Source organism: Citrobacter sp. CK189 (assembly GCF_030333505.1).
Taxonomy (GTDB): Bacteria; Pseudomonadota; Gammaproteobacteria; order Enterobacterales; family Enterobacteriaceae; genus Citrobacter_B; species Citrobacter_B koseri.
Genome location: NZ_JAOWFV010000040.1, coordinates 210,624 through 267,758, shown reverse-complemented (window position 1 = coordinate 267,758; position 57,135 = coordinate 210,624). Strand labels below are relative to the sequence as shown.

Genomic DNA, 57,135 nt, shown 5'->3' with positions numbered 1-57,135 from the left:
CGCACTGGGGGTACGAATGCCCAACTGGCGGATAAAACGCTCGGCAATCTCCTGCTGTTCTCTGCGGGAAATCGGCCGCAGCCAGCCTCGCTGCGCCTGTAGCGCCAGAATGATATTTTCCCGTACCGATGCGGCGGCAATAATGCCGTCCGTTTTCCTGTCTTCCGGGCAAAAGCCAATCCCAAGGCACGAAGCCTGATGCGGCGATCGCAGGGTTTGCGGTTTACCTTTGATCATCGCACTGCCGCTGTCGGCCGGTTTGATGCCGAAGATCACCTCTGCGGTTTCGGTACGCCCCGATCCCAACAGCCCTGCCAGACCGACGATCTCGCCGGGGCGGACTTCCAGGCTGAACGGCGAGATGGTGCCCTTCCTGCCGTAATCTTTAAAGGCAGCCACCGGTTTATCGCTCAGCAAGGTGCGCCCCGCCCGCTGTAGCGCATGGGTCTCCAGTTCGCGCCCCAGCATCATTTTCACCAGTTCGATCTGTGGAAGCTCGCGGGTTTCGCGGCAGCCGACAAAGCTGCCGTTGCGTAACACGGTGATCCGATTGCTCACCTGATAAACCTGATCGAGAAAGTGCGTAACAAAGATCAGGCTGACGCCGCGATCGCGCAGATGACGCATCAGGCCAAACAGCATCTCAACTTCCTGAGTGTCGAGGCTGGCGGTGGGTTCGTCGAGGATCAGGACTTTCGCGGAGAGATCGATGGCCCGGCAGATAGCGACAATCTGCTGCATTGCAACGGAAAAGCGATTGAGCGGCTCACGCACATCCAGCGAAAAACCGTAAGAGGCCATCAATTCAGTGGCGCGTTTCTCCATTTCTTTGCGCCGCAGCAGGCCAAAACGCCGGGGCTCACGACCGATAAACAGGTTATCCGCCACCGACATATTGGGCAGAAGGTTAACCTCCTGGTAGACAGTTCCGATCCCCAGTTGCTGGGCATGCGCGGTATTCTTCGGTGAAATCGCCTGGCCTTCCAGCCAGATAGTGCCGCGATCGGCATGGTATACGCCGGTTAATGCTTTAATCAGCGTTGATTTTCCCGCCCCGTTTTCCCCGAGCAGCGCCATGATTTCGCCCCGGCGCAGGCTAAAATCGACGTTATCCAGCGCCTTAACGCCGGGAAAGAATTTACTGAGTCCCTCGGTACGGAGGATTTCCTGATTTTGGTCGATAGTCATGGCATTCCTCCGGTTCGAAAGCGCGGCCTTTCCGTAGGCCTGATAAGCGCAGCGCCATCAGGCAATAAATGCCGGATGGCGGCGTAACGCCTTATCCGGCCTACAGAAGACCAACAGCAAAATCAGTAGCCCATGTTTTTCTTCTTCTCTAACTCTTCTTTTGCGGTGTCAGGCAGGTACAGCGTCGATTTGGTGATGGTCAGCTTCTCAGGCATCGTGCCGTCTTTTTTGTATTTCTCCAGCGCATCGAAAGCGGGCCCGGCCATGTTCGGCGTCAGTTCAACGCTGGCGTTGGCTTCGCCATCAATCATCGCTTTATAGATATCCGGCACGCCGTCGATAGAGCCCGTCAGAATATCTTTTCCCGGCTTCAGGCCCGCTTCTTTAATCGCCTGGATCGCGCCGATCACCATGTCGTCGTTATGGGCGTAAACCATGCAGATGTTTTTGCCGTTGTTTTCCGCTTTGATAAAGCTCTCCATCACCTCTTTCCCTTTACTACGGGTAAAGTCGCCAGACTGAGAGCGGATGATTTTGATGTTTGGCGCTTTGGCGATGGCTTCGGCAAACCCTTTCTTACGGTCGATCGCCACGCTGGCCCCGACGGTGCCTTGCAGCTCAACAACGTTACACGGCTTACCATCCACCTCTTTTACCAGCCAGTCGCCGATCAATCTGCCTTCCAGCACGTTGTCGGCGGTGACGGTGGTCATATAGAGCGATTTGTCTTTAACATCAATGGAGCGGTCGAGCAGAAAGACCGGAATTTCCGCATCTTTGGCTTCTTTTAAGACCGGTTCCCAGCCTGTCGCGACCACTGGCGCAATAAAGATGGCGTCCACGCCCTGAGCGACAAATGAGCGTACGGCTTTAATCTGGTTTTCCTGTTTTTGCTGACCGTCGGCAATTTTCAGCGTGATGCCGCGTTTTTCGGCCTCGCTCTTCGCCACGTTGGTTTCGGCGGCGCGCCAGCCGGACTCAGAGCCGACCTGCGAAAATCCTACGGTTAAGGGGGCGGCCATTGCCATAGACGACATGGCTGCCGAAACTGCTGTGACTAAAAGTAAGCGCTTCCACATAATGATGTCCTCGTAGCCCAGGTTATTGTTGGGTGAAAAGCATTCGCGAGGAAAACTATAGACAATAGGTGATGTAACGGATTGCGTTACATCACACTTCAAAAAAGTAAATAAAAGGTTAATCACAACTTTGTAATCGCTTTCATTCGCCTATGAAAAAAGCAGCTGTTGTTATGGATTTTCCTGTCACGTAAACCGTCTGAAAATCGCAGCCGGAGGGGAAAGAAGACGAAAACAAGCGGAGACTTTCAGCGCGAGTTGGCTATAATACTCGCCACTTGTTTGCCATATATATTTAAAGGAAACAGACATGAGCTTACTCAACGTCCCTGCGGGTAAAGATCTGCCGGAAGATATCTACGTTGTTATTGAGATCCCGGCTAACGCAGATCCGATCAAATACGAAGTTGACAAAGAGAGCGGCGCACTGTTCGTTGACCGCTTCATGTCCACCGCGATGTTCTATCCGTGCAACTACGGCTACATCAACAACACCCTGTCTCTGGATGGCGATCCGGTAGACGTTCTGGTTCCGACGCCGTATCCGCTGCAACCGGGTGCTGTGATCCGTTGCCGTCCGGTTGGCGTTCTGAAAATGACCGACGAATCCGGTGAAGATGCGAAGCTGGTTGCCGTACCGCACACCAAACTGAGCAAAGAATACGATCACATCAACGACGTGAACGACCTGCCGGAACTGCTGAAAGCGCAGATCACGCACTTCTTCGAGCACTACAAAGACCTCGAAAAAGGCAAATGGGTGAAAGTTGACGGCTGGGACAACGCTGAAGCGGCTAAAGCTGAAATCGTTGCTTCCTTCGAGCGCGCAGCGAAGAAATAAGTTCGTTTTCGCTTGAGCTCAACGTAATTTTTCAAAAGCCCTCATATTTGCGAGGGCTTTTTTATGCCGGGTAAAACTGCCTAAGAGAGATTATCGACAAACCCTGGTTCCAGTAGTACCGAGTGTAGAGACTATGATAAATCTTTGGTCAGTTGCTCCGGTGATAAAGCCAGAGATACGATAGTCTTTCCTTCTTCATCACAAAACTCAACCTCATAAGCTAACGATGGTGAGTGATACACATCAATAACCGCACCGATCTGACCTTTCGTTAAACCAACGGCAGGTAAATCAACATTCAGGAACACAACATCCAGAAGTGATAGTTTCATCATTTCACCTTACTATTTTACATAGAGGGTTGTCATGCGAGGTACTAACGAATCAGTCTCATATATCCAACCAGTGCGTACTATCGCAGTTTCTCCGTTCACACCGATAATCGGTACATCAACGGACAGTCTTTGACCGAAACTGTCATATAGCCCTAATTCAGCAGGGTTAGACAGGACTCCCTGCTGAACTCTGGAAACTAAGACCCCTGCATTAGATGGGTTATAACCCAAAGCTGATTCGAAAACTCGCGCTTTATTTCCCCCAACCGGATGATCAGAATTTAGAGCATAAGAAGCTATTTTTTTAGGATCGATAACTGCATGTTTGGCATTGAGTAATGTTCCAGCCTCAGATGTGAATCCTTTTAAATAGGGGGATTCAAGGGACGGGGCCATACTATAATTCGATATTTCGCCTGGCCCATTTACAGTGCTCAACCTACCAATCCCTAACCCGGCGGCGATTGAAGCGCCAGCAATCAGCAATCCCCTGGTCTGATCGTTCATTACCTGGTTATAACCAACAGGAGCATCACCACCGAGCAATTCAGCAGTCTGATGAAACCCATCGACATTACCATTATAAATCCCCCCGGCCGCCAGCAGTCGCCCTACGCCAGCGCTGTTAAGAGTATGAGTCTGGGCTTTCGGCGTTGGAACAAACAGCTTATTGTATTCCGCTGGCAGGGCAAGATAACTACACTCGGTATTGCTTATCAGATGTTTACTGAGAATATAATCATAATCAACAGATATTGTTTCTGTATCTATCTCGTCTTTTATAATGCGAAGCTGAATCCTTGATATTGAAGCACCTCTGAGCTGAATATAATAATACTTCTCCCATTGACCATATCTATTTATGCGGTAAAACCAAAACGCCAGAAACAGGTTTTCATTGTTATTAATCGCATTAGCTAACAGCGGTGAACTTTTGTCTATTTGCTTGCTGAATGTTAAGCTCTGTAGATTCGCACCTTTACCTGTATTCGTTACCCCCGAACTCAAAGAAAATACAAATATTTCATTCACATGATTTCGTTGCCAACGATTACCGACTGAATCAGTTGTGCCACATCCATCAGAAATATCACCCTGTTGCTCACCAATGAGTTTAAGATAAACAATATCACTCATCCATTACTATCCTTACCTGGATAATTATTTTGTAGAACGAGAATGCGACTGAAATAAAATTATTTCCGCTAGCGGGATCATATTACGCTATAATAATACAAGATAATATTTTAAGAAGAATAATAATTCATACTAATTAGTGTTTCATTTAATAAGCATTTTGCGTGATGAACAAAAAGATAAGTGCGTCCTGATAATCCAGGGCGACAGCTGGCACCACATAAAACAACGCCACCCGAAGGTGGCGTGTTTTTTTATCAGCACTGGTCTCTGTCTAACCAGTTACCGCTTTCAATCAGCGTTAACCCTTCGACCGGACGTTGGTACACATACATCCATGCGCTTCCGTACGGTGTCTGGATTAACTGGCGTGCATATTCGCCGCCCCTGGTGCGCAAGGCATCAAGTTCGGCCAGCGTGGCGTTATCAATACGATAAACTTCACCGTGTACCGATCCGTTTCCCGGAACTGCGCCTGGATAGTGGCCCAGGCTATACAACTGGTAGTTATCGATACTGTAATCGCCCAGCAACTGGGCGTTGGTCATCCAGTGGCTGTTGCCCTGTTTGCGTCGTAAACTGCCGTAAACAAATATTCGCATTGCTAAAACTCGAACTGATAGAGCAAATCAAGTGCCTGATCTACGCCAGACACTGCTTCCAGATATAGCTTAGGCATCAGGCGATAACGTAACGTGAGCGTCGCCAAAGAGTCAAATATACCCACACCATATTTCACTTGCAGACCTGGCAGCACATATCCGCTGACCACAACCTGGGATGAGTCGCCCACCCCTTGCGTGTCCAGCGCCAGATTGCTTACGCCAAATGTCTCCCCGATTTTACCCACAACCTGACCACTTTGTGCAACCCCCAGACCAACAAGCATTGAGGTCATCGCCGCACTGTCGCTCTGATCGCTCTCCAGCCCCTGGCCGCGCAGCAGGTAAGATAGCGCCTCCTGCTGGGACATCGCCGGGTCGGAGAAGATTTCCGCTTTCGGCTCATCTGCGGTGCCGGTCACGCGCACCCCGGCAATGACGTCGTTCTCCGTCGATTCAGGATTACGAATCGCCTCGATGTTGAGCAGTGGCTGATCCGGCGGGCCAGAGAACAGCAGTTCCCCCTTACGCACGATCAGATCCTGACCATACGCATGGAAGCGCCCGTCAGGAATATTGATCTGCCCGTTAAGCCCCAGTCCCTGTTTATCCTGCGCAACTTTCAGGTCGCCGGTCAGACGCGCTTTCAGGCCAAAGGCATCCATGCGGACGTTGTTCCCTACGTGGACAATCAGGTTGCTGTTGATCGGAATCGACGCGCTCTGCGGATTTTCAGGCTGTAGATCGTTATTGAGCATGACTTCATCACTGGAGACGCCTACCGCGCTTTCCGGCAGTTCATGCACCACGATACGCGCCCACGGCACATCCACGCGTCCATCCAGCGTGAACAGGCTCGGCGTCGCCTCAAAGACCACATCCGGGGAAACATCCAGCCGCACCATCGGCGGCACGGTGATACGCACGCGGCTGCCTTTCGCCGCCACGCGGGCGCGCCAGTTATCTATCTGGCTCCAGTCAGCGTCGCCGCTCAGATTAATTTGCCCCTGCTGCGTGCGCACCACGCCTTGCAGAGTTGAGCGCGTACCGTTGAAATTCATCGCCAGTTGGCTTGGCTGCATATCAAACGGCATAAAGTTGCCATCCACATCCAGGCCGCTCAGCTGTAGCTGACCAAACATCTGTGGGCTTTGCACGTCGCCCCCCAGACGCAGGTTTGCGTTCAACATGCCCGCCGCTTTTTCGCCGCGCGAGAAGACAGGGTTGATCATCGCCAGGTTGAAGTTGCGGATATTGACGTTACCGCCAATATTACGCCGCCCTTGCGGATCGGTTATCTGTACCTGCCCGTCGAACTGACCGTTATTGGTCAGACGGATCATCCAGCCTAACTGCGCCCGGTTATTGTGCAGATCGGCATTCAGGTTCAGCGTGTCGAAAGCCACCGGTAACGGCGCGTCATTGACCCGTTGCGTTACCTTCACGTTACGACCCGACAGCGTGACCTGCCCTTGCGGCAGCCCCTCTTTGGTGGTGTCCCACGCGACATCCGCTTTCCCGCTAAAGACGCCGCTGGCCTGCGTGGCGTCCGGCATAAACGGCTTCAGCATCGCCAGATCGAAACGGTTGAGATTCACCACCGCCCGTCCTTCTGCCCCGGCATCGATTGTTTGCGGTACGCACAGCTCCGCATTCGGGTTCGTCCAGCAGTGCGGCCCGATGCTGATTTTCTGTTCCTGGTTACGGTAATCCAGCGCAATGGCGCGCGTCAGCGACCACGGCCCCACCGGCGTCTGGAAGCGCGTATTGCTGAGCGTGCCTTTCCAGCGCGCTTCTTTACGGTCAAAACTGCCCGCAAGCGCAAGCTGCCCGGAGACCGGCTCGCCCTGAATCCGCAGTTGCAGTTCATGCTGCTTTTCGCTGCCTTTGGCATTCAGGGTGACGAGGTTGATATTGACGTCCGGTTGCGTAATCCGCTCAACGCGAACGTCAAGATTCCCGGCGATCTGGTCGGTGGATTTGATGTCCCCTTCCACACGCACCTGCGCCACCGACAGCTCCTGCCAGCGTAATCCGCGCGCGTTGATATCCGCCAGCAGCTGCGGCGCATCGACCGTACCACGAACCTTCACCAGCCCTTTGGCGGTACCGCCCAGCCCCGGCAGCGCGTTATCCAGATTCGGCGCATCAATCGTGGCGTCGAGATTGAGATCCTTAATGCCCAGTTCGCCTTTCACATCGGCGCTATTGCGTCCCAGCTCCAGATGCAGACCCGGAATGATCCACTGCATGTAGCTGTTACCCTTCAGAGAGCCGTTAACATTGACCTTGTTCTGCTTCACGTTACCGGTCAGTTTCAGCTCAGGCACATCCATCTGCCAGCTGCCGCCATAGAGGCTTCCCCGGGTTTTGATCAGGCCGTTGAGCGTAGAAGGCCAGTCCGGGATCTCTTTCGCCGTGTTGATGCCGTCCAGCGTCAGTTCGCCGCGCCAGCTGATCGCCTGCTGCCAGTCGACCAGCGCTTTCAGCTCGGTTTTCCCTTCCAGCGCCGCCACGGTGAGCTTATCGAGATTGATCTGCTGTTCGTTGCCTTTCGCATCCAGGGTAATGGTGGCGGGCGGAATGTCCTGCCCCTTCACCGCCGTGCGCATCGACAACGTGTAGTCGGTCATCTTGCCGGTAAGTTTGAGTTTGATATCGTCGGCCTGGAACTGCTTGTCGCCGGTAAACGGCCAGTAAACCTGGCGGCTTGCCACTTCGACGTTCAGCGGCAACCCGGCCTCGGCGAGGCGCGTCTGGGCGCGCAGATCCATATCCACCGGCCCGGAGAGGTTAACGCCGATCTCCAGCTGTTCACGCAGCGCGCCGCCTACCTTCAGCTTCACCTTTTCGCCTTTCAGCGGATCGATATTCAGCGTGCTGTTGAGGGTGATATCCACCGGCCACGAGTTGGTCAACTGCGCCGTTCCGGTCGCATTGACGGTGCCCTGGTTGGCGTCGATATCCAGCGCATCCAGTTTCATATTGCCGTCGATGCTACTGACTTTCAGCAGCATGTTGCGCACCGTCAGGTCAGTATCGCCCGTCACACGCAGCTGTTCGCCCTTAAACTCCTCAATATTAAGGTTGAGCGGCAGATGCACATCGGCCATCTCCGGCAACACGGGCTTTGAGAACAGATCCTTCAGCGTCTCGCCAAGCGGCTTTTCATCCGGTTGGGGATGGTCAATCTTCGGTTCAACCACCTCTTCCTGCGCCACTTCCGCCACTTTTGGCAGCGCGATTAGCAGCCCCTGTAGCGAAGTGGGCTTCAGAGTCAGGGTTTTCTCCTGCCAGTTAAGGCCGGAGGTGAAATCCATCACCGAGACGGTCGTATCATCAATTTTGAGATTGATATTGCTGAGCGCCACGCGTGAAAGCGTGATGGGATACGGCGTGGAAAGATTCAGCGGCCCGCTGTCCTCTTCTTCCTCCACCGGTTCGGAAGGCGGCATTTTTTTGCTGTCGATGGCGACGTTGATGTCCTTCAACGACAGATCGTTAACACACAGGCTGCTGTCCCACAGGCAGCCGAGTTTCACCGCCAGGTGGATTTCACCGGCATTCACCGCCACGCCGGGCTGATCGTAACGAATATTTTTCAGCGACAGGTCACGCCAGCCGCCAGTTACCTGACCGATCTCCAGCCCCGGCACCCAGCGGTTCGCCGCGTTAAAGACCAGATGCAGCCCCGTCGTGGTGCCCACCAGGAACGCCACGGTTCCCAGCAGCAGCAGAATAAAAATCAGTACGCCGAGGCTTATTTTCTTCCATAAACTCATAATTCAGGCCCCAGACCGATGTAAAACTGTAAACCGTGTTCGTCTTTGTCACCAACCGGCACGGCAAAATCGAGCTTGATCGGCCCGACCGGAGACTGCCAACGCACGCCAACCCCGGCGCCGGTTTTAAAGTCGCTCTTACGGATATCGCTGACGGCTTCGCCGCTGTCGACGAACATCGCCCCCCACCATTTTCCGGTCACGTTGTACTGGTATTCCAGCGAGCCCGTCACCAGCTTCGACGCCCCTTTCAGGTTGCCGTCGCTGTCTTCCGGCGAGATAGATTTGTATTTATAACCGCGAATACTGCGATCGCCACCAGCGAAGAAACGCAAATCCGGCGGCACTTTGTCGAAATCGCCGGTCTCAATCCAGCCCAGGTTGCCGCGCATCACGAAGCGATGGCGATCGTACAGCGAGCGAATCCAGACGTTTTGCGCCTGAAATACCGAGAAATCCACGTCCGAACCCCAGGCGGTGTTCGAGTAATCGATGGAATAACGCTGGGAATCCCCCCACGTCGGCATCAGGCCGCCGCGCGATCGGGTACGGCTGATCATCACGCCCGGATAGAGCAGCATGGTGGTGTTGGTGACGTTACCCTGCGTAAAGTGGTCGAGACTCCAGCGCAGATTGATGGCGCGCTGCCAGCCGCTGGAAAGGTCCCAGTAGCGGGAAACGGCAAGCGTGGAGGAGTCCGCCTCGGTGTCGTTGAGATCGGTGCGCTTAATCCCCCCCTGAACCAGATAGTATTGTTCCAGCGGGTTCTTTAAGAGCGGCATTTTATAGCTGAAATCGACCTGCTGCTCCGGGGCGGAGATACTGGCGCTGGTGGTCAGACTGTGGCCGTAGGAGTTCATCCACGGTTTTTTCCACGTCGCCTTCACACGCGGCCCGACGTCGGTAGAGTAGCCGACGCCCGTTTCAATGGTGTTTTCAGTACGTGGCGACATGACGCCGTGCAGCGGCAATACTTTGGTTTCGCGCGCTTTATCAAATTCAGGCGCGACGACGACCGAGTTAAACCAGCCGGTGGCCGACAGACGGCGGTTCAGTTCCGCCAGGTCTTTCGACTGGTAGTAATCTCCCTCTTTGAACGGGATCAGGTTTTGCAGATACTCGTCGCGAATCTGCGAACCTTCGAAAGTGACCTGGCCAAAGCGATAGCGCTCGCCGCTGTTGTAATCGATGTCCCAGAACGCCTGATGACGATCGAGCGACACGCCTAACTGGCTTTTATTAAATTCACTGTCGAAATAGCCTTTACGTAGCGCCACGCTGGTTAATGACTTTTTGAAGCCGTCATAGTCGCCATGATTCAGCACGGTTCCGATGGCCGGACGCGTTTTCAGCAAATCCAGATAATCCCTGTCGGTACGCGCGCCGCCGCGTAAAATCACTTCTGTTCCGCCGATGCGAACCGGTTCGCCTGGCGTCACTTTGGCGAGCAAGACCTGACGCCCCTTCTCCGGCGGCGGGCGCAGCTCAAAATCAATGGTCGGCTCGTAGTAGCCCAGCGCTTTTAATCCTTCGCGGATGGCATCATCAACGCGCGCGCGAAAACGCCGGTCCGGCGTCACTTCATCACTTTGAATCGTAGACAACTGCGCACGAACGTTTTTTTCCAGCTCGCCCGATAACCCCTCGACCTGTAAACGGACGTTTGCGGCTACGGCAGAACCGCTTAAGCACAGTAAGCTAACCCAGCATAACTGACGGATATATGGCACGTTTTCTCCTGAATATCCCTTATTCCCACCCCTGGAAGGAAATCACAATGCCGCTCCACGGCTTAACAAAAACCCAACAACCGGGATTGAAAAACAGACGACAACCCAAATATTTCTTATGTTTACTCTAGACGCATTCACTGTAACTATTGTGTGCAAAGACGCGTCTCGTTACAACCTTAACCCCAATTACTGATTTCGGGAGAATGGCCCATGAGTTTATTTGATAAAAAGCATCTTGTTTCACAAGCAGATGCCCTACCTGGACGCAATACCCCGATGCCAGTGGCAACTTTACATGCGGTAAACGGACACTCAATGACAAACGTGCCCGAAGGGATGGAAATTGCCCTCTTCGCCATGGGTTGCTTCTGGGGCGTCGAGCGTTTGTTCTGGCAATTACCTGGCGTTTACAGCACCGCAGCGGGATACACCGGCGGCTACACGCCAAACCCAACCTACCGGGAAGTCTGCTCCGGGCAAACCGGCCACGCCGAAGCGGTACGCGTCGTCTACGATCCGCAGGTTATCAGCTATGAACAATTGTTGCAGGTCTTCTGGGAAAATCACGATCCGGCGCAAGGTATGCAGCAGGGCAACGATCACGGAACGCAGTACCGCTCGGCGATTTATCCGTTAACGCCAGAGCAGAACGCCGCCGCACATGCCAGCCTGGCGCGTTTCCAGAGCGCGATGACTGCGGCAAACGACGATCGCCACATCACCACCGAGATCAACACCGCCACCCCGTTTTACTATGCCGAGGACGATCACCAGCAGTATCTGCACAAGAATCCGTATGGCTATTGCGGCATTGGCGGGATCGGCGTGTGCTTACCGCCGCAAGGTTAATTCAGCGCCTCTGGCGGCTTTACAGTTCCTTACGCTATACTAGCGACTGAAATTACCGGCCCACATCCTTCGGGCCGGTTTTCAATGTGTATATCACACGGATTTATCAACTTCCCCTTCCGAGGATCTGACCTGAACGGTCGGATAAGATATGTTAAACAGTATTTTAATTATACTCTGCCTGATCGCTGTGAGTGCGTTCTTCTCGATATCCGAGATCTCGCTTGCCGCTTCACGAAAGATAAAACTCAAGTTGCTGGCTGATGAAGGCAACATCAATGCGCAACGCATCCTGAAAATGCAGGAAAACCCCGGGACGTTTTTTACCGTGGTGCAAATTGGCCTTAACGCTGTCGCCATTCTGGGCGGTATCGTCGGCGATGCCGCATTCTCTCCGGCCTTTCATTCGTTGTTCTCGAACTATATGTCGCCAGAACTCTCCGAGCAGTTAAGCTTCGTGCTCTCCTTCTCGTTAGTTACCGGTATGTTCATCCTGTTCGCCGATTTAACCCCGAAACGCATCGGTATGATTGCGCCAGAAGCCGTGGCTTTGCGTATCATCAACCCGATGCGCTTCTGCCTGTTCGTTTTCCGCCCCTTAGTGTGGTTCTTCAACGGCCTGGCAAACAGCATTTTCCGCCTGTTTAAAATCCCGATGGTGCGTAAAGACGATATCACCTCGGACGATATTTACGCCGTCGTGGAAGCCGGGGCGCTTGCTGGCGTGCTGCGTAAGCAGGAACACGAGCTGATTGAAAACGTGTTTGAGCTGGAATCGCGTACCGTGCCGTCTTCCATGACGTCGCGTGAAAACATCATCTGGTTCGATCTGCACGAAGATGAGCAAAGCCTGAAAAATAAAGTCGCGGAGCATCCGCACTCAAAATTCCTGGTGTGTAATGAAGATATCGACCACATCATCGGCTACGTTGATTCTAAAGATCTGCTCAACCGCGTTCTGGCAAACCAGAGTATGGCGCTTAACAGCGGCGTGCAGATCCGCAACACATTAATCGTGCCGGACACCCTGACCCTCTCTGAAGCGCTGGAAAGCTTTAAGACGGCGGGGGAAGACTTCGCGGTGATCATGAACGAATACGCGCTGGTGGTCGGGATTATCACGCTGAACGACGTGATGACCACGCTGATGGGCGACCTGGTCGGCCAGGGTCTGGAAGAACAAATCGTGGCGCGCGATGAAAACTCCTGGCTGATCGACGGCGGAACGCCGATTGACGACGTCATGCGCGTGCTGGATATCGACGAGTTCCCGCAGTCTGGCAACTACGAGACCATCGGCGGCTTTATGATGTTTATGCTGCGTAAAATCCCGAAACGCACCGACTCGGTGAAGTTCTCGGGCTATAAATTTGAGGTAGTGGATATCGACAACTACCGTATCGATCAGCTACTGGTAACGCGCCTCGACACTAAAACCAGCATCCTGGTCCCTAAACTGCCGGATAGCAAAGAGAAAGAAGAAGGCCCGGCATAAATGCCCGGTCCTGGAAACATCAACGGCTCCCATTGGGAGCCGTTTTTTTATACTACTTTAAACTACTGCATAGCACTTTGGTTAAGCCATCTCAGTTTGCAGACGCAGAACCTGACGGTTAACTTCGGACATCACAGACAAATGCTGCTTATCCTTCACTTTTGGGATAAGAATCTTGCCCTTATCAAACTCAAAAGCGCCAACGTCCTTGATATATAACCGTCCACGGAACAGGATCTTCACGTACTTCGCCACCTGTAGCGGGTTGTACCGTTGGAAAATTTTCATTGTTATCTCCTGCTGAGCGTTACGCCTTTGCGGTGCCACATTCGGCCCAGCTGTTCTAAGGCGCAAATTTTAATGCCATATGACTATAGACTATCTCTACGATGTTTCCAGTGTGTATAAGTTTATTTACCTTTTCATTACAGTTATTCAGAATTATCTATTCACCGATTCGCTGTCTTCAGTATAAGTCTTCATTTTTCGCAGGATTTGTGCGCCCGTCCGCAAACTGGCATCACGCTTGCGGGAAAAAGCATCATTCGCACATATGATTAAACCTCAGATCCAAGTGGTCGGATCACCTGCAAAAAATAAAGAAGGAAACCCCATGACCTTACGTAAACTGCTGGCGCTGTCGTGCCTGTTACTGCCGATGATGGCCTCCGCGCATAACTTTGAAACCCATCAGCGCGTATCACCGATTGGGATCGCCGATCGCGGCGAACTGATTCTTGATAACAACAAGTTTAGCTACAAAAGCTGGAATAGCGCGCAGCTCCCCGGGAAAGTTCGGGTGTTGCAGCACATCGCCGGGCGAACGTCAGCGAAAGAGAAAAACGCCGCGCTGATAGAAGCGATTAAATCCGCGAATCTCCCGCATGACCGCTACCAGACGACCACTATCGTCAACACCGACGACGCGATTCCGGGCACCAGCATGTTTGTGCGCAGCAGCATCGAGAGCAATAAAAAACTCTATCCGTGGTCACAATTTATTGTCGACAGCAATGGCGTGGCGCGTAAGGCATGGCAGCTTGAAGAAGAGAGCTCCGCCATTGTGGTGCTCGATAAAGACGGGCGTATTCAGTATGCCAAAGACGGCGGGTTAAGCCCGGCAGAGGTGCAGCAGGTGATCGCCCTGCTGCATAAGTTGCTGAATAATTAATAGATAGAGACCCGGAAGCCGGGGTTAAGGAACGATTCACGCGGGGTATAGTCCAGGGGTTTCCCCTGCCAGTTGTGAACGTGCGCCCCGGCCGCAGCGGCAACGGCATGGCCTGCGGCAGTGTCCCAGACGCAGGTCGGCCCAAAGCGCGGATACAGCTGCGCCTGCCCTTCCGCCACCAGACAAAACTTCAGCGATGAGCCGATGGAGGTCGTCTGATGCTCGCCCAGCTGTTGCAGGTACTCTTGCAGCTCGTTGTCGGCATGGGAGCGGCTAATCACCACCAGCGGCGGTCGCGCGTCGCGCACCTGAATCTGTTTACGCACGCCGCACTCTTCTTTCCAGGCTTTTCCTTCCGCAGCGCTGTACATCACTTTCATGACGGGCGCGTAGACCACGCCCAGAATCGGTTTACCTTTATCAATCAGCGCAATATTGACGGTAAACTCGCCGTTACGTTTGATGAACTCTTTGGTGCCGTCTAACGGGTCAACCAGCCAGTAGCGCTGCCAGTGCTGGCGCACATCCCAGGAGGGCGGATCTTCTTCCGACAAAACCGGGATATCCGGCGTCAGCGCCTGTAACCCTTCCAGTATCACCGCGTGGGCGGCAATATCCGCCGCAGTAACCGGAGAATCATCCTGCTTGTTAGTGATTTCAATCGGTTTGATTCCATCGTAGACCTGCATAATGGCATCGCCCGCATTCCGTGCAAGCTGGCATACATGTTCTAGCATTCTCCACCTCGTTTATGGCAGTGGCGTTTAACTCTTTGTTTTACTTATACCCCATCGTAAATGAATCCGCCATCTGTGATAGCGATTGCGGTTTTAATGGCTGAATTCATGTCATGATTCACAGTTCTGTAAGCAACAAGACTTATATACATTTTCTTTTGTGTTTCAGATCTAAAAAAGGATGCCTCTGATGATTAAGTTTAGCGCAACGCTCCTGGCCACGCTGGTCGCCGCCAGCGTGAATGCGGCGACCGTCGATCTTCGGATTATGGAAACCACTGATTTGCATAGCAACATGATGGATTTCGATTATTACAAAGATACAGCGACCGAAAAATTCGGACTGGTACGCACAGCAAGTTTAATTAACGCCGCCAGAAATGAAGTCAAAAATAGCGTGCTGGTCGATAACGGCGATCTTATTCAGGGGAGTCCGCTGGGCGATTACATGGCGGCAAAGGGGCTGAAAGCTGGTGATATTCACCCTGTCTACAAGGCGTTGAATACGCTGGATTATGCGGTCGGCAACCTCGGTAACCATGAATTTAACTACGGTCTGGACTATCTGCATAAGGCGTTGGCGGGCGCGAAGTTCCCTTACGTGAATGCCAATATCATCGACGTTAAGACCAAAAAGCCGCTGTTTACGCCTTATCTGATCAAAGAGACTGACGTGGTCGATAAAGAGGGCAACACGCAGACGCTGAAAATTGGCTATATCGGTTTTGTCCCTCCGCAGATTATGACCTGGGATAAAGCCAACCTGAGCGGCAAAGTCACCGTCAACGACATTACCGAAACCGCCCGTCAGTATGTGCCGGAGATGCGGGCCAACGGCGCCGACGTTGTGGTGGTGATTGCCCACTCCGGGCTTTCCGCCGATCCGTACCAGACAATGGCGGAAAACTCCGTGTATTACCTGAGCGAAGTCCACGGCGTTGACGCCATCATGTTCGGCCATGCGCACGCGGTCTTCCCTTCCAAAGATTTTGCCGATATCAACGGCGCGGATATCGCAAAAGGTACGCTTAACGGGGTACCGGCGGTCATGCCGGGTATGTGGGGCGATCATCTGGGCGTGGTGGATCTGGTGCTCAACAACGACAGCGGCAAATGGCAGGTGACCGATGCGAAAGCCGAAGCGCGGCCCATTTACGATGCCGCCGCGAAAAAATCGCTGGCCGCAGAAGATAAAAAACTGGTGGGAATCCTGAAAGCCGACCACGATGCCACCCGCGAGTTCGTTAGCAAACCGATCGGTAAGTCCGCCGATAACATGTACAGCTACCTGGCGCTGGTGCAGGACGATCCTACCGTGCAGGTGGTGAACAACGCGCAGAAAGCGTATGTCGAACACTTTATTCAGGGCGACCCGGATCTGGCGAAACTGCCGGTGCTCTCTGCCGCTGCGCCGTTTAAAGTCGGTGGACGTAAAAACGATCCTGCCAGCTTTGTTGAAGTGGAAAAAGGTCAGCTTACCTTCCGCAACGCCGCCGATCTTTACCTCTATCCGAATACGCTGGTCGTCGTAAAAGCCAGCGGCAAAGAGGTAAAAGAGTGGCTGGAATGTTCCGCCGGGCAGTTCAATCAGATTGATGTCCACAGCAGTAAACCGCAGTCATTGATCAACTGGGACGGTTTTCGCACCTATAACTTTGATGTGATTGACGGCGTGGAGTATCAGATTGATGTGTCGCAGCCTGCACGCTACGACGGCGAATGCCAGACGGTGAATCCGCAAGCGGAACGTATTAAAAATCTGACCTTCAACGGCAAGCCTGTCGATCCGAACGCTATGTTCCTGGTCGCGACCAATAACTATCGCGCCTACGGCGGCAAATTTGCCGGTACGGGCGACAGTCACATCGCCTTTGCATCACCGGATGAGAACCGCTCCGTGCTGGCGGCGTGGATTGGCGCGGAGTCGAAGCGTGCGGGGGAAATCCACCCGGCGGCGGACAACAACTGGCGTCTGGCGACAGTTCACAGCGACACGAAACTGGATATCCGCTTCGAAACCTCGCCGTCCGATAAGGCTGCCGCGTTTATCAAAGAGAAGGGACAATATCCGATGAATAAAGTCGCTACCGATGACATCGGTTTTGCGATTTATCAGCTGGATTTGAGTAAGTAAAACCACGCCGGGTGGCGGCTTCGCCTTACCCGGCCTACGCGATCGACATGCCGTAGGCCAGATAAGCGCAGCGCCATCCGGCAAGCCGTTATGCCGCTCGCTCTTTCCGCTGTGCCAGCACCTGCGGCAAATTGAGTTCGATCCAGTCTGCCAGCGCGGCGACCTTCTCACTCACCTGTTCACCCAGCGTCGTCAGACTGTACTCCACATGCGGCGGCACCACCGGGTACGACACCCGATGAATAAATCCATCCTGCTCCAGCGCCTGTAATGACTGCGCCAGCATTTTTTCACTCACGCCGCCCATCTTGCGGCGTAAATCGCTGAAGCGGTGCGTTCCATCACGCAGTGCCACGAGAATTAATACGCCCCAGCGGCTGGTGACATGCTTTAACACCTCGCGAGAAGGACACTGCTCGGCAAACAAATTGCCATCGCGAAGCTGCTGAGAAAGCGTCGGGTTCGTCATCTTTACACTTACCTTTTTGTACGTACTTACTAAAAGTAAGTTTAAGTGCTAGCTTAATGAAACACAAGACGAACACAGGGAGATCCCCCATGATTGCAATTACCGGCGCGACCGGCCAACTGGGCCAACACGTTATCGATACCTTACTGAAAACCGTTCCTGCCAGCCAGATTGCGGCGATTGTCCGTAACCCCGCGAAAGCTGACGCGCTAACCCGACTGGGCGTTACCGTACGCCAGGCGGACTACAGCGACGAAGCCGCGTTCACGGCAGCGTTGCAGGGCATCGACAGATTGCTACTGATCTCATCAAGCGAAGTCGGGCAACGTGCCGCTCAGCACCGCAACGTGATTAACGCGGCAATAGCCGCAAACGTGAAATTCATTGCCTATACCAGCCTGCTGCACGCAGACCGTTCCCCGCTGGGCCTGCATGTTGAACATGTGGAAACCGAAAAAATGCTGGCGGATTCAGGCATTCCTTACGCCCTGCTGCGCAACGGCTGGTACACCGAAAATTACCTGGCGAGCGCGCCAGCGGCCCTGGAGCACGGCGTCTTTATCGGCGCGGCCGGAGAAGGCAAAATCGCCTCCGCAACCCGTGCCGATTACGCTGCCGCAGCCGCTCGCGTCATCAGCGAAGAAGGCCATGCCGGTAAAGTGTATGAACTGGCAGGCGACGAAGGCTGGACGCTGAGCCAGTTAGCCGCCGAACTGGCAAAACAGAGCGGGAAAAAGGTCGTCTATCAGAACCTGAATGAAGCCGATTTCGCCGCCGCGCTGAAAGGCGTGGGCCTGCCAGCAGGTCTGGCGGATATGCTGGCTGATTCTGACGCGGGCGCCGCAAAAGGCGGCCTGTTTGACGACAGCCATACTCTGAGCGCACTGATCGGTCGCCCGACAACCTCGCTGGCGGAAAGCGTCAAAAGCATCCTGTAAGTGTTAAAAACAGGTTAATTGTTGTGGCATCCCTGCTGGCCATCTCTGATAATGAACAGATGGCTTTCAGGGAGAGACAACGTGCAAGGCGTACCCGAACAGTTTAGCGATGAGAAAGACAGCGCCCGCTTTCGCCATCTGGCGCAGGTGCCGGGGGTTGAGCTGTATCATGCGCATATCTCACGTTACGCTTTCGAGCCTCATACCCACGAAGCCTTCGGTATCGGCGCGATTGAAGCCGGCGCCGAACGCTTTCGCTATCGCGGTACGCAGTACGTTGCCCCCGTTCACTCCGTTGTCACCATGAATCCCGATGAGCTGCATACCGGCGAAGCGGAAACCGCCGACGGCTGGCGCTATCGGATGATTTATCTCGATCCCGATCTGCTGGAAGAAGTGACCGGGGTTCGTCACTGGTGGTTTCATGAGGTCACGCGCCACGATCCGCTGCGCTCACGCCAGATCTGCACGCTGATCCACGGCCTGTGGCATACCGACGATCCGCTGGCGCAAAAAGGGCTGCTGCTCGATCTGATCGACACCTTCCAGCCGCTGGCGCGCCATGCGCCGGAAGTGCGGGAAGGCGGGCATCGCTTTGAGCGCGTGCGGGACTATCTGCACGACAACTATATGCATCCGGTCACGCTTGACGAACTGGCGCGGGTCGCCTCATTAAGCCCCTGGCATTTTCAGCGTCAGTTCAAGGCCCATTTCCACGTTACGCCGCACCAAATGCTGATGGCGATCCGTCTGTGGCGGGCAAAGGCGTTTCTCACGCTCGGGATGCCCGCAGCGGATGTGGCGGCCGCCACCGGGCTAACCGATCAATCTCATCTCACGCGCGCCTTTACCCATCGCTACGGCATTACGCCAGTGCGCTATCAAAAACAGGTTTATCCGCGCTAATGCGCAATCTCATACAATACTGGCGCATTTCTCCTGCCTACACTTTTCGCAATGTGAAACGATGTGGATATCAACGATGATTAGCGGCGTGTTGTATGCCCTGCTGGCAGGGTTAATGTGGGGACTGATTTTTGTCGGACCGTTGATCGTACCGGAGTATCCGGCGGTATTGCAGTCGATGGGGCGCTATCTGGCGCTGGGGTTAATTGCTGTGCCCCTGGCGTGGCTGGGGCGTGCGCGCCTGCGCCAGTTGACGCGCAAAGACTGGATAACCGCACTCGCGCTGACGATGATGGGCAATCTGATCTATTACGTCTGCCTGGCGAGCGCTATCCAGCGCACGGGAGCCCCCGTTTCCACCATGATCATCGGCACGTTGCCGGTGGTGATCCCGGTGTTTGCCAACCTGCTCTACAGCCAGCGAGATGGTAAGTTATCCTGGCGGCGTCTGGCGCCTGCGCTGGCGCTCATCGGCGTTGGCCTGCTGTGCGTCAATATTGCGGAGCTGAATCAGGGGCTGCCGGAGTTTAGCGGCTGGCGCTACGGTTCAGGTATCGCGCTGGCGCTGGTTTCCGTTGTGTGCTGGGCATGGTACGCGTTGCGTAATGCCCGCTGGCTGCGGGAAAACCCGGATAAACATCCGATGATGTGGGCAACAGCACAGGCGCTAGTGACGCTTCCCGTTTCGCTGCTGGGTTATGTTGCGGCCTGCATCTGGTTGGGTAAGCAGATGCCCGGCTTTCCTCTCCCCTTTGGCCCCCGACCTGATGTCTTTGTCGCCCTGATGGTCGCCATTGCCGTGCTCTGTTCATGGGTGGGGGCGCTATGCTGGAACGTCGCCAGCCAGAAGCTGCCGACGGTGATTCTGGGGCCCTTGATCGTGTTCGAAACGCTGGCTGGCCTGTTGTACACCTTTATACTGCGCGAGGAATTTCCACCGCTGCTGACGGTAAGCGGCATTGCGCTGCTGATTGTTGGGGTGGTGATAGCCGTCAGAGCCAGACCGCAGAAACCCGGCGTCGTCGTGGTTTCACAATCATAATGTGCCGGATGGCGCTGCGTTAATCCGGCCTACAAGATATTATCCTGTAGGCCGGAGCAGAGGTTAAACTTTAAACACCGCTACCGTCTGGGTCAGACGTGCCGCCTGCTCTTCAAGCGCAACGGCGGCAGTCGCCGACTCTTCCACCAGCGCGGCGTTCTGCTGCGTCACGCGATCCATCTCCGCCACCGCCAGGCCAACCTGGTCAATGCCGCGACTTTGTTCATCAGATGCAGAGGCAATCTCCCCCATGATGTCGGTCACACGGGTTACCGCACTGACAATTTCCGCCATCGTTTCCCCCGCTTCATGCACCAGCGCGGAACCCGCGCTGACCCGATTACCGGAGTCATCAATCAGCGTTTTGATCTCTTTCGCCGCCTGCGCGCTACGCTGCGCCAGCGTGCGCACCTCGCCAGCGACCACCGCAAAGCCACGGCCCTGTTCGCCCGCGCGAGCGGCTTCCACCGCCGCGTTCAGCGCCAGGATATTGGTCTGGAATGCGATACCGTCGATAACGCTGGTAATCTGCGCGATTTTGCTGGAGCTGGTGGCAATTTCATCCATCGTGCGCACAACGCCGTCCACTACGTTGCCGCCCTTCTGCGCCGTCTCAGAGGCATTTTTCGCCAGGCTGGACGCCTGACGCGCGTTGTCGGCGTTCTGTCTCACGGTTGCGGTGAGTTGTTCCATACTGGCGGCAGTCTCTTCCAGCGATGCGGCCTGCTGTTCAGTACGCGAAGAGAGATCGCTACTGCCTGTCGCAATTTCACCCGCACCGGTATAGATCGTGTCAGCGCCTTCACGTACCACGCTGACCGTGTTCGCCAGCGCCTGCTGCATCTCATGTACGTTATGCGCCAGTAGCGCCATTTCATTACTGCCTTCGGTATGGATATTGCGCGTCAGGTCGCCTGCCGCAATATGGCGGATATGTTCCATAACATCATGCAACGGTTTAAGTAAGACACGCTGCATTGCCAGCCAGCTAATCACGATCACCGCGACAACCGCCAGCATAACGGCCGCCAGAATCCACAGAATGCGCTGGTAGTCCTGTTCATTTTGTTGAATGCCCGCGTTCGTCAGTTCGGCCTGCGCGGCACGCCATTCCAGGTACACGTCCTGCATCGCCGTCTGTTTTTGTTCCGCATTCTGTTTGAACATCTCTTCCAGTTGTCCTGCGGCAAGGAAGGTATTCATTTTCGCCAGCGTCGCGGAGTAGATGCCGTACTGCTCTTCCAGACGGTCGGCCAGGTGTTCATCCAGCCCCGGCGTTTCTGGCAGCGCGTAGTATTTATCGTAATGACGCTGCGCATCAGCCAGCAGGGCATTCGCCGTCTTCACCAGTTCATTTAGCTGACCGCCGTTGATCTCATTGGCCATGCTACTTTGCAGGCGCAACATGCCGCGGTTAAGCGTGACGCGCGCCTGGTTCAGGCTGATCCAGGCATCGGTAAACTCCGCGACGTTCTGGCTGGAACGCTGCGATACGGTAAAATTTTGCTTATCGTTATTAAGCGCGCTGATAAAAACGCCCGCCGAAATAAGCTGCATCGCGCCGAGGGCGAGTAATACGATAATCAGTAAGGTTATAACTTTGATTCGTTTGAACATTTGTTGCCTTTTACTATGCAGGTATTGTCAGAGGTCTAACTATCGGCAGTGCCGCCGGCATATTTAATTTTGCCCGGCGACTTGCCGCGCGTATTCCTGCCCTTTTCAATAAGATTCAGCACGTTAAGGCACAAACATTTTTTTGTGATGGTCATCACGTTTTATTTTGACCCGAAAGGGTTATATCTTCGGCTTAAAGATGCATTTAAAATACATCTTATATTATTGAGAATGAGGTAACGGCTATGTCTTTTCGCGATCAACCTTTAGGTGAACTGGCGCTCTCTATTCCTCGCGCCTCGGCGCTGTTTCGTAAGTACGATATGGATTACTGCTGCGGTGGTAAGCAGACGCTCGCGCGCGCTGCTGCACGTAAAGAGCTGGATGTAGAAGCCATTGAAGCAGAACTGGCACAGTTGGCTGAACAACCGATTGAGAAGGACTGGCGTACCGCGCCGTTGGCCGAAATTATCGACCATATTATCGTGCGCTACCACGACAGACACCGCGAGCAGCTGCCGGAGCTGATCCTGCAAGCCACCAAAGTGGAACGCGTTCACGCAGATAAACCCAGCGTACCGAAAGGTCTGGCGAAATACCTGACTATGCTGCATCAGGAACTTTCCAGCCACATGATGAAAGAAGAGCAGATCCTGTTCCCGATGATCAAACAAGGCATGGGAAGCCAGGCAATGGGCCCGATTAGCGTCATGGAAAGCGAACACGATGACGCTGGCGAATTGCTGGAAGTGATCAAACACACCACCAACAACGTCACGCCGCCGCCAGAAGCCTGCACCACCTGGAAAGCGATGTACAACGGCATTAATGAAATGATTGACGATCTGATGGAGCACATCAGTCTGGAAAACAACGTCTTGTTCCCGCGCGCACTGGCCGGGGAATAATGTGTTGCCGGATGGCGCTAACGCTTATCCGGCCTACAATCCGTAGGCCCGGTAAGCTTTGCGCCACCGGGCATCAAGATTAACGCACTCCTGCCATACGTTTCTTACCGATAAACAGCCAGCCCAGCCCCAGCGCAATAAACCACAGCGGCGTGACGATCAGCGCCTGACGGGTATCATCTTCCAGCGTCAGCAGCACCAGCACAAAGACGAAGAACGCCATACACACCCAGCACATCAGCTTACCAAGCGGCATCTTATAGATGGACTTCTCATGCAGGTGCGGACGCTGCTTACGGTACACCAGGTACGAGCAGAGAATGATGGTCCAGACAAACATGAACAGAATAGCCGACACCGTCGTGATCATGGTGAACGCGCCAATCACGCTCGGATTGATGTACAGCATCACCACGCCGCCCAGCAGACAGATACAGGAGAAGGTCAGCCCTTTCGCCGGCACCGCGCGCTTAGACAATTTAGCGAACGCTTTCGGCGCCACGCCCTCTTGCGCCAGACCAAACAGCATACGGCTGGTAGAGAACACGCCGCTGTTGGCGGAAGAGGCCGCAGACGTCAGCACCACGAAGTTAATCAGGCTGGCGGCGGCCGGCAGTCCTACCAGTACAAACAGCTCAACAAACGGGCTCTTGGTTGGTACTACCGAGCTCCACGGCGTGACCGACATAATGATGATCAGCGCAAAAACGTAGAACATGATGATACGAATCGGGATTGAGTTAATCGCGCGCGGCAAGGATTTCTCCGGGTCTTTGGTCTCTGCGGCGGTGGTGCCCACCAGTTCAATCCCCACGAACGCGAATACCGCTATCTGGAAGCCAGCAAAGAAGCCGCTGATCCCTTTCGGGAACCAGCCGCCATCATTCCACAGATGAGTAAACGACGCTTCAACCCCGGTCGGTGATTTGAAGTGCATCATAACCATCACCAGACCGACGACGATCAGCGCCACGATGGCGACAATCTTGATCATCGCGAACCAGAACTCCATCTCGCCGAACATTTTCACGGTCGCAAGGTTAAGGCTCAGCAGCAGAACAACGACCGCCAGCGAGGCGACCCAGTCGGAAAGGCCGGGAAACCAAAACTGCGCATAGGCGGTAATCGCAACGACGTCCGCCATCCCGGTGACTACCCAGCAGAACCAGTAAGTCCAGCCGGTGAAATATCCCGCCCACGGCCCGAGCAGGTCGGAAGCGAAATCACTGAAGGATTTATATTCCAGATTCGAGAGCAGCAATTCACCCATTGCCCGCATGACGAAAAAGAGCATAAAACCGATGATCATATAAACGAAAATGATCGACGGCCCGGCGAGGCTGATCGTTTTACCGGAACCCATAAATAAGCCGGTGCCGATGGCGCCGCCAATCGCAATAAGCTGAATATGACGGTTTGTGAGATTGCGCCGTAGCGACTGTTCAGCCGGTGCCTGTTCGTCGGCAACGACTTTTACCTGATCTACCATGTTTTTTCTTCCTGTACCTGTCTGTGTTGTGCAGGCTCTGCGGCCTTTAGTGCGTCATATGATACGACGATCCTGTTATCAGGACTCATCGATATTAGGTAAGAATCGGCGGGATGAATACTAAGATTTAGATATAATGTTAATTATATGTTTAAAGTGAGTGTCATATCACTCTGGCAACGCGAATTAGCTCACAAAAATACACGCAATAGCTACATTTGCAAGATAAAATATCGACATCTGGCTAACTTACGGTTTTCTTGCATATTTTCTGTTCCCCCCAACAAAGAGGGGAACAGAAGTCACTGCTTACAGGATTTCCAGCAGTTCTACGTCAAACACCAGAGTGCTGAACGGAGGAATGGACGCGCCCGCGCCACGCTCGCCGTAGGCCAGTTCCTGAGGGATAGTCAGTTCCCATTTGGAACCAACCGGCATCAGGGTCAGCGCTTCAATCCAGCCTGGGATCACGCCGTTCACCGGGAATTCAGCCGGTTCACCGCGCGCAACGGAGCTGTCAAAGACGGTGCCGTCGATCAGTTTGCCGGTGTAGTGTACGCGTACACGGTCAGTACGCGCCGGAATCGCGCCTTCACCCTGGGTGATCACGCGGAATTGCAGACCGGATTCGGTGCTGTTCACACCCTCTTTCTCACGGTTTTCTTCCAGATATTTGACGCCATCTGCCGCCATTGCCTGGAAACGTTCGCGACGTACGGCATCCGCACGTTCGTGAATTTCACGCAGCGCGCGATGCACCACATCAACAGGCACTGCCGGGTGTTTGCCTTCCAGCGCATCAGCGATACCTGCCACCAGCGCTTCAGGCAACAGACCTTCCAGACCGGATTCGCTCAGCTGCTGCCCTACCTGTAAACCAATGCCGTAGCTTGCTTGCGCTTCGATAGTGTCAAAAGTCGGGGTTGCCATCATATTTCCTTTCATCGGAGGTAAAGTAGCGGGCAGCATAACAGCCACGTCTCTTCCGGTAAAACTTTGTCTCGGGAAGAGATGACAAATCGCGGGGAAAAAGAAACAATAAGAATAACCCATGCTGATGTCACGAAAGCGGGTATAACTACGAACATCATAGCGTTAGGCATCTATACTCTATGATTGAGGAACGAGACGCGGAGCAGGAGGAAAGCCATGCCCGGGCGCTTTGAACTAAAACCAACCCTGGCGAAAATCTGGCATGCACCGGACAATTTTCGCATCATGGACCCGCTGCCGCCTATGCATCGCCGTGGCATTATTATTGCCGCTATCGTGCTGGTGGTCGGTTTTCTGCTTCCCTCGAATGATACCCGCGATACGCCCGTCGTCACGCGTAATGTCCAGACAGATATCCAGTCACAGTCGCAACCGCCGACGGAAGCCGAACTTCAGGCGCAACTGGTCGCCCCGCAAAACGATCCGGGACAGGTCGCCCCCGTAGCGCCGGAACCCATCCAGGAAGGTCAACCGGAAGAGCCGCCGCAGACGCAGCAATCCCAGCCGCAAACACAGCCTTTCCAGCAGAACGGGGGAATTGACCAGCAGTGGCGCTCCTATCGCGTGGAGTCAGGTAAAACGCTGGCGCAGTTGTTCCGTGACCACGGCCTGCCGCCAACGGACGTTTACGCGATGGCGCAGGTTGAAGGCGCAGGCAAGCCGCTGAGCAATCTGAAAGATGGCCAGATGGTGCAGATCCGCCAGAATGCGAATGGCGTGGTGACAGGATTGACCATCGATACCGGTAATGACCAACAGGTTCTGTTTACCCGTCAGCCAAACGGCAGCTTTATTCGCGCCCGTTAAGCGCGCAAATTGCCGGATGGCGGCATCGCCTTATCCGGCCTACGGCACCCGCGATTGCAGGCCTGATAAGCGGTAGCGCCATCAGGCGTTACCGCTTCACCTTGTTCACCCACCAGATCCCCGAACACACCAGCACCAGCGCAACCGCATATTTCAATTCAAAAATATTTTCGCCGAGGAAAATCGCCGACAGCACCGCACCAGAAACCGGAATCAGGAAGTTAAACGGCGCAATCATCCCGACGCGGTTGTACTTGAGCAAAATACTCCACAGCGCAAAAGCAACAGACGAGAGCAGCGTCAGATAGCCCAGAATCGCCACAGAAGCGAGGCCGTGCACGGAGAGCGAGCCGCCGAAGGCATAGCCGCCAATCACCAGCGCCAGGCCGCCGATGCCAAGCTGATAGCCCGTCATCACCGTTGGGTCAACCGTCTGCGAAATACGTTTACCGTAAAGGGTCGCGGCAGAAAGAATAAAAGCAGCCAGCACCACGGAGCCATCACCCAACAGGCTAAAGCTGAAATCCATCAGCCCGCTGTTGAAGTTCACCACCATCACCCCGGCAAAGCCAAGAATACAGCCGAGGGTTTTGTTGTAGCTCAGTTTGTCGTTCTGGTAGATGAAGTGCGCCAGCAACACGCTAAAAAAAGTGCCTGTGGCATTCATGATCGATCCTTTCACGCCCGTGGTGAACGCCAGACCGATATAGAAAAAGATATATTGCAGCGAGGTTTGCGTCAGCCCCAGCAGGGTCAGTTGGCCAAACTGGCGCGGGCTTAAGCGGCCGATCGGTTTACGCTGCGCCATCGCCAGCAACAGCAGCAATAACCCCGCGAACAAGAAACGGTATCCGGCAAAGACAATTTTTGACGGGATATCATCTGTCGCAATCTGAAAGATCTCGTACCCGCTTTTTATCGCCGGGTAGGCGCTTCCCCATAACAGACAACAAAATGCCGCCCCCAGATAGACAACGTTTTTACGCGCGAACAGGGGCTGCTGGTGGGTTATCTCCATTCCATCACCACTTTGAAATAATGTTTTATTTTTTATTATCCCGAAAAGGGTAAAGAATAGCCAGTGCGAAAAACAGGGGGGCAGAAAAGCAAAACGCCAGCACAAGGCCGGCGTTTTTACGCGATAGAAGAATAAAACTTATTCAGCTACTACGTTTACAGTCAGTTTAGCGAATACTTCGCTGTGAACCTGGAAGTTCACTTCGTGCTCACCAGTGGTACGCAGAACGCCGTTCGGCAGACGAACTTCGCTCTTAGCCACTTCAACGCCTGCTGCTGTTACAGCGTCAGCGATGTCGCGAGTACCGATGGAACCGAACAGTTTACCTTCGTCGCCAGCTTTGGACGCGATGGTTACGGTTTCCAGGGCGTTGATTTTCTCTGCGCGTGCATTTGCAGCAGCCAGAACGTCAGCCAGTTTAGCTTCCAGTTCAGCGCGACGTGCTTCGAAGAACTCAACGTTTTTCTTGGTAGCAGGAACAGCTTTACCCTGTGGTACCAGGAAGTTACGAGCGTAGCCCGCTTTAACGTTAACCTGATCACCCAGGCTACCCAGGTTTGCTACTTTATCAAGCAGAATAACTTGCATTACCTTATCCTCTCAAAGTCGTATTAATGGACCGTGGCCGATTACTGATGACGATCAGTGTACGGCAGCAGGGACAGGTAGCGAGCGCGTTTGATAGCGCGAGCCAGCTGACGCTGGTATTTTGCACGGGTACCGGTGATACGGCTTGGGACAATCTTACCGCTTTCGGTGATGTAGTTTTTCAGCGTAGCGATATCTTTATAGTCGATCTCTTGAACGCCTTCCGCGGTGAAACGGCAGAACTTGCGACGACGGAAATAACGTGCCATATGGCTAGTCTCCAGAATCTATCAATTCAATCTGCTCGGCATGCAGAACCATTTTGCTCAGACCGTTCTTTGCCTTGTGGCAAGAGATGAACCCCTGAACGGTTATGCGGCTGCCGACCGTTATACTGTGAGTAATGGCCTGGTTTTCGTGTCCGCTAACAATAACGGGCATTTGACACCACGCCTGCCGGTGAAACCCGGCTTCCTCCTGCACAGAACGATGCTCAAGCACGAACTGGCAGTGCGGAATTCCTGATGGACTGACCTTTCGAAGGGGCATCCTGCACACGGTGCCGGACAACGCCAGACGGTTGGTCATCAGAAATTACTCTTCAGAATCCCCAGCATCTGCATCATCTGCGGTTTCGTTTGCGAAATCATCGCGACGCTCACGGCGCTCGTCTTTCGCTTTAACCATCGGAGATGCTTCGGTAACAGCGTGCTTAGTACGCATTACCATGCTACGGATAACGGCATCGTTGAAGCGGAAGTTAGTTTCCAGCTCATCGATCACTTCCTGCGGCGCTTCAACGTTCAGCAGAACGTAGTGAGCTTTGTGCAGTTTGTTGATCGGGTAAGCCAGCTGACGGCGGCCCCAGTCTTCCAGACGGTGGATCTTACCTTCTGCACCAGTGATTGCACCAGTGTAGCGCTCGATCATGCCCGGAACCTGTTCGCTCTGGTCAGGATGGACCATAAAAACGATTTCGTAATGACGCATCGAATTGCTCCTTACGGATTATTCAGCCTCCTGTCTGGGTCAGCCGAATCCCGGGGAGGCAAGGAACGTGTTAAAGGTCGGCTGAAAAATGACGCGTCATAATACTTGCGCCCATGAGGAAACACAAGTTGATTGCGCAAAAATTCACACGAAGCGCAAAGACAGGTTAACCATGTGATTTAAAATTAATCACATGGCATCGCGCCAATTTTTTGAACAACTGCATCAGAAATGGTCGCTATCGACTTCGCTGGTAGCGATTAAAATTAAATCAGAAGCAATTCACTTACAGGAGATATTGCTAACCAGACACAGCAGTCGAGGAGGTACAGTATGCGAGCGCGTGTTATGACCCTTCTGGCTGCGCTTTTGCTCAGTGCAAACGCGATGGCAGCCATCAAAATCGATAATCACCAGGCACGAAATATGGATGATGTGCAGAGCTTAGGCGTGATTTATATAAACCATAACTTCGCCACTGAAAGTGAAGCAGATCAGGCATTGAATGAAGAGACAGATGCGCGAGGCGCAACGTACTACCACGCCATCCTGACCCGGGAACCGGGAAGTAACGGCAACATGCGCGCCAGCGCGGATATTTATCGCTAGCACCAGGAAAAACCAACGAGAACATTGCCATAGTTTGACTTGCCCCCTTCACCGGGGGCTTTTTTATGGCAAAAGCGGCCCCGGAATCAGGCCGGTAACATCCCGAAGGAAGTAATGATTCCAGGGCACGTGTCTTACTTTTGTCCGTAATAGGCGTCAGGCCCATGCTTACGCATAAAATGTTTATTCATTAAATAATCGTCGATCGGGCTGAGCGCCGGATTGATACCGCGAGCAATCCATGCCATCCGCGCGACCTCTTCCATCACCACCGCATTATGCACGGCATCATGCGCATCTTTGCCCCAGGCGAACGGCCCGTGCTGATACACCACGACGCCAGGCGTATGCAGCGGCTGACCATCACCCAGCGTTTCGATAATCACATGGCCGGTGTTCAGCTCATATTCACCCTGCACTTCTTCTTCGGTTAACGCCCTGGTACAGGGGATATCGCCAAAGAAGTAGTCCGCATGGGTTGTGCCCAGCGCCGGGATCGCCAGCCCTGCCTGCGCCCACGCCGTGGCATGCGTAGAGTGCGTGTGCACAATGCCGCCCAGCGAAGGGTAACGACGGTACAGCGCCAGATGCGTGGCGGTATCGGAAGAAGGCCGCCACTGCCCTTCCACCACATTGCCCTGGAGATCCACCACCACCATATCGTCCGCTTTCATGGTTTCATAAGCCACCCCGCTAGGCTTAATGACCACCAGCCCACGCTCCCTGTCGATCGCGCTGACGTTGCCCCAGGTGAAAGTCACCAGGCCATAACGCGGCAAATCCATATTGGCTTCAAAAACGTGCTGCCTGAGTTTTTGCATTATGCTGTCTCCACCAGACCGGCGCTGGCCATACGCGCTTTCACCCAATCACGCGCTTTCGCCACCTCACGCGCCGGATCGTCCGACGTTTCACTCCACATCTCAATCAGGTATGGCCCGCAATACCCACTCTGCTTGAGCGTGGCGAAACAGCGTTCAAAATCGACGACACCTTCACCAAACGGCACGTTCTTGAACACGCCTGGCTTCGTATCTTTGACATGAACCGCGACGATATGCCCCATTCCAGCCTGCAACTCCATCTGCACATCGTTATCCCAGGCTGACAGGTTGCCAATATCAGGATAAAGCTGGAACCACGGGTTATTAAGATAGTGCGCATAACCCAGCGCTTTGCTGATGGAGTTCATCAGAGGGTAATCCATGATCTCCATCGCCAGCGTGACCTGGGCACGGCTTGCCATCTCGACGCTCTCTTTCAGCCCATCACGAAAACGACGGCGCGTTTCATTGTTGGCCTCCTGATAGTACACGTCGTAACCCGCAAGCTGGATGACGCGAATACCAATATCCTGCGCAAACTGAATGGCTTTACGCATGATCTCCAGCCCTTGCGCACGTACAGCATCATCTTCGCTGCCCAACGGAAAGCGACGATGCGCGCTCAGGCACATGGACGGCACCCGCACGCCGGTCTCAGCGATAGCGCTCACCAGCGCCAGGCGCTGCTCACGGTTCCAGTCGAGGCGCGCCAGGCGGGCATCGGTTTCATCGACAGACATTTCAACGAAATCGAAGCCCAGTTCTTTCGCCAGCCGCAGGCGATCCAACCAGCACTCCCCGGCGGGGAGCGCTTTTTCGTAGATGCCAAGCGGAGTCTGTTTAGACAGCATATCCGCTCCTTATCCCCACAACTGGGCGATAGAACGTTTGAACTGACGCGCGGCTTCAACCGGAGAGGCGGCGTCGCGAATGCTGCGACCGGCAATAAAGACATGGATTGGAATGCCCTTAAACAGCGGCAGGTCTTCCAGCGCCAGGCCGCCGGTCACAGTCACTTTAAAGCCCATATCAGAGAGACGTTTGATCGCGCTGATATCCGCTTCGCCCCAGGCCACGCCAGCGGCCTGTGCATCACGGCTACGGTGATAAACCACCTGCTGAATCCCCGCATCGCGCCACTCCTGCGCCTGCTCCCAGGTCCAGTAGCCGGTCAGTTCAATCTGCACATCGCCGTTAAACTCTTGCGCCACTTCCAGCGCGCCTTTGGCGGTGTTGATATCCGCGCAGCAGATAACCGTCACCCAATCCGCGTTGGCTTCAAAGCACATACGAGAAAGAATTTTCCCCGCGTCCGCAATTTTGGCGTCAGCCAGCACGATCTTATGCGGATAGAGCGCTTTCAGATCGCGTACCGCACGTACGCCTTCACCCACGCACAGGATGGTGCCAACTTCGATAATATCGACTTCTTCCGCGATCAGGCGGGTCGTTTCGTAAGCGTGGGACAGCGTCTGGTTATCCAGCGCAACTTGCAACATAGGTAATGACATTTCTATTCCTTACTTAAACTGCCGCCGCAGTGGCGTTATCAATTAAATCCAGCACATCCTGCTCGGTACGGCAGGCGCGTAAACGGTCAAAGTTGGCTTCATCTTCAAACAGGTTGACGATTTGCATGATGCCGTCTTCCTGATGCGCGCGGGCATCCACTGCCGCCAGCGTGATGAGGATATCGACCGGGTCATTATCTTCGTGGTTGAAGACCATCGGCGTTTTCAGCGTCACCAGCGCGAAGCCGGTTTTTTTGACGCCCTCTTCCGGGCGGCCATGCGGCATCGCCAGGCCTGGCGCAATCACAAAATACGGACCAAAACGCTCTACGCCATCAAGAATGGCCTGGTAGTAACGCGGCTCCACAACATCTGCTTCCACCAGCAGGTCTACGCCGATTTTCACCGCCTCCTGCCAGGTGCTCGCTTCTGCATTCAGGCGAATGGACTTATTCTCCGCCAGCGAATCACGTAATTTCATGCTGCGTCCTTATTTCAGGTCGTTCGGAAAGTGCTCTTTGATCACTTCCATCAGTTTCGGACCAAAATCAGCGGCGGAAAGCATATTGCGCACGCCCACCACATATTTATTACCGGAGACGGTGATTTCGCTGGCGACGTGCGTCGAGGCAATAATGATGTCCGCGCCGTTCAGCTCACTTTTGTACTCACCCACTGCGCAGCTATTTACCGTGTGCGCAACGCCCTGCTGCGTCAGAAACTGGTCAACTTTCATTTTCATGATCATTGAACTACCTTGCCCACAACCACAAACAGCCAGAATACGTACGGTCATAATCGGAACTCCTTATTAAGCAGAGTGTTCTGCCAGTTGTTTTTCTGCATCTTCTTCAGCGCGCAATGTGCGCCCTGCGAAGAACATATAAGCCAGTGAAATCAGTATCATGACGCTCATAAACATCAGCCCGATGCTGACGAAGCCTTGCATCATCGGAGGCGCCAGAATCGACCAGTCCGCCATTCCCATCCAGGCGCTCATACCGGTCAGTTTCACCGCCCAGACGCAGCCAAAGATTTCGATCATGCCCATAACCAGGCAAATCTTGAGCGCCGCGCGCCAGCCGCCAAAGTGGTTAGCGAACACGCCAATCGTGGCGTTAGAGAAGAACATTGGGATAAAGCCAGGGATAATCAGAATGGAAGAACCGCAACCTACCAGAATACCAACGGCGATCAGCTGACCAATCGTGCCCCACATAAAGCCCCAGACCACCGCGTTCGGCGCGAAGCTATAAATCGCCGCACAGTCAATCGCCAGCACAGCACCGGGGATCAGACGCTGAGAGATACCGTTAAATGCTTCGGACAGTTCTGCGACAAACATGCGCACGCCCTGCGTGATGATGAAAATAGCGACAGCGAACTGGAAGCCGGTTTGCAGGATATAGATAGACCAGTGCGTTTTACCCGCCATCGCCTGAACCACATCCAGGCCAAAAGAGAGCAGGATCGCGCCGAAGAAGATGGTCATGACAATTGCCGTGGAGACGATATTGTCGTGGAAGATATTCAGCCAGCCGGGCAGTTTGAGATCTTCAACGCTCTCTTCTTTTTTACCGAGATATGGCGCGACTTTATACGCCAGCCATGCGGCAAACTGTTGCTGGTGACCAATGGAGAAACCACAGCCGTCTGTAACTTCCTGCGTCGGCTTATACATCATATTGGAGGTGATCCCCCAATACAGGGACACCAGAACCGCCGTGCAGATAATGGTGGTCCACATCGGATAACCGAAGATGTAGAAGAACACCGCGATCAGCCCCGCCTGCTGGAACATGATATGCCCGGTAAGCATGATGGTGCGAATCCCGGTAATCCGGCGCAGCAGCACGTAGCCGATATTCAATGCCAGCGCTAACAGCACGGCATACCCGACCCAACTGTAGGCATCGCCCATGCGTTCGATCGTCGCCATCATGGAGGCGTAAGTATCAGAAATCGCGCCGTTGATGCCATACACCTCAGACATCTTCGCCACGACGGGCTTAAAGGTACTGGTCAGGATGCCGGACCCTGCCTGTAATAACATGAAACCAATAATGGTTTTTATCGTACCTTTGATAATAACGCTGACACTTTTGCGTAGGAGGATATAGCCCAGACAGGTGACAATACCCAGTAGCAGCGGAGCATTGGTCATAACCTGGTTAAAGAAAACGGTAAAGATGTTGTAGAGGATCTCCATAACGATCTCCAGTAGACGAAGTTGCTGAGCTCTGCGTACGCTCAGGTTGTTGTGTCACCACTCTAATTTTCAAAAGTAATCACAACAAGATTGAATTTGATTAATTGTGACGCACCACGCAAATAATTCCCACACTTCAGAAAAGGATTAACCCGACGTTAACCAGCCATCAATAAAACTCATTTTAATCAAATAGATATATTTAATTTCAATAGTTATACGCCCTTCATTACGTTCTCCTTTACTTCCAGACCGCCCTTCACAAGCAAAAATATGCCGTTGCCATCTTGAAAAAATAATGTCAGGATTAATCAAAACCAATCACACACTGATTCAATTTGAACAAACATGAAGGTAAATGCGATGAGTAAAGTGAAAAGTATCACGCGTGAATCATGGATCCTGAGCACCTTTCCTGAGTGGGGAAGCTGGCTGAATGAAGAGATCGAACAGGAACAGGTCGCGCCCGGCACATTTGCTATGTGGTGGCTCGGTTGCACCGGCATCTGGCTGAAATCAGAAGGCGGCACCAACGTATGCGTTGATTTCTGGTGCGGCACCGGCAAACAAAGCCACGGCAATCCGTTGATGAAAACGGGCCATCAGATGCAGCGCATGGCTGGGGTGAAGAAATTGCAGCCGAACCTGCGCACCACGCCGTTTGTTCTCGATCCTTTCGCGATTCGCCAGATCGATGCCGTGCTGGCCACTCACGATCATAACGATCATATCGACGTCAACGTCGCCGCAGCGGTGATGCAAAACTGCGCTGACGATGTGCCTTTCATCGGGCCGCAAACCTGCGTTGACCTGTGGATTGGCTGGGGCGTGCCGAAAGAGCGCTGCATCGTGGTCAAACCGGGCGATGTTGTGAAAGTGAAAGACATCGAAATTCATGCGCTTGATGCGTTTGATCGTACTGCGCTCATCACGCTTCCGGCCGATCAAAAGGCGGCGGGCGTACTGCCGGACGGCATGGATGCGCGCGCGGTGAACTACCTGTTCAAAACGCCGGGCGGTACGCTGTATCACAGCGGCGACTCTCACTACTCCAACTACTATGCGAAGCACGGCAATGAGCATCAGATCGACGTGGCGCTCGGCTCCTATGGCGAGAACCCGCGTGGCATCACCGACAAGATGACCAGCGCCGACATGCTGCGTATGGCGGAAGCGCTGAACACGAAAGTTGTGATTCCGTTCCACCATGATATCTGGTCGAACTTCCAGGCCGATCCGCAGGAAATTCGCGTTCTGTGGGAAATGAAAAAAGATCGCCTGAAGTATGGCTTCAAGCCGTTTATCTGGCAGGTTGGCGGTAAGTTCACCTGGCCACTGGATAAAGACAATTTTGAATATCACTACCCGCGTGGTTTTGATGACTGCTTCACGATGGAACCGGATTTACCGTTCAAATCCTTCCTGTAATTGTTCTCCGATGCCGGGTTTTCCCGGCATTTTTCTATATTTACTTTAGTATTTTCAGGCTATTTCAAATATCATCTTTTAAAATCAATTCGTATCGGAATAGCTCATGACTGAAGCACAAAGACATCAAATATTGCTGGATATGCTGGCGCAATTGGGCTTTGTTACCGTCGAGAATGTGATCGAACGTCTGGGGATCTCCCCGGCCACGGCGCGTCGGGATATCAACAAGCTCGATGAGAGCGGAAAGCTCAAAAAAGTGCGTAATGGCGCCGAAGCGATCGCTCAGCAACGTCCGCGCTGGACGCCGATGAATCTGCATCAGGCGCAGAACCACGATGAAAAAGTGCGCATTGCTAAAGCGGCAGCGCAACTGGTGAATCCTGGGGAAAGCGTGGTGATCAACTGTGGATCGACCGCCTTTCTGCTGGGCAGAGAAATATGCGGTAAGCCGGTGCAGATCATCACCAACTATCTCCCGCTGGCGAACTATCTGATCGATCAGGAACATGAAAGCGTGATCATCATGGGAGGTCAGTACAACAAGAGCCAGTCCATCACGCTTAGCCCCCAGGGCAGCGAAAACAGCCTGTATGCCGGGCACTGGATGTTTACCAGCGGCAAAGGCCTGACCGCAGACGGTCTGTATAAAACCGATATGCTCACCGCTATGGCCGAGCAGAAAATGCTCAGCGTGGTCGGGAAGCTGGTGGTGCTGGTGGATAGCAGCAAGATCGGCGAGCGCGCAGGCATGTTGTTCAGCCGCGCTGATCAAATCGACACGCTGATTACGGGCAAAAATGCTAACCCTGACATTCTGCAACAGCTTGAAGCGCAAGGCGTTAGCATTCTGCGCGTTTAAAGATGCTGGCGGAAAAACGACACCGTTGCCGCCAGCGCCTCTGGCGTAATACGGTGGCGTACGCCTGCTTCCCACAGACAGGTCAGGTTCTGATCCCTGTTCGCCTGAATCAGCGCCTGTTGTAAGCGGAACGTTTCCACCGCAGGGACGACGTCATCTTCCTGTCCATGCCATAGCAGCAGCGGCCGGTCGGCCAGTTTTGGCAACTGATGCGCCACCTCCCACTCAGCCAGGGGAGCAATAATGTCGTCAAATTCTCGCTGTTGCTCCGGCGTCTCAGGAATTAATGGCGGAAAAAGCGTATGCGCCAGTCGGGTGAAATAACCCGACCCCATCAGGCTGGCGACGCATTTTACCTCCGGGTGGCGGGCCATGACCCCCAGCGCTGTCATACCGCCCATTGATGCGCCCCCCACGGCCAGACGTTCTTCCAGCACCCAGTTTTCCTGTTGAACTGCCGCACGTAACGCAGCGAATTCCTGCATGTTTTGCCGCAGAATCTGCCAGAATTGGGTCATTCGCCCCTGCGCATCACCGCTAAACCGCGCGCCATGCTCAGGCGCATCCGGCATGATAACCCGGAACCCGGCCTGCGCCAGGGCAACCGCAAAGTAGCTATAGACCAGGCTGGAAGAGGTAAAACCGTGGTAAAAAATAATACATGGAAGGGGCGTGTCACGTTTACCGTCAGGAAACGCGTGGAGTATGGAATGTCCTGCCAGGTACCGTGTTTCTATTTTTATCATATATCCCCCTTTCTCTGATATGCCACGGAGAAATACATAACTCAAGTTAATGAGTACGGCAATGATTCATAATGTTGAGAAGTGGATTACGCTTTCACTCTATTTTCATTCGAAAATCGCGTGAGAGATAACAATTTGGGAACATTCCCCCTAAAGGAAATTAATAAGGCACTACACTATGGCTATCAGTAAACGAGATAGAGTTATGCGACGGTTCGCCCCATTGATGCTGGTACTGTTTTTAAGCGCCTGTAGCGTATTGCAAGGGACGCCGCAACCAGCACCGCCAGTCGCTGACCATCCTCAGGAAATTCGCCGTGACCAGACACAAGGGTTGCAGCGCCTGGGAACGGTAAGCTCAATGGTTCGGGGTTCTCCTGACGATGCTGTGGCAGAGATCAGAGCGAAAGCCGCCGCCGCTAAAGCAGATTATTACGTTATTTTGTTGGTTGATGAAACCATCGTAACAGGCCAATGGTATTCGCAAGCCATCCTGTATCGTAAATAGCGGAAGGTTGAAATTTAGTCAGCTTTACATTGCTTTGCGCCTCTATGCGTTTACCTGTGCACAATGAAATCATGGGATGACCGCAATGGAATGCCCTGTTGAATGCGGGGTCACGTAAAAGGAGCTGACGATGAAACGATCTCTTGCCTTATCCTCACTGCTGCTTTCTGCCGGTCTGGTGAGTACGACGGCGCAGTCTGCCGAATTCGCCAGCGCGGACTGCGTAACGGGCCTGAATGAAATTGGTCTGATATCCGTGAGTAATATTTCGGGAAATCAGCAGGATGTGGAACGTATCATTGCGTTAAAAGCCGATGAGCAGGGCGCTTCGTGGTATCGGATTATCCAGATGTACGAAGAACAGCAGCCCGATAACTGGCGCGTACAAGCCATACTTTATGCGTAACAGATTGCCTGATGGCGTAAACTTATCTGGCCTGCACCGATCGCAGGCATGATAAGACGCGCCCGCGCCGCCATCAGGCAAATCGTTATCGCAATCCCCCCGTTGCCCGCAGCAACAGATCATTTTGCACCTGTTCAGACAGGCGTAACACGCCGCGCGTGTCCAGCATCATTTGGCACCAGGCCTGTGCCAACGGCGGAGAAGCATAGCGCAGCATTTGCGCCCCGCAACCGAGCAGGAACAGCTGCTGCGTTATCTCCCGTCCCTGCGCTTCATCGGGTTTGCGCAAGCGCTGTTGCAGCTGACGTACCGCCCGATCATAATGCCGATCCTGCCCTTTGACCTCCGCAAAAGCCTCGTTGAGCAGCTCATAGACGCCGGTCTGTTTACTCAGCACCCGCAGCACGTCCAGACACATGACGTTTCCCGACCCTTCCCAGATGCTGTTGACCGGCATCTCACGATACAGGCGCGGCAGCTCGCTCTCCTCGCAATAGCCAACGCCACCGAGCACTTCCATCGCCTCGGCAACAAAGGGAATACCGCTTTTGCAAATAGCAAACTTCGCGGCTGGCGTGAACAAACGCACCCGGAGCGCTTCTTTCGGGTCGCTGCGACGATCCCACGCGCGAGCCAGACGAAACAGCAGCGCCGTCTGGCCTTCAAGCTGGAGCGCCATACGACTTAAAACCTGCCGCATCATGGGCTGATCAATCAAAGATTTGCCGAACACCTGCCGCTGATGCGCGTGGTAAATCGCCACGGAAAACGCCCGGCGCATCATACTATGACTGCCCAGCGCGCAATCAAAGCGGGTCATCCCTCCCATCTTCAGTATGTGACGAATCCCCTCACCTTCCTCACCCAGTAGCCAGCCTACCGCATCCTGAAACTCAACCTCGCAACTGGCATTAGAGCGGTTGCCCAGTTTGTCTTTCAGTCGCTCAAGGCGAACGCCGTTTCGCTGCCCGTCAGGCAAAAAACGCGGGACAAAAAAGCAGGATAATCCGCCTTTCGTCTGCGCCAGCACCAGGTGCGCGTCACTTTGCGGCACGGAGAAAAACCATTTGTGCCCCACCAGGCGCCAGGTGCCGTCGTCCAGTCGCTCTGCCCGGGTGGTGTTACTCAGCACATCGGAGCCGCCCTGCTTTTCCGTCATGCCCATGCCAATCAGCAGGCCGCGTTTTTGCCCTCCGGGCAGGAGGTGTGAATCATAGCGATCGCTGCATAGCGGCGTTAACCAGTCGTGGAAGGGGGATGGCAGCATCTGTAGCAGCAGCGGCGTGGCGGCAAAAGTCATCGTAACTGGACACAACGTGCCCGCTTCCACCTGCGCATGCAGCATGAAACGCGCAGCCCGCGCGACAAACGCCCCCTGTCTGGCGTTCTCTTCCCAGGCCAGGTTATGCACGCGGTTAGCGCACAAGCCCTGCATCAGCAGATGCCAGGCGGGATGAAAACGAACATCGTCCAGCCGCTGCCCTTGTGGATCGTAACGTAGCAGTTCAGGTGGAAAGGCGTTCGCCAGCCGCCCCAGCTCCAGCGACTCCGCAGTGCCCAGTTGTTGACCGATGCTGGCGAGAAGATCGCTGTCCCAGCCCGCGCCTTCACGGGCGACCGCCTCGCAAAGCGCGCCATCAGACAGGAATAAATTGCTGTTGTTGAGCGGTGCCGGTTGGTTAAAAACGGTATGCGTTTGCCAGTGCATTGTGTTTCCCTCCGTCAATGGCAGTCGCATTAAGTATGGTCAGCCTGCGGGGGACACGCCTGGGATAACGGTCACAAAAAAGCCATCCCGAGGGATGGCTTCATCAGTCAAAAGCGCTTAGCTGCGCTGTCGCACCGCTTCAAACAAGCAGATCCCGGTCGCGACGGAGACGTTCAGCGACGACACGCTGCCCGCCATCGGAATGCTGATCAGCTCATCACAGTGCTCGCGGGTCAGACGACGCATCCCTTCGCCTTCAGCGCCCATCACCAGCGCCATCCGGCCGGTCATTTTGCTCTGGAACAGCGTATGGTCAGCTTCGCCCGCCGTACCGACAATCCAGATATTCTCTTCCTGCAACAGACGCATGGTACGCGCCAGGTTGGTCACACGGATCAGCGGTACGCTTTCGGCTGCGCCGCAGGCCACCTTTTTCGCCGTTGCGTTAAGCTGTGCGGAACGATCTTTCGGCACAATGACCGCATGTACGCCAGCGGCGTCTGCGCTACGCAGACAGGCGCCGAGGTTATGCGGATCGGTCACGCCGTCGAGGATCAGCAGGAAGGGATTGTCGAACTTCGCGATCAGATCAGGAAGATCGTTTTCCTGATACTGGCGTCCCGGCTTCACGCGCGCAATGATCCCCTGATGTACCGCACCCTCGCTTTTTTCATCAAGATACTGGCGGTTCGCCAGTTGGATCACCACGCCCTGCGCTTCCAGCGCATGGATCAGCGGCAGCAGGCGTTTATCTTCCCGCCCTTTCAGAATAAAGACGTCCTGAAAGCGCTCTGGCGCACGTTCCAGCAGAGCCTGCACCGCGTGGATGCCGTAAATCATTTCACTCATTGATGGTTCTCATTGATCAATTTTGCCGGGCGGCGCGATGCCTGCCCGGTCTACAGTACAAACGCCCTCTCCACGCAGGGGGAGAGGGGGAAATTACTCAGCTGACTTTTTCTTCGCCGCGCGCTTCGCTTTTGTCGCGGCAGCGATTTTCTGCGTCTTTGCCGATGGATTTTTGGCTTTCTTCTCTTTCTTCGCCTTACCTTTCGCTTTCTCGCCGCGGAAGGCGCTATCCGGTTCGAAATTCACCTTTTTGCCCACCTGACGACGCTTACCGGCATTTTTAGCCGTTTCGCCTCTTTTCGCTTTCTCACGCGCGGTTTTACCGACGTTGCGCGGGGCGCGTTCGCTGGAGATCAGGCTAAAATCAATTTTACGCTCATCCATATTGACCGCTTCAACGCGGACTTCCACGCGGTCGCCCAGACGGTAGGTCTGGCCGCTGGATTCCCCCATCAGACGCTGCCCTACCTGATCGAAACGGTAGTAATCGTTATCCAGCGAAGAGACGTGTACCAGACCATCAATAAACAGCTCATCCAGACGAACAAAGAAGCCGAACCCGGTTACGCTGGAAATCACCCCTTTAAAGACGTTCCCCACCTGATCCAGCATGAAGTCACACTTCAGCCAGTCAGAGACGTCGCGCGTGGCTTCGTCAGCACGGCGCTCGGTCATAGAACAGTGCTGGCCCAGTTGCAGCATCTCTTCCATCGAATAGTGGTAGCCGCCCGTTTCCGTCGTGTTGCCCTTATGCCCTTGCTCATGCGCCAGCAGATACTTAATGGCACGGTGCAGCGACAGGTCAGGATAACGGCGGATCGGCGAGGTAAAGTGCGCGTAAGACTGCAATGCCAGACCAAAGTGGCCACGGTTTTCTGGATCGTAAATTGCCTGTTTCATTGAGCGCAGCAGCATGGTTTGCAGCATTTCCGCGTCAGGCCTGTCGGCAATCGACTCCAGCAGCTCCGCATAATCACGCGGTTCCGGCTTATTGCCGCCCGGCAATTCCAGCCCCAGCTCCGCCAGAACGGAACGGAAGGAGGTAATCGCCTCGGTGCTCGGCTTGTCGTGGATACGGAACAGCGCAGGCTCTTTGGCTTTCTCAACGAATCGCGCCGCCGAGATATTCGCCAGAATCATGCATTCTTCGATCAGCTTGTGTGCGTCATTACGCTGCGTCTGCTCGATACGTTCAATGCGACGTTCAGCATTGAAGATAAACTTCGCTTCTTCGCTTTCAAATGAGATGCCGCCACGCTCTTCGCGGGCGTTATCCAGCACTTTGTAGAGGTTATGCAGCTCTTCGATGTGCCTGACCAGCGGCGCATACTGCTCGCGCAGGTCCTGGTCGCCCTGTAGCATATGCCAGACTTTGGTATACGTCAGGCGCGCATGGGAACTCATCACCGCTTCGTAGAATTTATAGCCGGTTAAACGCCCTTTTGATGAAACGGTCATTTCGCAGACCATACACAGGCGGTCAACCTGTGGATTCAGCGAACACAGGCCATTGGAGAGCACTTCCGGCAGCATCGGCACAACCTGCGACGGGAAATAGACCGACGTCCCACGGTTGCGCGCTTCGCGATCCAGCGGCGTTGGCGGACGCACGTAATAACTTACGTCAGCGATAGCCACCCACAGGCGCCAGCCGCCACCGCGTTTCTTCTCGCAGTAAACCGCATCGTCAAAGTCACGGGCGTCTTCGCCATCAATCGTCACCAGGGGTAAGTCGCGCAGATCCACACGGCCTGCTTTCGCCTCTTCCGGCACTTCTTCTTTCAGACCGGCGATCTGCTGTTCTACCGCCTGCGGCCAGATATAAGGAATTTCATGGGTGCGCAGCGCCATATCGACAGCCATGCCAGTGCCCATGTTATCGCCGAGAACCTCAACGATTTTACCGACCGCTTTAGTGCGGCGGGTCGGGCGCTGGGTGAGTTCCACCACCACCACAAAGCCCATGCGCGCGCCCATCACCTCTTCAGGCGGGATCAGGATGTCGAAGCTCAGACGGCTATCGTCCGGCACCACAAAGCCCACGCCAGCATCGGTAAAGTAACGACCGACAATCTGGCTGGTTTTCGGCACCAGAACGCGCACGATACGCGCTTCGCGGCGGCCTTTACGATCGGCCCCCAGCGGCTGCGCCAGTACCTGATCGCCATGAATGCAGGTTTTCATCTGCTCACTGGAGAGATACAGGTCATCTTTACGTCCTTCGACACGCAAAAAGCCGTAGCCATCACGGTGGCCGATAACGGTACCTTTCAGCAGGTCGAGGCGTTCCGGCAGCGCATAGCACTGGCGGCGGGTAAAGACCAGCTGTCCGTCGCGTTCCATCGCGCGCAGACGGCGGCGCAGGGCTTCCTGCTGCTCTTCACCTTCAATGTTCAGTTCCGCAGCCAACTCATCACGGTTGGCTGGTTTTTCACGTTTTGTTAAATGTTCGAGGATAAATTCCCGGCTCGGGATAGGGTTAGCGTATTTTTCAGCTTCACGTTCCAGGAAAGGATCTTGTGACATGGCGGTTCCTCCGTTGTCAGCTCTGATGAAGATTTTCGTCACTCCACCAGCAATAATTTATAAAGCGGTTGATTCTCTTCAACCAAATCGGCAAGCGTGTAGTTATCCAGTTCCTTGAGAAAACTTTGCACGGCCTTCGAAAGTGCCTGCTTGAGTCGGCAGGCAGGAGTAATGTGGCAAAATTCGCTGCTGCAATTTACCAGAGATAAAGGTTCCAGCTCACGAACCACATCACCGATAACAATAACATTAGCCGGTTTACCCAGGCGGATACCGCCATTTTTTCCTCGAATAGCAGTAACGAAGCCCGCCCGGCTAAGTTGATTGATTATTTTGACCATATGATTACGGGACACGCCGTAGACTTCTGTCACCTCAGAAATACTGGTCATACGTCCTTCGGGTAGCGACGCCATATAGATTAGCGCACGTAATCCGTAATCGGTGAAACTCGTTAACTGCACATCAACCTCAGGAAAAGGGGAAAACGGGATAAACCAGGTTGTATTAATTACATTGATGATAAACCAGCCACCAGCCAGGTCGCTAATTTATTTCAGTTCGGGAAGGAAAAAAGCGAGGATCTTACGCTGTATTAAGCCGGATAGCGGTGAAAAGCGCCTTATCCGGCCTACAGTGTGAACAGGCCTGATAAGCGCAGCACCATCAGGCACTGCGCCATGACCCCAAATTATGCGTCAAACGGGTCACGCAGAATCATCGTTTCAGTACGGTCCGGGCCGGTAGAAATAATATCAATCGGCACGCCGGTCAGTTCTTCGATACGTTTGATGTAGTTCAGCGCCGCCTGCGGCAGGCCGCTGCGATCCTTCACGCCAAAGGTGGACTCAGACCAACCCGGCATGGTTTCGTAGATCGGCTCGATGCCTTCCCAGTCATCCGCTGCCAGCGGTGTGGTGGTCACTTCACGGCCATCCGGCATACGGTAAGCCACGCAGATTTTCACCTCTTCCAGGCCGTCCAGCACGTCCAGTTTGGTCAGGCAGAAGCCAGACAGGGAATTGATCTGCACCGCACGGCGCACAGCAACGGAGTCCAGCCAGCCGGTACGACGACGACGACCGGTGGTGGCACCGTATTCGTTACCCTGCTTGCACAGGAACTCGCCGGTGTCATCAAACAGCTCAGTCGGGAACGGACCCGCGCCCACGCGAGTGGAGTAAGCTTTGATGATACCCAGAACGTAGTCCACATAACGCGGCCCCAGGCCAGAACCGGTCGCTACGCCACCCGCAGTGGTGTTAGAGGAGGTAACGTACGGATAAGTACCGTGGTCGATATCCAACAGCGTACCCTGCGCGCCTTCGAACATGACGAAATCGCCACGCTTACGCGCCTGGTCCAGCAGATCGGAAACATCAACAACCATAGAGGTCAGGATGTCGGCAATTGCCATCACATCATCCAGCACTTTCTGGTAGTCAACGGCTTCCACTTTGTAGAAGTTCACCAGCTGGAAGTTGTGATATTCCATCACTTCTTTCAGTTTTACAGCGAAGGTAGCTTTATCGAACAGATCGCCAACGCGCAGACCGCGACGAGCCACTTTGTCTTCATAAGCCGGACCGATACCACGACCGGTGGTGCCGATCGCTTTCGCGCCACGCGCTTTCTCACGCGCGTTATCCAGCGCTACGTGATAATCAAGGATCAGCGGACAGGCTTCAGACAGCAGCAGGCGCTCACGGACAGGGATACCACGGTCTTCCAGTCCTTTCATCTCTTTCATCAGCGCAGCCGGAGACAGCACAACGCCGTTACCGATGATGCTGGTAACATTCTCACGAAGAATACCTGATGGAATAAGATGGAGGACGGTTTTTTCACCGTTGATTACGAGAGTATGGCCTGCGTTGTGACCGCCCTGGTAGCGTACAACATATTTAGCCCGTTCAGTCAGAAGATCGACGATCTTTCCTTTACCTTCGTCACCCCATTGGGTGCCCAGTACGACGACGTTGTTACCCATTTTTCAAAATCACCGTTTGCTTAAAAATGGATTCTACCATCGCTTTTTCAGATATACAGCACTTTTTGCATGCTAAGATCGGCAAATACGACTACTTTTTGATCAGCCAATCGTTTTCCTCAACATGTAGTAGACAACAACTCCGGCAACCACAAGACCGCCGCCAAAACGACGTAAAACATTTTCCGGCAGTTGCGTCATGGCAGAGATCATTTTCTTCCAGGCGCGGGGATACAGCATCGGGCCTAAACCTTCCAGTACCAAAACGAGGGCAAGCGCCAGCCAGATAGTTGAATTCATCCATCGTCCTTATATAAAAAGAAAACCACCGCCTCCCTGAGGATGCCGGTGGTTTTGTTCATCTAAAACCGTTGATACGATTTTAACGTGTTGCCGTATTTGGTGTCTTCATGTAACGGAAGAAATCGCTGTCCGGGCTCATGATCATCACGTCCTGATTGCCTTCGAAGCTCTTCTCGTAAGCACGCAGGCTACGGATAAAGGCGTAGAAGTCCGGGTCCTGACTGAAGGCATCGGCAAACAGTTTCGCGGCTTCGGCATCACCTTCACCACGCGAAATGCGGCCCTGACGCTCGGCTTCCGCCAGCGTTCTGGTCACTTCATAGTCGGCGGTCGCGCGCAGTTTCTCCGCTTCTTCCTGACCCTGTGAACGGTGACGACGGGCTACCGCTTCACGCTCGGCGCGCATACGGTTGTAAATCGCCTCGGATACTTCGGTCGGCAGGTTGATCTGCTTGATACGCACATCCACCACTTCGATACCTAACGCCGCCATACTGTTCGGGTTGATCACCGGCACTTTGCCATTGGTTTCTGCCGCAACGCGTTCAGCTGCTTCGGCAATCGCGCTATCCGCCGCCGGAGTCGCCACTTCATCTTCCGTTCCCGCAGAACCGGAGTTCAGCGCGTCACGCACTTCCAGCGTTAAACGGCCACGGGAATCGGTCACGATGTCTTTCACATCCAGACGACCAATCTCAGAGCGCAAACGGTCAGAGAACTTACGTTTCAGCAGCACTTCGGCCTGAGAAACATCGCCGCCGCCTGTCGCCAGGTAGTAACGGCTGAAATCGCTGATGCGCCATTTGATGTAGGAGTCAACGATCAGGTCTTTTTTCTCTTTGGTTACAAAGCGATCGGCCTGGTTGTCCATCGTCTGGATACGCGCATCAAGCGTTTTCACCGACTCAATGAACGGGATCTTAAAGTGCAGGCCCGGCTCATAAACCAGCGGTTTGTTTTCATCGTCACGCAGAACTTTACCGAAACGCAGCGTAATTCCGCGCTCGCCTTCTTTGACAACAAAGACAGACATGTACAGCACTACCAGCACGATGATGATAATCGCAATAACTGACTTACGCATCGTTATTCCCCCTGACGCTGGTAGTCGTTACGCTGCGCGTTAGCGCGGCGTTGGTCCATAATATCGCCCTGACTGGTGGACGAGGTATTGCTTGCTCCGCTCGTGCTGGACGATGAAGCCGGCGGCAGACGCAGCAGATTGTTACCCGTGCTGTCTTTTGCCGCAGGCGCGTTAGCGCCTTTCAGCATCTGATCCAATGGCAGAACCATCAGATTGCCGCCTTTGTCGTTGACCAGAACTTTACGCGTATGGCTCAACACTTTTTCCATCGTCTCGATATACAGACGCTCGCGAGTAATCTCTGGTGCGGCTTTATATTCCGGCAGAATTTTAGCGAAGCGAGCCACTTCACCCTGCGCTTCCAGGATGGTTTGGGTTCTGTATGCACGCGCTTCTTCAAGAATACGCTGCGCCTGACCGTTCGCACGCGGCTGAACTTCGTTGGTGTACGCTTCCGCTTCACGGATGTATTGCTGTTCGTTCTCACGCGCCGCGATAGCATCGTCAAACGCCGCTTTTACCTCTTCCGGCGGACGCGCTGCCTGGAAGTTGACGTCCAGCAGGGTAATACCCATGTTGTACGGACGAATGGTCTCTTCCAGTTCACGCTGGGTATCGCTACGAATAACGGTACGACCTTCCGTCAGAATGCGGTCCATCGTGTATTTACCGATAACCCCACGCAGAGCGCTGTCGGTCGCCTGACGCAGACTGTCATCCGCGCTGGTCACGCTGAACAGATAACGCTGCGGATCGGTCACACGGTACTGCACGTTCATCTCAACGCGCACAACGTTTTCATCAGAAGTCAGCATCACACCGGACGCCGCCAGTTCGCGAACCGCTTCCACGTTTACCGGAGTGACTTCATCGATAAACGTCGGCTTCCAGTTCAGACCCGGCTCAACCAGGTGGCTGAATTTACCGAAGCGTGTCACCACGCCGCGTTCCGCTTCTTTGATGGTGTAGAAACCGCTGGCAGCCCAGATAATGACGATCGCTGCCGCTGCGATGGTAACGACACGACCTCCGATATGCGGGCGCGGCCCCTGCGATGAACTACCACCGCCAGAGCCTGTACCTTTACCGCCACCCAGACCACCGAGCTTTTTACTCAGTTTGCGGAAGATATCATCAAGATCAGGTGGCCCCTGATCGCGACCACCTTTGTTTCCATTTCCCTCAGAGTTGCCGCCAGGTTTGCTGCTTCCCCACGGGTCGCGGTCTTGTCCGTTATTACCGGGCTGATTCCACGCCATGTTTGTGCTCCATATTTGTTATGCGGTGATCCCCGTTGTCTTTCGACGAGAGGGATAAGGCGAAATTACTCCATGCTCCAGACGAGCCGCCATTAGATCACATAGTCGATCAACGCCGGTTCTTGTTTACAGAGGCGACGCCAGTCGACAATCGGCATGCGAACCTGCAAACTTACGCTGCCGTCCTCCTCCATCCACTCTTTTTCTATTGCCTGAAGTTGGTAAAACCGGCTTCTCAGACGCCCTTCCTGCGGCGGCAAACGCAACGTATGCTGCGCTACCTCGCCGGAAAGCCGCTCCGTCAAAGCCTGAAAAAGCTGTGGTATCCCAACCCCTGTTTGCGCGGAAAGCCAGACACGGATTGGTTTGTTCTCTTCATCCCTGTCGATACGCGGTTCAAAATCGTCCAGCATATCGATCTTATTCATCACCATCAGGGTTGGGATCTCGTGAGCGTCGATCTCTTCGAGAACCGTATCCACTGCGTCGATGTTTTCCTGTACGCGCACATCAGCGGCATCAACAACGTGTAACAAGAGCGTGGCCTGCCGGGTTTCCTGCAAGGTCGCTTTAAACGCTGCCACCAGATCGTGCGGTAAATGACGGATAAACCCTACGGTATCCGCCAGTACGGTTTCCCCCACATCTGCGACATCGATACGGCGCAGCGTCGGGTCCAGGGTCGCAAACAGTTGGTCTGCGGCATACACCCTGGCTTCAGTAATCTGATTGAAAAGGGTGGATTTACCGGCGTTGGTATATCCCACCAGCGAGACCGTCGGGACATCCGCTTTTATACGCGACTGCCGCCCCTGCTCACGTTGCTTCTCAACTTTCTCCAGGCGCGACTGTATTTGTACAATACGATTACGCAGCAAACGACGGTCGGTTTCGAGCTGGGTTTCACCCGGACCGCGCAAACCAATCCCGCCTTTCTGCCTTTCAAGGTGGGTCCAGCCACGAACCAGACGCGTGGCCAGATGACGCAACTGCGCCAGTTCAACCTGCAACTTACCTTCGTGGGTACGTGCACGCTGAGCAAAAATATCTAAAATAAGACCGGTTCTGTCGATCACGCGACATTCACACAAACGTTCCAGGTTACGCTCCTGGGCCGGGCTTAAAGCATGATCGAAAAGCACGACCGCAGCGTTAGACGCTTTCACGGCTTCCGCAATTTCAACTGCCTTACCTTCACCTACAAAGTACTTCGGGTGCGGTGCTTTACGGCTACCGGTAATCACCTGCATTGCTTCGACACCGGCGGAAGAGACCAGAGACTCAAACTCCTGGAGGTCTTCCATATCTTTGTCTTGCGAAAAATAGATGTGTACCAGTACCGCCTGCTCACCGGCATCATAACGGTCAAACAAGCGTCAACCCCTCGATATATATCAGCGGGGAACGCAGGTTCCCTGGCTCCCCGTGTGTAAAACAGCCAAAACCTTATTCGGTTTCTTCGCTGTCCTGTTGCGCAGAAGTACCCTGCGCGCTGCTACCGTGATGGTAGTTACTGCTGGTGCCGCCACCGGCATTGTTACTGTGATGAGAAACCGGGCGAGACGGGACAACAGTAGAAATCGCGTGCTTGTAAACCATCTGGCTGACCGTGTTTTTCAACAGGATCACGAATTGATCAAAAGACTCGATTTGACCTTGCAGCTTAATACCATTCACCAAATAAATAGAAACTGGAACACGTTCCCGACGCAGTGCGTTCAGGAACGGATCTTGTAAAGATTGCCCCTTAGCCATTCTCTCTTTTCCTTATATGCTTATTTGTACTTTGAACCTTTCGATTCTGAAAAATTGCGCACGATACGTCTCAATTGTACACATTCAGTTCGCGATAGCACCAACAACCTGCAATACTTCGTTTCGCGCCTGGTCAGGCTTTTCACTGTCAAGCCAGTGTACTCCTTCCCAACCACGCAACCAGGTTACCTGACGCTTCGCCAACTGCCTCGTGGCGCAAACACCTCTATAAACCATTTCATCATATGAAATTTCGCCTTCAATGTATGACCACATCTGGCGGTATCCCACACAACGAATGGAAGGCAAGTCCGTATGCAAATCTCCACGGGCAAAAAGCGCCCGAACTTCTGCTTCAAAACCTGAAGCCAACATCTGATGAAAACGCTGCTCAATTCGCTGATGGAGCAGTTCACGGCTCGCCGGGGCGATGGCGAACTGATGCACCTGATACGGTAGAGCGTCTCCTGACGTTTGCGTCAGTTCCGTTAAAGTTTTACCCGAAATGAAAAAAACTTCCAGTGCCCGGGAAAGTCTTTGCGGATCATTTGGATGAATCCGTGCGGCAGCGACCGGATCAATATCCTGAAGCTGTCGGTGCAACGCATCCCATCCCTGCTCTGCCGCCTGTTGCTCAATTCGGGCTCTGATCTCAGGTTCCGCCGACGGTAAGGGCGAAAGTCCCTCCAGCAACGCCTTGAAATACAACATGGTGCCGCCCACTAACAGCGGAATACGCCCCGCCGCAGCAATCTCCGCCATTTCCGCTAATGCATCGCGGCGAAAATCCGCTGCTGAGTACGCTTGCGCCGGATCGAGAATATCCAGCAATCGGTGCGGAGCGGCCTTTAACTCTGAAGCTGTCGGCTTCGCCGTACCGATGTCCATCCCCCGATAAATAAGGGCGGAATCAACGCTTATCAACTCTACTGGCAAAACTTTACGCAATTCAATTGCTAACGCTGTCTTACCGGAGGCCGTCGGCCCCATCAAAAAAATCGCCTTTGGCAGGCTCGCCTTACTTACATCACTCATGTTTCAGGGCGTTCATAACCGAATGTAAATCAACAGGTTGTAACAGACCACCCGGCGGCGCCTTCACGAGTTGCGGACATAGCCGCTCTACATCAGCCAACAGCGTAATGGCCTGCGCCATCGTCCACTGTGGATGTTCACTCATCAAATTCCGCGCAATCCACTGTGCAATATTGCCCGCGTCAAACGCTGACTGCTGCGCGAGGTAGCCTATCAGTTCAGGAATCAAGATTTGTAAATTTTGTTGGCGTAAGGGTAAAGGCACTGCACGAATGGTCACATGCTGCGCATCTGACTGGAATTCAATCCCCAGATCCGTCAGTGGTGTTTGCGCTTTTTCCAGCGAGGATTTCTCCTCCGCCGACACTTTTAAGCGCAGCGGAATCAACAACGGCTGGGCGCAGACCGGCGTCTGCCCCGGCGTCAGTTGGGCCTGACGCAGCCAGCGTTCCGCCACGGGCAGCGCCAGCAGGTGGATATTGCCGTCACGCTCAAGCAGTGCGCAATCCGCGCCGACAATGGTCAGCACGCGACCGAAACTCTGGCTATGCCCTGCCAGTGACGGCGCTGCCGTTTCTGCTTCCGGTGCAAGCGCCGGTTGTCGCGGAGCGGGCGTCTGTAACAGCTGGCGGTACACTTCGCCCTGCTGTTTCTGGTAGCCCGGCTGGGCATGCGGCCAACTGGCAGCAGGCTGACGTCCGCCGGTTGCCCCTGACGACGTGGAATAGCGCGGCGCGGCGGGTTCCCGCGCAGAGGCCGGTTCAGCGAAATGATTACGCCCGGCCGCCACGCGGTTTTCCGGGATGTGACGCGGCGCAGGCGCTTCTTCCGCCAGCGGCAGCGGCGCATCAAGCTGCTGCTGTAGCACGCTCAATACGCCCTGATAGATGAAATCATGCACCAGCCGCGACTGGTGGAAACGCACCTCATGTTTCGCCGGATGCACGTTCACATCCACCTGATGCGGGTCAATCTCCAGATACAGCACAAATGCCGGTTGCCGATCGCCGCCCAGTTTGTCTTCACAGGCCTGACGAATCGCATGATTGATTAACCGGTCGCGCATCATGCGGCCGTTCACGTAGCAGTACTGGATTTCCGCCAGCGCCGCCGTGGTATGGTGAGGATCGGCCACCCAGCCGCGCAGCGTCAGATCGCCGTGCTGCCATTCAATCGCCAACGCCTGTTCCAGAAACGGTGCGCCGCAAATCGCGCCTAATCGACGTTCCTTCTGCCCGTCCTGCGCAACCGCGCGGTACTGGCGCACCATTTTACCGTTGTGCGACAAATTAAGGGTGACGTCGAAGCGCGCCAGCGCAATGCGGCGGATAATTTCGTCAATGTGGTTGAACTCGGTTTTCTCGGTGCGCATAAACTTGCGCCGTGCCGGCGTGTTGTAGAACAAGTCCAGCACCTCCAGCGTGGTGCCGACCGGATGCGCCGCCGGTTTTACCGTCACGTCCATATCACGCCCTTCGGCATAGGCCTGCCAGGCTTCCGCCTGTTCCGCGGTACGTGACGTGAGGGTTAAACGCGAAACCGAGCTGATACTTGCCAGCGCTTCGCCGCGAAATCCGAGGCTGATAATCGCTTCGAGATCGTCAAGCGAGGCGATTTTACTGGTGGCATGGCGAGCCAGCGCCAGCGCCAGCTCGTCTTTTTTAATTCCGCAGCCATTATCGCGAATACGAATAAGCTTTGCGCCGCCGCGTTCGATATCAATATCGATCCGCGTCGCCCCTGCATCAAGGCTGTTTTCCACCAGCTCTTTCACAACCGACGCAGGTCGCTCTACCACCTCACCTGCGGCAATTTGGTTCGCCAGTTGCGGCGGTAGAACCTGAATCGGCATGTAAAATCCTTAGTTAATCAACGACTCGCCCGGCGACACCGCGCTGGCCGTTTGCGCCGGAGCGCTCTGCGGCCCGGATTGCACCGGATGCGCCTGGAAGTAGTTACGCAACCCTTGGTAAATCGCCTCTGCCAGCTGCTGCTGATAAGCATCGCTTGCCAGCAAACGTTCTTCACCGCTGTTGCTGATAAAGCCCGTTTCAACCAGCACCGAGGGGATATCCGGGGAACGCAACACGCCGAGGCTGGCGTGTTCAGGGCGACGCTTATGCAGCGAACCAATGCGCTGCAACTGACCTAACATGTTTGTCGCCACATCATACCCTACGCGCTGGGAATGACCGAATTGCAAATCCAGTACCGCCTGGCTTAAGTAGGGGTCAGCCTGACTGTTCGCCAGCACATCGCCCGCGCCGCCCAGTAGCTCAGACTGCTTCTCATGTTCTTCCAGCCAGTTCGCCATTTCGCTGTTGGCGCGACGGTTTGACAGCACCCATACCGAAGCGCCCGTCGCGTTGCGGTTTGGCGCGGCATCCGCATGAATGGAGACGAGGAAATTGGCGTTCTGCTTACGCGCCACGTCGGAGCGCCCCATCACGGAGATGAAATAATCCCCGTCGCGGGTCAATACGCCTTTGAACATCGGATCGTTATTCAACAGCGTGCGCAGCTTACGGGCGATAGCAATCGTCACGTTTTTCTCCCGCGTCCCACCGGGGCCAATAGCGCCGGGGTCTTGCCCGCCGTGACCGGCATCAATGGCAATCACCACTTTGTCGCCGTTACTGGATGTCGCCCGCGCTGCCGGGCGCGTTACCGTATTGCTGCTGGTGACAGCGGTAGCGCGATCCTGGTTTGTTTTAAACGGATTTCGCGCAGGTTCAGTCGGACGCGGAGCAACCACCGGCGTCTCAACGCGTTTTGCGACGACAGGCGGTGGAGGTGGCGGCGGAGGCGTATCGGCGTTGATGGTAAAGACCACGGTATAGTTACCGCCGCTCTGTCGTTTCACGGCCTCGGTTTTACCGTTCTCCGTCAGATCGACAACCAACCGCAGCGACTGCGCGTCTTTCGCCGTACCGGAGCGAATCGCTTTTACCAGGTTGTTGCCGCTAAACTGCAACGGCAGTCCCTGAATCACGCCGGTCTGTTTGATATCCAGCGCGACGGTACGTTTACCTTCTTGCGAAAACGCGTAATCAGGATCGCCGATAAAACTGAACGTAATCCGCGCCTGCCGATCGCCGTTAGATACCTGAATATCGGAGAGGCTGGCGGCCCCCGCCTGCGCGCACAGCAGGACCAGCGTTGCCACCACCCAATTTCTGATGCGATAAATCATCCCGCCACCCTTAAGGTTAACCGGCCAAACGCGCCAGCAACAAATCACCTGATGAGGAGACAGCACTAATGCGCGCCTCACGACCTTGCGCCTGGTAATCTATGTGTATTTCGACATCCGGGTCAGGCAGTACACCTTTACCTTGTTGCGGCCATTCCACCAGGCAAATGGCATCGTTGGCAAAATAATCACGGATCCCCATAAATTCCAGCTCCTCAGGGTCCGCAAGTCGGTATAAATCGAAGTGATACACCATTAAGTTATCGAGCGTATAGGGCTCAACCAGCGTGTAGGTCGGGCTTTTCACATTGCCTTTGTGGCCCAACGCCTGTAGAAATCCCCGGCTGAAGGTGGTTTTTCCCGCCCCCAGGTCGCCGTACAAATAGATGACGGTCGCACCGTCACAGGCTTTCGCTACGCGTAGTCCCAGGTCTAAAGTCGCCTGCTCGTCAGGTAGCGGAATTACTCGATTCATCATGGTTTACGTCAATCACATCAGGGTTAACAATACGCTGTAGCGTAGAAAAGAGATCGGTTGCCAGCATGCCGCGGGCGCCATAACGCGCCGCTAAAACATCCGCCGCCGCACCGTGGGCAACACATCCCGCACACGCTGCATCATACGGGGAAAACTTCTGTCCAAGCAATGCGCCAATAATGCCGGAAAGCACATCGCCCATTCCACCGCTGGCCATCCCGGCGTTACCGGCATCAATAATGCCCAACGCATGCGATTGGGCGGCGACGACCGTTCCCGCACCTTTCAGCACCGCCACGCCACCATACCGTTTTACCAGACGACGTGCTGAAAGTAAGCGATCACTTTCAATTTCTGCGACAGAACAACCCAGTAGCCGCGCGGCTTCCCCCGGATGCGGCGTAATCACGCGATTGTGACGTTTATCGGGATTGATTGCCAGCAGGTTCAGCGCATCCGCATCCCAGAGCATCGGTTTGCGAAAATTCTCAGCTTTCTGTAGCGCTTTTTTACCCCATTCCTGCTGTCCGAGCCCGGGGCCTATCACCACCACGTCCGCCCATTGCAGGCTGTCATCGAGAGATTGAGGCGTCAGTTCATGCACCATCAGTTCGGGACGGGCGGTCAGCAACGGCGCGATATTTTCGCTGCGCGTCAGCACCCGCACTAATCCCGCTCCGGCACGCAGCGCCGCTTCGCCGGTCATACGTATCGCTCCCGCCGTCCCGTGGTCGCCGCCAATAATGACCAGCCTACCATGATCGCCTTTATGCGACGTCGGGCGGCGTGGTGTCAGCCAGTGGGAAAGTTGCGAAGCCGCAAAGCGCTGGATACGTACCTCTTGTCCTGCCAGCCAGCTTTCCAGCCCCAGCGCGTCAAAGTGCAGCGCTCCCACGACATCCCGCGCCTTGCCCGTCAGTAAACCGGGTTTCAGCGCAATGAAGGTAACGGTATGCACGGCATTCATCACCGCACCAGGCGTGGCGCCCGTTTGCGCCAGCAAACCGGAAGGGATATCAATAGCCACCACCGGCGCTGGATGGCTGTTCGCTCGTTCAATAAGCGTAGAGAGGGAGGTGCGCGGAGCCTGCGTCAGGCCGGTCCCCAGCAGGGCGTCAATAATCACATCAATATGATCCGGCCAGATGATATCCGACGCATGAATGACGCCCCCGGCATTGAGCCACGCCTCGCGCGCCTGCGCTGCCTCTTCAGGAAGCGGCTTATCGCTCTCCTGCGCCAGTAGAGTCACCTCAATACCTGCGGCTTTCGCCAGCCTCGCCACCACGTAGCCGTCGCCGCCATTATTACCGTGACCGCAAAGCACCAGCCAGCGCCGGGAATCGGGATACGCGTCGCGTGCAACCTGAAATGCGGCTTCCCCCGCCCGCAGCATCAGCTCATACAGCGTCAGCCCTAAGCTGTCCGCCGCCTCGCGTTCCGCCCGTTTGATCTCATCGGCGGGCCAGATGGAGTGTGGTATACTTGCGGGGTTTTTCTTCATTGTATGGTCCGTCATGTCAGAGCCCCTCGATCTCAATCAGTTAGCGCAAAATATTAAACAGTGGGGGCTGGAACTGGGCTTTCAGCAGGTCGGTATTACCGATACCGATCTCAGCGCCAGCGAACCCAAATTACAGGCATGGCTGGATAAACAATACCACGGCGAAATGGACTGGATGGCTCGCCACGGAATGATGCGCGCCCGCCCTCACGAATTATTGCCCGGCACGCTGCGCGTCATCAGTGTGCGCATGAATTATCTGCCTGCCAATGCCGCTTTCGCCAGTACCCTAAAAAATCCCTCTCTGGGCTACGTCAGCCGTTATGCGCTGGGCCGTGACTACCATAAGCTGTTACGTAACCGTCTCAAAAAACTCGGCGAGAGGATTCAGCAGCACTGCGTTTCGCTGAATTTTAGACCGTTTGTCGATTCTGCGCCCATTCTGGAACGTCCTCTGGCTGAAAAAGCCGGGCTTGGCTGGACAGGTAAGCACTCACTAATCCTTAACCGCGAAGCCGGTTCGTTCTTTTTCCTGGGGGAATTGTTAATTGATTTGCCTCTCCCCATTGATACGCCAGTTGAAGAAGGCTGCGGGAAATGCGTTGCCTGTCTGACCATCTGCCCGACCGGCGCAATCGTCGAGCCCTACACGGTGGATGCGCGCCGCTGCATCTCCTATCTCACGATTGAGCTGGAGGGGGCGATACCAGAAGCGCTTCGGCCATTAATGGGCAACCGGATTTACGGCTGCGACGATTGTCAGCTTATCTGCCCGTGGAACCGCTACTCGCAACTGACCGATGAAGAAGATTTCAGTCCCCGCAAGCATCTTCACGCGCCAGAGCTGATTGAACTGTTTGGCTGGAGCGAAGCCTGGTTTTTAAAAGTTACGGAAGGATCGGCGATTCGCCGCATTGGTCACTTACGCTGGCTGCGAAATATTGCCGTCGCGTTAGGCAATGCGCCCTGGGATAACGCCGTGATTACCGCCCTGGAAAGTCGCCGGGGTGAGCACCCACTTCTCGATGAACACATAGAGTGGGCGATTGCGCAGCAAATTGAGAAGCGAAATGCCTGCGTGGTGGAGGTGCAATTACCGAAGAAACAACGCCTGGTCAGGGTCATTGAAAAGGGACTGCCGCGCGACGCCTGAGTCATCCACAGCTTGTGTATAAAAATAAAAAGACATTGCGATTCAAGAGGGAAAAAATCGTCAAGTGATCGCATTAACATTTCGAAATGATAATTAATTTATCAATTTCAATAAGTTACAAAGTTACTATTCACCAGGCGAAGCTTTTTGTATTCCAGGAATAATGCCTGGACCTGTGGATAAGTCTGTTTACAAGAGTGTTTCAGAGGCAAAATAGAAGGTCCCCAACGTGAAAATACGCTGTGGATAATTTTATGGAGATAAGAATTTGGAGCGGGAAACGAGACTCGAACTCGCGACCCCGACCTTGGCAAGGTCGTGCTCTACCAACTGAGCTATTCCCGCTT

Annotated in this window: 56 protein-coding genes and 1 tRNA gene (1 of these 57 cut by a window edge); 16 read left to right on the top strand and 41 right to left on the bottom strand. The window is 54.3% G+C overall.

Features of this window, described 5'->3' with window-relative positions; translation table 11 throughout:
* Together ytfR and ytfQ are read right to left on the bottom strand one after the other, a co-directional pair.
* Positions 1–1,188 carry the 5' portion of a galactofuranose ABC transporter, ATP-binding protein YtfR gene (gene ytfR / locus OGV83_RS19600; RefSeq protein WP_286464394.1) on the bottom strand. Its footprint begins 315 nt before the window's first position, so the window shows 1,188 of its 1,503 coding nt (coding positions 1–1,188); it begins with the start codon at positions 1,186–1,188; the stop codon falls past the left edge of the window.
* Positions 1,189–1,310: 122 nt separating this feature from the next.
* A complete protein-coding gene (gene ytfQ, locus OGV83_RS19595) occupies positions 1,311–2,267 on the bottom strand; it encodes a galactofuranose ABC transporter substrate-binding protein YtfQ (protein ID WP_012134381.1) in 957 nt (318 codons plus the stop codon).
* Between the two features lie 310 nt (positions 2,268–2,577).
* Between ytfQ and ppa the strand changes: the two genes are divergently transcribed.
* Complete coding sequence (gene ppa / locus OGV83_RS19590; RefSeq protein ID WP_012134382.1) at positions 2,578–3,108, top strand: inorganic diphosphatase; 531 nt, start codon at positions 2,578–2,580, stop codon at positions 3,106–3,108.
* Between the two features lie 131 nt (positions 3,109–3,239).
* Here the strand turns inward: ppa and OGV83_RS19585 are convergent, their stop codons facing one another.
* The 5 genes from OGV83_RS19585 to tamA all read right to left on the bottom strand — a co-directional run bounded on the left by OGV83_RS19585 (position 3,240) and on the right by tamA (position 10,694).
* Positions 3,240–3,440, bottom strand: coding sequence for a DUF4926 domain-containing protein (locus tag OGV83_RS19585; protein WP_024130781.1), 201 nt, complete (start codon positions 3,438–3,440; stop codon positions 3,240–3,242).
* Positions 3,441–3,452: 12 nt separating this feature from the next.
* Positions 3,453–4,580, bottom strand: coding sequence for a type VI secretion system tube protein TssD (gene tssD / locus OGV83_RS19580; RefSeq protein ID WP_047459413.1), 1,128 nt, complete (start codon positions 4,578–4,580; stop codon positions 3,453–3,455).
* Positions 4,581–4,837: 257 nt separating this feature from the next.
* Entirely contained in the window at positions 4,838–5,182 is a 345-nt protein-coding gene (locus tag OGV83_RS19575; protein WP_012134386.1) for a gamma-glutamylcyclotransferase family protein, read from the bottom strand.
* Positions 5,183–5,184: 2 nt separating this feature from the next.
* Positions 5,185–8,964 (bottom strand): autotransporter assembly complex protein TamB, encoded by a 3,780-nt coding sequence (tamB, locus tag OGV83_RS19570; protein ID WP_286464392.1) that lies wholly within the window; start codon positions 8,962–8,964, stop codon positions 5,185–5,187.
* On the bottom strand, positions 8,961–10,694 hold the full coding sequence (tamA, locus tag OGV83_RS19565) for an autotransporter assembly complex protein TamA (RefSeq protein ID WP_012134388.1): 1,734 nt from the start codon (positions 10,692–10,694) through the stop codon (positions 8,961–8,963). Before tamA ends, tamB begins: the two co-directional genes overlap by 4 nt.
* A 213-nt stretch (positions 10,695–10,907) precedes the next feature.
* Between tamA and msrA the strand changes: the two genes are divergently transcribed.
* Both msrA and paeA read left to right on the top strand, forming a co-directional pair.
* Complete coding sequence (gene msrA / locus OGV83_RS19560; protein ID WP_024130782.1) at positions 10,908–11,546, top strand: peptide-methionine (S)-S-oxide reductase MsrA; 639 nt, start codon at positions 10,908–10,910, stop codon at positions 11,544–11,546.
* Between the two features lie 151 nt (positions 11,547–11,697).
* Positions 11,698–13,041 (top strand): polyamine export protein PaeA, encoded by a 1,344-nt coding sequence (gene paeA, locus OGV83_RS19555; RefSeq protein ID WP_012134390.1) that lies wholly within the window; start codon positions 11,698–11,700, stop codon positions 13,039–13,041.
* An 81-nt stretch (positions 13,042–13,122) separates the two neighbouring features.
* Here the strand turns inward: paeA and OGV83_RS19550 are convergent, their stop codons facing one another.
* Positions 13,123–13,329 (bottom strand): DUF1107 domain-containing protein, encoded by a 207-nt coding sequence (locus OGV83_RS19550; RefSeq protein ID WP_004857160.1) that lies wholly within the window; start codon positions 13,327–13,329, stop codon positions 13,123–13,125.
* A 325-nt stretch (positions 13,330–13,654) separates the two neighbouring features.
* Here OGV83_RS19550 and OGV83_RS19545 point away from each other — a divergent pair, with 325 nt between their 5' ends.
* Positions 13,655–14,212, top strand: a complete 558-nt coding sequence (locus tag OGV83_RS19545; protein ID WP_024130783.1) for a YtfJ family protein — start codon at positions 13,655–13,657, stop codon at positions 14,210–14,212.
* Here the strand turns inward: OGV83_RS19545 and cysQ are convergent.
* Complete coding sequence (gene cysQ, locus OGV83_RS19540; protein ID WP_012134392.1) at positions 14,209–14,949, bottom strand: 3'(2'),5'-bisphosphate nucleotidase CysQ; 741 nt, start codon at positions 14,947–14,949, stop codon at positions 14,209–14,211. The two genes, OGV83_RS19545 and cysQ, sit on opposite strands and share 4 nt — an antisense overlap.
* A gap of 190 nt (positions 14,950–15,139) precedes the next feature.
* Between cysQ and OGV83_RS19535 the strand changes: the two genes are divergently transcribed.
* Positions 15,140–17,083: a bifunctional 2',3'-cyclic-nucleotide 2'-phosphodiesterase/3'-nucleotidase gene (locus OGV83_RS19535; RefSeq protein WP_286464390.1), complete on the top strand. Its 1,944-nt coding sequence runs from the start codon at positions 15,140–15,142 to the stop codon at positions 17,081–17,083.
* 88 nt (positions 17,084–17,171) lie between these two features.
* On the opposite strand, the gene OGV83_RS19530 is transcribed toward OGV83_RS19535, so the two are convergent.
* Entirely contained in the window at positions 17,172–17,552 is a 381-nt protein-coding gene (locus tag OGV83_RS19530) for a winged helix-turn-helix transcriptional regulator (protein ID WP_012134394.1), read from the bottom strand.
* An 89-nt stretch (positions 17,553–17,641) separates the two neighbouring features.
* Here OGV83_RS19530 and OGV83_RS19525 point away from each other — a divergent pair, with 89 nt between their 5' ends.
* From OGV83_RS19525 to OGV83_RS19515, 3 genes are all read left to right on the top strand, one after another.
* Entirely contained in the window at positions 17,642–18,490 is an 849-nt protein-coding gene (locus OGV83_RS19525) for an SDR family oxidoreductase (RefSeq protein WP_058668468.1), read from the top strand.
* 81 nt (positions 18,491–18,571) lie between these two features.
* Positions 18,572–19,396 (top strand): AraC family transcriptional regulator, encoded by an 825-nt coding sequence (locus OGV83_RS19520; RefSeq protein ID WP_047459432.1) that lies wholly within the window; start codon positions 18,572–18,574, stop codon positions 19,394–19,396.
* Positions 19,397–19,472: 76 nt separating this feature from the next.
* Positions 19,473–20,438 carry a DMT family transporter gene (locus tag OGV83_RS19515; protein ID WP_058668467.1) on the top strand — a complete coding sequence of 322 codons (966 nt, stop codon included), beginning with the start codon at positions 19,473–19,475 and terminating at the stop codon, positions 20,436–20,438.
* Between the two features lie 63 nt (positions 20,439–20,501).
* On the opposite strand, the gene OGV83_RS19510 is transcribed toward OGV83_RS19515, so the two are convergent.
* A complete protein-coding gene (locus OGV83_RS19510) occupies positions 20,502–22,055 on the bottom strand; it encodes a methyl-accepting chemotaxis protein (protein WP_012134399.1) in 1,554 nt (517 codons plus the stop codon).
* A 245-nt stretch (positions 22,056–22,300) separates the two neighbouring features.
* Here OGV83_RS19510 and ytfE point away from each other — a divergent pair, with 245 nt between their 5' ends.
* Positions 22,301–22,963 carry an iron-sulfur cluster repair protein YtfE gene (ytfE, locus tag OGV83_RS19505; RefSeq protein WP_012134400.1) on the top strand — a complete coding sequence of 221 codons (663 nt, stop codon included), beginning with the start codon at positions 22,301–22,303 and terminating at the stop codon, positions 22,961–22,963.
* Between the two features lie 79 nt (positions 22,964–23,042).
* On the opposite strand, the gene cycA is transcribed toward ytfE, so the two are convergent.
* Together cycA and bamJ are read right to left on the bottom strand one after the other, a co-directional pair.
* Complete coding sequence (gene cycA, locus OGV83_RS19500) at positions 23,043–24,452, bottom strand: D-serine/D-alanine/glycine transporter (protein ID WP_012134401.1); 1,410 nt, start codon at positions 24,450–24,452, stop codon at positions 23,043–23,045.
* Positions 24,453–24,761: 309 nt separating this feature from the next.
* The gene (gene bamJ, locus OGV83_RS19495) at positions 24,762–25,382 is read right to left on the bottom strand and encodes a BamJ family beta-barrel-assembly machinery protein (RefSeq protein WP_024130787.1); all 621 of its coding nucleotides are present in this window, start codon (positions 25,380–25,382) and stop codon (positions 24,762–24,764) included.
* Between the two features lie 219 nt (positions 25,383–25,601).
* Between bamJ and OGV83_RS19490 the strand changes: the two genes are divergently transcribed.
* Positions 25,602–26,252, top strand: a complete 651-nt coding sequence (locus tag OGV83_RS19490; RefSeq protein WP_012134403.1) for an OapA family protein — start codon at positions 25,602–25,604, stop codon at positions 26,250–26,252.
* Positions 26,253–26,340: 88 nt separating this feature from the next.
* Here the strand turns inward: OGV83_RS19490 and OGV83_RS19485 are convergent, their stop codons facing one another.
* From OGV83_RS19485 to rpsF, 5 genes are all read right to left on the bottom strand, one after another.
* The gene (locus tag OGV83_RS19485) at positions 26,341–27,270 is read right to left on the bottom strand and encodes a DMT family transporter (protein ID WP_049010943.1); all 930 of its coding nucleotides are present in this window, start codon (positions 27,268–27,270) and stop codon (positions 26,341–26,343) included.
* A 138-nt stretch (positions 27,271–27,408) separates the two neighbouring features.
* On the bottom strand, positions 27,409–27,858 hold the full coding sequence (gene rplI, locus OGV83_RS19480; RefSeq protein WP_012134405.1) for a 50S ribosomal protein L9: 450 nt from the start codon (positions 27,856–27,858) through the stop codon (positions 27,409–27,411).
* Between the two features lie 41 nt (positions 27,859–27,899).
* Positions 27,900–28,127 (bottom strand): 30S ribosomal protein S18, encoded by a 228-nt coding sequence (gene rpsR / locus OGV83_RS19475; protein ID WP_000135199.1) that lies wholly within the window; start codon positions 28,125–28,127, stop codon positions 27,900–27,902.
* Between the two features lie 4 nt (positions 28,128–28,131).
* Positions 28,132–28,446 carry a primosomal replication protein N gene (gene priB, locus OGV83_RS19470; protein WP_012134407.1) on the bottom strand — a complete coding sequence of 105 codons (315 nt, stop codon included), beginning with the start codon at positions 28,444–28,446 and terminating at the stop codon, positions 28,132–28,134.
* Between the two features lie 6 nt (positions 28,447–28,452).
* Positions 28,453–28,848: a 30S ribosomal protein S6 gene (gene rpsF / locus OGV83_RS19465; protein ID WP_012134408.1), complete on the bottom strand. Its 396-nt coding sequence runs from the start codon at positions 28,846–28,848 to the stop codon at positions 28,453–28,455.
* 333 nt (positions 28,849–29,181) lie between these two features.
* Here rpsF and yjfY point away from each other — a divergent pair, with 333 nt between their 5' ends.
* Complete coding sequence (gene yjfY, locus OGV83_RS19460; RefSeq protein WP_024130788.1) at positions 29,182–29,457, top strand: DUF1471 family protein YjfY; 276 nt, start codon at positions 29,182–29,184, stop codon at positions 29,455–29,457.
* A 134-nt stretch (positions 29,458–29,591) separates the two neighbouring features.
* Here yjfY and OGV83_RS19455 read toward each other — a convergent pair whose 3' ends face one another.
* From OGV83_RS19455 to ulaA, 6 genes are read right to left on the bottom strand one after another with little or no spacing between them, the layout of a single operon-like run.
* Positions 29,592–30,278: an L-ribulose-5-phosphate 4-epimerase gene (locus OGV83_RS19455; protein WP_012134412.1), complete on the bottom strand. Its 687-nt coding sequence runs from the start codon at positions 30,276–30,278 to the stop codon at positions 29,592–29,594.
* Positions 30,278–31,132, bottom strand: coding sequence for an L-ribulose-5-phosphate 3-epimerase (locus OGV83_RS19450; protein WP_012134413.1), 855 nt, complete (start codon positions 31,130–31,132; stop codon positions 30,278–30,280). Before OGV83_RS19450 ends, OGV83_RS19455 begins: the two co-directional genes overlap by 1 nt.
* Before the next feature lie 9 nt (positions 31,133–31,141).
* Entirely contained in the window at positions 31,142–31,792 is a 651-nt protein-coding gene (gene ulaD / locus OGV83_RS19445; protein ID WP_024130789.1) for a 3-keto-L-gulonate-6-phosphate decarboxylase UlaD, read from the bottom strand.
* A gap of 13 nt (positions 31,793–31,805) precedes the next feature.
* Positions 31,806–32,273 carry a PTS ascorbate transporter subunit IIA gene (gene ulaC, locus OGV83_RS19440; RefSeq protein WP_012134416.1) on the bottom strand — a complete coding sequence of 156 codons (468 nt, stop codon included), beginning with the start codon at positions 32,271–32,273 and terminating at the stop codon, positions 31,806–31,808.
* A 9-nt stretch (positions 32,274–32,282) separates the two neighbouring features.
* On the bottom strand, positions 32,283–32,588 hold the full coding sequence (gene ulaB / locus OGV83_RS19435; RefSeq protein ID WP_024130790.1) for a PTS ascorbate transporter subunit IIB: 306 nt from the start codon (positions 32,586–32,588) through the stop codon (positions 32,283–32,285).
* A gap of 15 nt (positions 32,589–32,603) precedes the next feature.
* On the bottom strand, positions 32,604–34,001 hold the full coding sequence (gene ulaA, locus OGV83_RS19430; protein ID WP_012134419.1) for a PTS ascorbate transporter subunit IIC: 1,398 nt from the start codon (positions 33,999–34,001) through the stop codon (positions 32,604–32,606).
* Positions 34,002–34,364: 363 nt separating this feature from the next.
* On the opposite strand from ulaA, the gene ulaG reads away from it, so the two are divergent.
* Positions 34,365–35,429, top strand: coding sequence for an L-ascorbate 6-phosphate lactonase (gene ulaG / locus OGV83_RS19425; RefSeq protein ID WP_024130791.1), 1,065 nt, complete (start codon positions 34,365–34,367; stop codon positions 35,427–35,429).
* 106 nt (positions 35,430–35,535) lie between these two features.
* On the top strand, positions 35,536–36,291 hold the full coding sequence (ulaR, locus tag OGV83_RS19420) for an HTH-type transcriptional regulator UlaR (RefSeq protein ID WP_012134422.1): 756 nt from the start codon (positions 35,536–35,538) through the stop codon (positions 36,289–36,291).
* Here the strand turns inward: ulaR and yjfP are convergent.
* Positions 36,288–37,037 (bottom strand): esterase, encoded by a 750-nt coding sequence (gene yjfP, locus OGV83_RS19415; protein ID WP_286464389.1) that lies wholly within the window; start codon positions 37,035–37,037, stop codon positions 36,288–36,290. The two genes, ulaR and yjfP, sit on opposite strands and share 4 nt — an antisense overlap.
* Positions 37,038–37,215: 178 nt before the next feature.
* Between yjfP and bsmA the strand changes: the two genes are divergently transcribed.
* Both bsmA and yjfN read left to right on the top strand, forming a co-directional pair.
* Entirely contained in the window at positions 37,216–37,545 is a 330-nt protein-coding gene (gene bsmA, locus OGV83_RS19410) for a biofilm peroxide resistance protein BsmA (protein WP_012134424.1), read from the top strand.
* A gap of 130 nt (positions 37,546–37,675) precedes the next feature.
* The gene (gene yjfN / locus OGV83_RS19405; RefSeq protein ID WP_012134425.1) at positions 37,676–37,951 is read left to right on the top strand and encodes a DUF1471 family protease activator YjfN; all 276 of its coding nucleotides are present in this window, start codon (positions 37,676–37,678) and stop codon (positions 37,949–37,951) included.
* Positions 37,952–38,036: 85 nt separating this feature from the next.
* On the opposite strand, the gene OGV83_RS19400 is transcribed toward yjfN, so the two are convergent.
* The 15 genes from OGV83_RS19400 to nnr form a co-directional block, all read right to left on the bottom strand.
* A complete protein-coding gene (locus tag OGV83_RS19400; protein ID WP_286464387.1) occupies positions 38,037–39,659 on the bottom strand; it encodes an isovaleryl-CoA dehydrogenase in 1,623 nt (540 codons plus the stop codon).
* Between the two features lie 117 nt (positions 39,660–39,776).
* Positions 39,777–40,508 (bottom strand): 23S rRNA (guanosine(2251)-2'-O)-methyltransferase RlmB, encoded by a 732-nt coding sequence (gene rlmB, locus OGV83_RS19395; RefSeq protein ID WP_012134428.1) that lies wholly within the window; start codon positions 40,506–40,508, stop codon positions 39,777–39,779.
* Positions 40,509–40,601: 93 nt separating this feature from the next.
* On the bottom strand, positions 40,602–43,034 hold the full coding sequence (rnr, locus tag OGV83_RS19390) for a ribonuclease R (protein ID WP_024130793.1): 2,433 nt from the start codon (positions 43,032–43,034) through the stop codon (positions 40,602–40,604).
* Positions 43,035–43,072: 38 nt separating this feature from the next.
* Positions 43,073–43,498, bottom strand: a complete 426-nt coding sequence (nsrR, locus tag OGV83_RS19385; protein WP_024130794.1) for a nitric oxide-sensing transcriptional repressor NsrR — start codon at positions 43,496–43,498, stop codon at positions 43,073–43,075.
* A 227-nt stretch (positions 43,499–43,725) separates the two neighbouring features.
* Positions 43,726–45,024: an adenylosuccinate synthase gene (purA, locus tag OGV83_RS19380; protein WP_012134433.1), complete on the bottom strand. Its 1,299-nt coding sequence runs from the start codon at positions 45,022–45,024 to the stop codon at positions 43,726–43,728.
* Positions 45,025–45,126: 102 nt separating this feature from the next.
* On the bottom strand, positions 45,127–45,324 hold the full coding sequence (locus OGV83_RS19375; RefSeq protein ID WP_024130795.1) for a DUF2065 domain-containing protein: 198 nt from the start codon (positions 45,322–45,324) through the stop codon (positions 45,127–45,129).
* Between the two features lie 82 nt (positions 45,325–45,406).
* On the bottom strand, positions 45,407–46,411 hold the full coding sequence (gene hflC / locus OGV83_RS19370; RefSeq protein ID WP_012134436.1) for a protease modulator HflC: 1,005 nt from the start codon (positions 46,409–46,411) through the stop codon (positions 45,407–45,409).
* 2 nt (positions 46,412–46,413) lie between these two features.
* Positions 46,414–47,670 carry an FtsH protease activity modulator HflK gene (gene hflK / locus OGV83_RS19365; RefSeq protein ID WP_012134437.1) on the bottom strand — a complete coding sequence of 419 codons (1,257 nt, stop codon included), beginning with the start codon at positions 47,668–47,670 and terminating at the stop codon, positions 46,414–46,416.
* Between the two features lie 92 nt (positions 47,671–47,762).
* On the bottom strand, positions 47,763–49,043 hold the full coding sequence (gene hflX, locus OGV83_RS19360) for a ribosome rescue GTPase HflX (protein ID WP_047459460.1): 1,281 nt from the start codon (positions 49,041–49,043) through the stop codon (positions 47,763–47,765).
* Positions 49,044–49,116: 73 nt separating this feature from the next.
* Positions 49,117–49,425 (bottom strand): RNA chaperone Hfq, encoded by a 309-nt coding sequence (gene hfq, locus OGV83_RS19355; RefSeq protein ID WP_012134439.1) that lies wholly within the window; start codon positions 49,423–49,425, stop codon positions 49,117–49,119.
* Between the two features lie 84 nt (positions 49,426–49,509).
* Positions 49,510–50,460: a tRNA (adenosine(37)-N6)-dimethylallyltransferase MiaA gene (miaA, locus tag OGV83_RS19350; protein ID WP_286464385.1), complete on the bottom strand. Its 951-nt coding sequence runs from the start codon at positions 50,458–50,460 to the stop codon at positions 49,510–49,512.
* The gene (gene mutL, locus OGV83_RS19345; RefSeq protein WP_286464383.1) at positions 50,453–52,312 is read right to left on the bottom strand and encodes a DNA mismatch repair endonuclease MutL; all 1,860 of its coding nucleotides are present in this window, start codon (positions 52,310–52,312) and stop codon (positions 50,453–50,455) included. The genes miaA and mutL overlap by 8 nt, the downstream gene beginning before the upstream one ends.
* 9 nt (positions 52,313–52,321) lie before the next feature.
* Positions 52,322–53,653, bottom strand: coding sequence for an N-acetylmuramoyl-L-alanine amidase AmiB (amiB, locus tag OGV83_RS19340; RefSeq protein WP_012134442.1), 1,332 nt, complete (start codon positions 53,651–53,653; stop codon positions 52,322–52,324).
* Positions 53,654–53,669: 16 nt separating this feature from the next.
* Complete coding sequence (tsaE, locus tag OGV83_RS19335; protein ID WP_012134443.1) at positions 53,670–54,131, bottom strand: tRNA (adenosine(37)-N6)-threonylcarbamoyltransferase complex ATPase subunit type 1 TsaE; 462 nt, start codon at positions 54,129–54,131, stop codon at positions 53,670–53,672.
* The gene (nnr, locus tag OGV83_RS19330) at positions 54,103–55,650 is read right to left on the bottom strand and encodes a bifunctional ADP-dependent NAD(P)H-hydrate dehydratase/NAD(P)H-hydrate epimerase (protein ID WP_286464379.1); all 1,548 of its coding nucleotides are present in this window, start codon (positions 55,648–55,650) and stop codon (positions 54,103–54,105) included. The genes tsaE and nnr overlap by 29 nt, the downstream gene beginning before the upstream one ends.
* Here nnr and queG point away from each other — a divergent pair.
* Positions 55,649–56,788, top strand: a complete 1,140-nt coding sequence (gene queG, locus OGV83_RS19325) for a tRNA epoxyqueuosine(34) reductase QueG (protein ID WP_049009166.1) — start codon at positions 55,649–55,651, stop codon at positions 56,786–56,788. The two genes, nnr and queG, sit on opposite strands and share 2 nt — an antisense overlap.
* A gap of 269 nt (positions 56,789–57,057) precedes the next feature.
* Here queG and OGV83_RS19320 read toward each other — a convergent pair.
* Positions 57,058–57,133: transfer RNA gene (locus OGV83_RS19320), tRNA-Gly, on the bottom strand.
* Positions 57,134–57,135 lie beyond the last annotated feature (2 nt).

Bases quoted from the DNA above. Each gene is read 5' to 3' on its own strand.
- yjfN (WP_012134425.1), top strand. From the start codon at position 37,676: ATGAAACGATCTCTTGCCTTATCCTCACTGCTGCTTTCTGCCGGTCTG.
- OGV83_RS19530 (WP_012134394.1), bottom strand. From the start codon at position 17,552: ATGACGAACCCGACGCTTTCTCAGCAGCTTCGCGATGGCAATTTGTTT.
- OGV83_RS19515 (WP_058668467.1), top strand. From the start codon at position 19,473: ATGATTAGCGGCGTGTTGTATGCCCTGCTGGCAGGGTTAATGTGGGGA.
- ytfQ (WP_012134381.1), bottom strand. From the start codon at position 2,267: ATGTGGAAGCGCTTACTTTTAGTCACAGCAGTTTCGGCAGCCATGTCG.
- amiB (WP_012134442.1), bottom strand. From the start codon at position 53,653: ATGATTTATCGCATCAGAAATTGGGTGGTGGCAACGCTGGTCCTGCTG.
- msrA (WP_024130782.1), top strand. From the start codon at position 10,908: ATGAGTTTATTTGATAAAAAGCATCTTGTTTCACAAGCAGATGCCCTA.
- ulaB (WP_024130790.1), bottom strand. From the start codon at position 32,588: ATGACCGTACGTATTCTGGCTGTTTGTGGTTGTGGGCAAGGTAGTTCA.
- ulaG (WP_024130791.1), top strand. From the start codon at position 34,365: ATGAGTAAAGTGAAAAGTATCACGCGTGAATCATGGATCCTGAGCACC.
- OGV83_RS19535 (WP_286464390.1), top strand. From the start codon at position 15,140: ATGATTAAGTTTAGCGCAACGCTCCTGGCCACGCTGGTCGCCGCCAGC.
- rnr (WP_024130793.1), bottom strand. From the start codon at position 43,034: ATGTCACAAGATCCTTTCCTGGAACGTGAAGCTGAAAAATACGCTAAC.
- OGV83_RS19585 (WP_024130781.1), bottom strand. From the start codon at position 3,440: ATGAAACTATCACTTCTGGATGTTGTGTTCCTGAATGTTGATTTACCT.
- miaA (WP_286464385.1), bottom strand. From the start codon at position 50,460: ATGAGTGATGTAAGTAAGGCGAGCCTGCCAAAGGCGATTTTTTTGATG.
- mutL (WP_286464383.1), bottom strand. From the start codon at position 52,312: ATGCCGATTCAGGTTCTACCGCCGCAACTGGCGAACCAAATTGCCGCA.
- OGV83_RS19575 (WP_012134386.1), bottom strand. From the start codon at position 5,182: ATGCGAATATTTGTTTACGGCAGTTTACGACGCAAACAGGGCAACAGC.
- OGV83_RS19375 (WP_024130795.1), bottom strand. From the start codon at position 45,324: ATGAATTCAACTATCTGGCTGGCGCTTGCCCTCGTTTTGGTACTGGAA.
- nnr (WP_286464379.1), bottom strand. From the start codon at position 55,650: ATGACGGACCATACAATGAAGAAAAACCCCGCAAGTATACCACACTCC.
- hflK (WP_012134437.1), bottom strand. From the start codon at position 47,670: ATGGCGTGGAATCAGCCCGGTAATAACGGACAAGACCGCGACCCGTGG.
- rplI (WP_012134405.1), bottom strand. From the start codon at position 27,858: ATGCAAGTTATTCTGCTTGATAAAGTAGCAAACCTGGGTAGCCTGGGT.
- OGV83_RS19545 (WP_024130783.1), top strand. From the start codon at position 13,655: ATGACCTTACGTAAACTGCTGGCGCTGTCGTGCCTGTTACTGCCGATG.
- ppa (WP_012134382.1), top strand. From the start codon at position 2,578: ATGAGCTTACTCAACGTCCCTGCGGGTAAAGATCTGCCGGAAGATATC.
- rlmB (WP_012134428.1), bottom strand. From the start codon at position 40,508: ATGAGTGAAATGATTTACGGCATCCACGCGGTGCAGGCTCTGCTGGAA.
- OGV83_RS19490 (WP_012134403.1), top strand. From the start codon at position 25,602: ATGCCCGGGCGCTTTGAACTAAAACCAACCCTGGCGAAAATCTGGCAT.
- OGV83_RS19400 (WP_286464387.1), bottom strand. From the start codon at position 39,659: ATGCACTGGCAAACGCATACCGTTTTTAACCAACCGGCACCGCTCAAC.
- rpsF (WP_012134408.1), bottom strand. From the start codon at position 28,848: ATGCGTCATTACGAAATCGTTTTTATGGTCCATCCTGACCAGAGCGAA.
- ulaA (WP_012134419.1), bottom strand. From the start codon at position 34,001: ATGGAGATCCTCTACAACATCTTTACCGTTTTCTTTAACCAGGTTATG.
- OGV83_RS19485 (WP_049010943.1), bottom strand. From the start codon at position 27,270: ATGGAGATAACCCACCAGCAGCCCCTGTTCGCGCGTAAAAACGTTGTC.
- cysQ (WP_012134392.1), bottom strand. From the start codon at position 14,949: ATGCTAGAACATGTATGCCAGCTTGCACGGAATGCGGGCGATGCCATT.
- priB (WP_012134407.1), bottom strand. From the start codon at position 28,446: ATGACCAACCGTCTGGCGTTGTCCGGCACCGTGTGCAGGATGCCCCTT.
- yjfP (WP_286464389.1), bottom strand. From the start codon at position 37,037: ATGATAAAAATAGAAACACGGTACCTGGCAGGACATTCCATACTCCAC.
- OGV83_RS19455 (WP_012134412.1), bottom strand. From the start codon at position 30,278: ATGCAAAAACTCAGGCAGCACGTTTTTGAAGCCAATATGGATTTGCCG.
- ulaR (WP_012134422.1), top strand. From the start codon at position 35,536: ATGACTGAAGCACAAAGACATCAAATATTGCTGGATATGCTGGCGCAA.
- purA (WP_012134433.1), bottom strand. From the start codon at position 45,024: ATGGGTAACAACGTCGTCGTACTGGGCACCCAATGGGGTGACGAAGGT.
- hfq (WP_012134439.1), bottom strand. From the start codon at position 49,425: ATGGCTAAGGGGCAATCTTTACAAGATCCGTTCCTGAACGCACTGCGT.
- OGV83_RS19525 (WP_058668468.1), top strand. From the start codon at position 17,642: ATGATTGCAATTACCGGCGCGACCGGCCAACTGGGCCAACACGTTATC.
- yjfY (WP_024130788.1), top strand. From the start codon at position 29,182: ATGCGAGCGCGTGTTATGACCCTTCTGGCTGCGCTTTTGCTCAGTGCA.
- OGV83_RS19450 (WP_012134413.1), bottom strand. From the start codon at position 31,132: ATGCTGTCTAAACAGACTCCGCTTGGCATCTACGAAAAAGCGCTCCCC.
- bsmA (WP_012134424.1), top strand. From the start codon at position 37,216: ATGGCTATCAGTAAACGAGATAGAGTTATGCGACGGTTCGCCCCATTG.
- tsaE (WP_012134443.1), bottom strand. From the start codon at position 54,131: ATGATGAATCGAGTAATTCCGCTACCTGACGAGCAGGCGACTTTAGAC.
- queG (WP_049009166.1), top strand. From the start codon at position 55,649: ATGTCAGAGCCCCTCGATCTCAATCAGTTAGCGCAAAATATTAAACAG.
- ulaD (WP_024130789.1), bottom strand. From the start codon at position 31,792: ATGTCATTACCTATGTTGCAAGTTGCGCTGGATAACCAGACGCTGTCC.
- hflC (WP_012134436.1), bottom strand. From the start codon at position 46,411: ATGCGTAAGTCAGTTATTGCGATTATCATCATCGTGCTGGTAGTGCTG.
- bamJ (WP_024130787.1), bottom strand. From the start codon at position 25,382: ATGGCAACCCCGACTTTTGACACTATCGAAGCGCAAGCAAGCTACGGC.
- tamB (WP_286464392.1), bottom strand. From the start codon at position 8,964: ATGAGTTTATGGAAGAAAATAAGCCTCGGCGTACTGATTTTTATTCTG.
- ulaC (WP_012134416.1), bottom strand. From the start codon at position 32,273: ATGAAATTACGTGATTCGCTGGCGGAGAATAAGTCCATTCGCCTGAAT.
- cycA (WP_012134401.1), bottom strand. From the start codon at position 24,452: ATGGTAGATCAGGTAAAAGTCGTTGCCGACGAACAGGCACCGGCTGAA.
- OGV83_RS19510 (WP_012134399.1), bottom strand. From the start codon at position 22,055: ATGTTCAAACGAATCAAAGTTATAACCTTACTGATTATCGTATTACTC.
- ytfE (WP_012134400.1), top strand. From the start codon at position 22,301: ATGTCTTTTCGCGATCAACCTTTAGGTGAACTGGCGCTCTCTATTCCT.
- paeA (WP_012134390.1), top strand. From the start codon at position 11,698: ATGTTAAACAGTATTTTAATTATACTCTGCCTGATCGCTGTGAGTGCG.
- rpsR (WP_000135199.1), bottom strand. From the start codon at position 28,127: ATGGCACGTTATTTCCGTCGTCGCAAGTTCTGCCGTTTCACCGCGGAA.
- tssD (WP_047459413.1), bottom strand. From the start codon at position 4,580: ATGAGTGATATTGTTTATCTTAAACTCATTGGTGAGCAACAGGGTGAT.
- OGV83_RS19550 (WP_004857160.1), bottom strand. From the start codon at position 13,329: ATGAAAATTTTCCAACGGTACAACCCGCTACAGGTGGCGAAGTACGTG.